Source organism: Rhodococcus sp. PSi06 (genome assembly GCF_054960675.1).
This window is the reverse complement of record NZ_JBHNYO010000016.1, coordinates 1-56,802: the sequence shown is the minus strand read 5'-3', so window position 1 is coordinate 56,802 and position 56,802 is coordinate 1. Positions and strand designations below refer to the sequence as shown.

Annotated in this window: 51 protein-coding genes (1 of these 51 only partly in view); 29 read left to right on the top strand and 22 right to left on the bottom strand. The window is 64.2% G+C overall.

What is annotated here, in order from left to right:
- On the top strand, nucleotides 1-1,136 hold the 3' portion of the coding sequence (locus ACFI9K_RS20175; RefSeq protein ID WP_462665161.1) for an ABC transporter ATP-binding protein. It extends 823 nt beyond the left edge of the window; only the last 1,136 of its 1,959 coding nucleotides appear in the window; the start codon falls outside the window, past its left edge; it ends in the stop codon at nucleotides 1,134-1,136.
- On the opposite strand, the gene ACFI9K_RS20170 is transcribed toward ACFI9K_RS20175, so the two are convergent.
- The 3 genes from ACFI9K_RS20170 to ACFI9K_RS20160 form a co-directional block, all read right to left on the bottom strand.
- A complete protein-coding gene (locus ACFI9K_RS20170; RefSeq protein ID WP_462665160.1) occupies nucleotides 1,058-2,047 on the bottom strand; it encodes an ABC transporter substrate-binding protein in 990 nt (329 codons plus the stop codon). The genes ACFI9K_RS20175 and ACFI9K_RS20170 overlap by 79 nt on opposite strands.
- Before the next feature lie 87 nt (nucleotides 2,048-2,134).
- Nucleotides 2,135-3,349 (bottom strand): lipase family protein, encoded by a 1,215-nt coding sequence (locus ACFI9K_RS20165; RefSeq protein ID WP_462665159.1) that lies wholly within the window; start codon nucleotides 3,347-3,349, stop codon nucleotides 2,135-2,137.
- Nucleotides 3,350-3,580: 231 nt separating this feature from the next.
- Nucleotides 3,581-5,902: an ATP-dependent DNA ligase gene (locus ACFI9K_RS20160; protein WP_462665158.1), complete on the bottom strand. Its 2,322-nt coding sequence runs from the start codon at nucleotides 5,900-5,902 to the stop codon at nucleotides 3,581-3,583.
- A gap of 59 nt (nucleotides 5,903-5,961) precedes the next feature.
- Here ACFI9K_RS20160 and ACFI9K_RS20155 point away from each other — a divergent pair, with 59 nt between their 5' ends.
- Nucleotides 5,962-6,390: a type II toxin-antitoxin system Rv0910 family toxin gene (locus tag ACFI9K_RS20155; protein ID WP_462665157.1), complete on the top strand. Its 429-nt coding sequence runs from the start codon at nucleotides 5,962-5,964 to the stop codon at nucleotides 6,388-6,390.
- 93 nt (nucleotides 6,391-6,483) lie between these two features.
- Here the strand turns inward: ACFI9K_RS20155 and ACFI9K_RS20150 are convergent, their stop codons facing one another.
- From ACFI9K_RS20150 to ACFI9K_RS20140, 3 genes are all read right to left on the bottom strand, one after another.
- Nucleotides 6,484-7,803, bottom strand: coding sequence for an HNH endonuclease signature motif containing protein (locus tag ACFI9K_RS20150; RefSeq protein ID WP_462665156.1), 1,320 nt, complete (start codon nucleotides 7,801-7,803; stop codon nucleotides 6,484-6,486).
- Nucleotides 7,804-8,123: 320 nt separating this feature from the next.
- Nucleotides 8,124-8,534, bottom strand: coding sequence for a hypothetical protein (locus ACFI9K_RS20145; RefSeq protein WP_462665155.1), 411 nt, complete (start codon nucleotides 8,532-8,534; stop codon nucleotides 8,124-8,126).
- Nucleotides 8,527-8,922, bottom strand: a complete 396-nt coding sequence (locus ACFI9K_RS20140) for a hypothetical protein (protein WP_462665154.1) — start codon at nucleotides 8,920-8,922, stop codon at nucleotides 8,527-8,529. Before ACFI9K_RS20140 ends, ACFI9K_RS20145 begins: the two co-directional genes overlap by 8 nt.
- Before the next feature lie 233 nt (nucleotides 8,923-9,155).
- Here ACFI9K_RS20140 and ACFI9K_RS20135 point away from each other — a divergent pair, with 233 nt between their 5' ends.
- Genes ACFI9K_RS20135 through ACFI9K_RS20100 form a run of 8 tightly spaced genes read left to right on the top strand, consistent with a single transcriptional unit; the run spans nucleotide 9,156 to nucleotide 16,524 of the window.
- Nucleotides 9,156-9,680: an MSMEG_0572/Sll0783 family nitrogen starvation response protein gene (locus tag ACFI9K_RS20135; protein WP_462665153.1), complete on the top strand. Its 525-nt coding sequence runs from the start codon at nucleotides 9,156-9,158 to the stop codon at nucleotides 9,678-9,680.
- A gap of 11 nt (nucleotides 9,681-9,691) precedes the next feature.
- Entirely contained in the window at nucleotides 9,692-10,747 is a 1,056-nt protein-coding gene (locus ACFI9K_RS20130; protein WP_462665152.1) for an MSMEG_0568 family radical SAM protein, read from the top strand.
- Between the two features lies 1 nt (nucleotide 10,748).
- Nucleotides 10,749-12,161, top strand: coding sequence for an MSMEG_0567/sll0787 family protein (locus ACFI9K_RS20125; protein WP_462665151.1), 1,413 nt, complete (start codon nucleotides 10,749-10,751; stop codon nucleotides 12,159-12,161).
- Entirely contained in the window at nucleotides 12,158-13,039 is an 882-nt protein-coding gene (locus ACFI9K_RS20120; protein WP_283550274.1) for a carbon-nitrogen hydrolase family protein, read from the top strand. The genes ACFI9K_RS20125 and ACFI9K_RS20120 overlap by 4 nt, the downstream gene beginning before the upstream one ends.
- Nucleotides 13,032-13,322, top strand: a complete 291-nt coding sequence (locus tag ACFI9K_RS20115) for an MSMEG_0570 family nitrogen starvation response protein (RefSeq protein WP_027495242.1) — start codon at nucleotides 13,032-13,034, stop codon at nucleotides 13,320-13,322. Before ACFI9K_RS20120 ends, ACFI9K_RS20115 begins: the two co-directional genes overlap by 8 nt.
- Complete coding sequence (locus tag ACFI9K_RS20110) at nucleotides 13,319-14,608, top strand: MSMEG_0569 family flavin-dependent oxidoreductase (protein WP_462665150.1); 1,290 nt, start codon at nucleotides 13,319-13,321, stop codon at nucleotides 14,606-14,608. The genes ACFI9K_RS20115 and ACFI9K_RS20110 overlap by 4 nt, the downstream gene beginning before the upstream one ends.
- A gap of 6 nt (nucleotides 14,609-14,614) precedes the next feature.
- Nucleotides 14,615-15,466 (top strand): carbon-nitrogen hydrolase family protein, encoded by an 852-nt coding sequence (locus ACFI9K_RS20105; protein WP_283550271.1) that lies wholly within the window; start codon nucleotides 14,615-14,617, stop codon nucleotides 15,464-15,466.
- Nucleotides 15,463-16,524 carry an MSMEG_0565 family glycosyltransferase gene (locus tag ACFI9K_RS20100; protein WP_462665149.1) on the top strand — a complete coding sequence of 354 codons (1,062 nt, stop codon included), beginning with the start codon at nucleotides 15,463-15,465 and terminating at the stop codon, nucleotides 16,522-16,524. Before ACFI9K_RS20105 ends, ACFI9K_RS20100 begins: the two co-directional genes overlap by 4 nt.
- Here ACFI9K_RS20100 and ACFI9K_RS20095 read toward each other — a convergent pair.
- The 3 genes from ACFI9K_RS20095 to ACFI9K_RS20085 are packed head-to-tail and all read right to left on the bottom strand — an operon-like array spanning nucleotide 16,506 to nucleotide 21,251.
- Complete coding sequence (locus ACFI9K_RS20095; RefSeq protein WP_462665148.1) at nucleotides 16,506-17,537, bottom strand: adenylate/guanylate cyclase domain-containing protein; 1,032 nt, start codon at nucleotides 17,535-17,537, stop codon at nucleotides 16,506-16,508. The genes ACFI9K_RS20100 and ACFI9K_RS20095 overlap by 19 nt on opposite strands.
- The gene (locus ACFI9K_RS20090; RefSeq protein ID WP_462665147.1) at nucleotides 17,530-18,957 is read right to left on the bottom strand and encodes an HAD-IB family hydrolase; all 1,428 of its coding nucleotides are present in this window, start codon (nucleotides 18,955-18,957) and stop codon (nucleotides 17,530-17,532) included. Before ACFI9K_RS20090 ends, ACFI9K_RS20095 begins: the two co-directional genes overlap by 8 nt.
- Nucleotides 18,954-21,251, bottom strand: coding sequence for a glycerol-3-phosphate 1-O-acyltransferase (locus ACFI9K_RS20085; RefSeq protein ID WP_462665146.1), 2,298 nt, complete (start codon nucleotides 21,249-21,251; stop codon nucleotides 18,954-18,956). Before ACFI9K_RS20085 ends, ACFI9K_RS20090 begins: the two co-directional genes overlap by 4 nt.
- Before the next feature lie 381 nt (nucleotides 21,252-21,632).
- Between ACFI9K_RS20085 and ACFI9K_RS20080 the strand changes: the two genes are divergently transcribed.
- Together ACFI9K_RS20080 and ACFI9K_RS20075 are read left to right on the top strand one after the other, a co-directional pair.
- Nucleotides 21,633-22,343: a DUF6319 family protein gene (locus ACFI9K_RS20080; RefSeq protein WP_462665145.1), complete on the top strand. Its 711-nt coding sequence runs from the start codon at nucleotides 21,633-21,635 to the stop codon at nucleotides 22,341-22,343.
- Between the two features lie 66 nt (nucleotides 22,344-22,409).
- Nucleotides 22,410-23,066, top strand: a complete 657-nt coding sequence (locus tag ACFI9K_RS20075) for a chymotrypsin family serine protease (RefSeq protein WP_462665144.1) — start codon at nucleotides 22,410-22,412, stop codon at nucleotides 23,064-23,066.
- Nucleotides 23,067-23,153: 87 nt separating this feature from the next.
- Here ACFI9K_RS20075 and ACFI9K_RS20070 read toward each other — a convergent pair whose 3' ends face one another.
- On the bottom strand, nucleotides 23,154-23,825 hold the full coding sequence (locus tag ACFI9K_RS20070) for a TetR/AcrR family transcriptional regulator (RefSeq protein WP_462665143.1): 672 nt from the start codon (nucleotides 23,823-23,825) through the stop codon (nucleotides 23,154-23,156).
- A gap of 135 nt (nucleotides 23,826-23,960) precedes the next feature.
- Between ACFI9K_RS20070 and ACFI9K_RS20065 the strand changes: the two genes are divergently transcribed.
- Nucleotides 23,961-26,120 (top strand): MFS transporter, encoded by a 2,160-nt coding sequence (locus ACFI9K_RS20065; RefSeq protein ID WP_462665142.1) that lies wholly within the window; start codon nucleotides 23,961-23,963, stop codon nucleotides 26,118-26,120.
- Between the two features lie 197 nt (nucleotides 26,121-26,317).
- Here the strand turns inward: ACFI9K_RS20065 and ilvD are convergent, their stop codons facing one another.
- From ilvD to lppU, 3 genes are all read right to left on the bottom strand, one after another.
- On the bottom strand, nucleotides 26,318-28,030 hold the full coding sequence (gene ilvD, locus ACFI9K_RS20060) for a dihydroxy-acid dehydratase (protein ID WP_462665141.1): 1,713 nt from the start codon (nucleotides 28,028-28,030) through the stop codon (nucleotides 26,318-26,320).
- 208 nt (nucleotides 28,031-28,238) lie between these two features.
- The gene (locus ACFI9K_RS20055; RefSeq protein ID WP_462665140.1) at nucleotides 28,239-29,678 is read right to left on the bottom strand and encodes an MFS transporter; all 1,440 of its coding nucleotides are present in this window, start codon (nucleotides 29,676-29,678) and stop codon (nucleotides 28,239-28,241) included.
- The gene (gene lppU, locus ACFI9K_RS20050) at nucleotides 29,675-30,280 is read right to left on the bottom strand and encodes an LppU family putative lipoprotein (RefSeq protein ID WP_462665139.1); all 606 of its coding nucleotides are present in this window, start codon (nucleotides 30,278-30,280) and stop codon (nucleotides 29,675-29,677) included. The genes ACFI9K_RS20055 and lppU overlap by 4 nt, the downstream gene beginning before the upstream one ends.
- A gap of 104 nt (nucleotides 30,281-30,384) precedes the next feature.
- On the opposite strand from lppU, the gene ACFI9K_RS20045 reads away from it, so the two are divergent.
- Both ACFI9K_RS20045 and ACFI9K_RS20040 read left to right on the top strand, forming a co-directional pair.
- Nucleotides 30,385-31,434 (top strand): ATP-dependent DNA ligase, encoded by a 1,050-nt coding sequence (locus ACFI9K_RS20045; protein WP_462665138.1) that lies wholly within the window; start codon nucleotides 30,385-30,387, stop codon nucleotides 31,432-31,434.
- Nucleotides 31,435-31,436: 2 nt separating this feature from the next.
- Complete coding sequence (locus tag ACFI9K_RS20040; RefSeq protein WP_462665137.1) at nucleotides 31,437-32,522, top strand: DNA polymerase domain-containing protein; 1,086 nt, start codon at nucleotides 31,437-31,439, stop codon at nucleotides 32,520-32,522.
- A gap of 94 nt (nucleotides 32,523-32,616) precedes the next feature.
- On the opposite strand, the gene nhaA is transcribed toward ACFI9K_RS20040, so the two are convergent.
- Nucleotides 32,617-34,473, bottom strand: a complete 1,857-nt coding sequence (gene nhaA / locus ACFI9K_RS20035) for a Na+/H+ antiporter NhaA (RefSeq protein WP_462665136.1) — start codon at nucleotides 34,471-34,473, stop codon at nucleotides 32,617-32,619.
- Nucleotides 34,474-34,679: 206 nt separating this feature from the next.
- Here nhaA and ACFI9K_RS20030 point away from each other — a divergent pair, with 206 nt between their 5' ends.
- Complete coding sequence (locus ACFI9K_RS20030) at nucleotides 34,680-35,705, top strand: zinc-binding metallopeptidase family protein (RefSeq protein ID WP_462665135.1); 1,026 nt, start codon at nucleotides 34,680-34,682, stop codon at nucleotides 35,703-35,705.
- A 116-nt stretch (nucleotides 35,706-35,821) separates the two neighbouring features.
- On the top strand, nucleotides 35,822-36,562 hold the full coding sequence (locus ACFI9K_RS20025) for a GAF and ANTAR domain-containing protein (RefSeq protein ID WP_462665134.1): 741 nt from the start codon (nucleotides 35,822-35,824) through the stop codon (nucleotides 36,560-36,562).
- A 27-nt stretch (nucleotides 36,563-36,589) separates the two neighbouring features.
- Here ACFI9K_RS20025 and ACFI9K_RS20020 read toward each other — a convergent pair whose 3' ends face one another.
- The 4 genes from ACFI9K_RS20020 to ACFI9K_RS20005 are packed head-to-tail and all read right to left on the bottom strand — an operon-like array spanning nucleotide 36,590 to nucleotide 39,706.
- Nucleotides 36,590-37,237, bottom strand: coding sequence for a class I SAM-dependent DNA methyltransferase (locus tag ACFI9K_RS20020; RefSeq protein ID WP_462665133.1), 648 nt, complete (start codon nucleotides 37,235-37,237; stop codon nucleotides 36,590-36,592).
- Entirely contained in the window at nucleotides 37,234-37,983 is a 750-nt protein-coding gene (locus ACFI9K_RS20015; protein WP_462665132.1) for a PIG-L deacetylase family protein, read from the bottom strand. The genes ACFI9K_RS20020 and ACFI9K_RS20015 overlap by 4 nt, the downstream gene beginning before the upstream one ends.
- On the bottom strand, nucleotides 37,977-38,972 hold the full coding sequence (locus ACFI9K_RS20010; protein ID WP_462665131.1) for an acyl-CoA dehydrogenase family protein: 996 nt from the start codon (nucleotides 38,970-38,972) through the stop codon (nucleotides 37,977-37,979). Before ACFI9K_RS20010 ends, ACFI9K_RS20015 begins: the two co-directional genes overlap by 7 nt.
- The gene (locus tag ACFI9K_RS20005; protein WP_462665130.1) at nucleotides 38,969-39,706 is read right to left on the bottom strand and encodes a glycosyltransferase family 2 protein; all 738 of its coding nucleotides are present in this window, start codon (nucleotides 39,704-39,706) and stop codon (nucleotides 38,969-38,971) included. The genes ACFI9K_RS20010 and ACFI9K_RS20005 overlap by 4 nt, the downstream gene beginning before the upstream one ends.
- A gap of 296 nt (nucleotides 39,707-40,002) precedes the next feature.
- Here ACFI9K_RS20005 and ACFI9K_RS20000 point away from each other — a divergent pair, with 296 nt between their 5' ends.
- From ACFI9K_RS20000 to ACFI9K_RS19980, 5 genes are all read left to right on the top strand, one after another.
- On the top strand, nucleotides 40,003-40,917 hold the full coding sequence (locus ACFI9K_RS20000) for a L,D-transpeptidase (protein ID WP_462665129.1): 915 nt from the start codon (nucleotides 40,003-40,005) through the stop codon (nucleotides 40,915-40,917).
- Between the two features lie 76 nt (nucleotides 40,918-40,993).
- Nucleotides 40,994-41,926, top strand: coding sequence for a carbohydrate ABC transporter permease (locus ACFI9K_RS19995; RefSeq protein WP_462665128.1), 933 nt, complete (start codon nucleotides 40,994-40,996; stop codon nucleotides 41,924-41,926).
- On the top strand, nucleotides 41,923-42,813 hold the full coding sequence (locus ACFI9K_RS19990) for a carbohydrate ABC transporter permease (protein ID WP_462665127.1): 891 nt from the start codon (nucleotides 41,923-41,925) through the stop codon (nucleotides 42,811-42,813). Before ACFI9K_RS19995 ends, ACFI9K_RS19990 begins: the two co-directional genes overlap by 4 nt.
- Nucleotides 42,814-42,841: 28 nt before the next feature.
- Nucleotides 42,842-44,167, top strand: a complete 1,326-nt coding sequence (locus ACFI9K_RS19985) for an ABC transporter substrate-binding protein (RefSeq protein WP_462665126.1) — start codon at nucleotides 42,842-42,844, stop codon at nucleotides 44,165-44,167.
- Nucleotides 44,167-45,252, top strand: a complete 1,086-nt coding sequence (locus ACFI9K_RS19980; RefSeq protein WP_462665125.1) for an ABC transporter ATP-binding protein — start codon at nucleotides 44,167-44,169, stop codon at nucleotides 45,250-45,252. The genes ACFI9K_RS19985 and ACFI9K_RS19980 overlap by 1 nt, the downstream gene beginning before the upstream one ends.
- Here ACFI9K_RS19980 and ACFI9K_RS19975 read toward each other — a convergent pair.
- Together ACFI9K_RS19975 and ACFI9K_RS19970 are read right to left on the bottom strand one after the other, a co-directional pair.
- Nucleotides 45,230-46,540: a cytochrome P450 gene (locus ACFI9K_RS19975; protein WP_462665124.1), complete on the bottom strand. Its 1,311-nt coding sequence runs from the start codon at nucleotides 46,538-46,540 to the stop codon at nucleotides 45,230-45,232. The two genes, ACFI9K_RS19980 and ACFI9K_RS19975, sit on opposite strands and share 23 nt — an antisense overlap.
- A gap of 31 nt (nucleotides 46,541-46,571) precedes the next feature.
- On the bottom strand, nucleotides 46,572-48,530 hold the full coding sequence (locus tag ACFI9K_RS19970) for a M13 family metallopeptidase (protein ID WP_462665123.1): 1,959 nt from the start codon (nucleotides 48,528-48,530) through the stop codon (nucleotides 46,572-46,574).
- Between the two features lie 45 nt (nucleotides 48,531-48,575).
- Between ACFI9K_RS19970 and ACFI9K_RS19965 the strand changes: the two genes are divergently transcribed.
- The 4 genes from ACFI9K_RS19965 to ACFI9K_RS19950 all read left to right on the top strand — a co-directional run bounded on the left by ACFI9K_RS19965 (nucleotide 48,576) and on the right by ACFI9K_RS19950 (nucleotide 52,855).
- Nucleotides 48,576-49,199 (top strand): TetR family transcriptional regulator, encoded by a 624-nt coding sequence (locus tag ACFI9K_RS19965; protein WP_462665122.1) that lies wholly within the window; start codon nucleotides 48,576-48,578, stop codon nucleotides 49,197-49,199.
- Nucleotides 49,196-50,074, top strand: coding sequence for an ABC transporter ATP-binding protein (locus ACFI9K_RS19960; protein WP_462665121.1), 879 nt, complete (start codon nucleotides 49,196-49,198; stop codon nucleotides 50,072-50,074). Before ACFI9K_RS19965 ends, ACFI9K_RS19960 begins: the two co-directional genes overlap by 4 nt.
- Entirely contained in the window at nucleotides 50,071-51,654 is a 1,584-nt protein-coding gene (locus ACFI9K_RS19955; protein ID WP_462665120.1) for an ABC transporter permease, read from the top strand. Before ACFI9K_RS19960 ends, ACFI9K_RS19955 begins: the two co-directional genes overlap by 4 nt.
- Nucleotides 51,655-51,754: 100 nt before the next feature.
- Nucleotides 51,755-52,855 (top strand): GGDEF domain-containing protein, encoded by a 1,101-nt coding sequence (locus ACFI9K_RS19950; RefSeq protein ID WP_462665119.1) that lies wholly within the window; start codon nucleotides 51,755-51,757, stop codon nucleotides 52,853-52,855.
- 75 nt (nucleotides 52,856-52,930) lie between these two features.
- On the opposite strand, the gene ACFI9K_RS19945 is transcribed toward ACFI9K_RS19950, so the two are convergent.
- Together ACFI9K_RS19945 and ACFI9K_RS19940 are read right to left on the bottom strand one after the other, a co-directional pair.
- Entirely contained in the window at nucleotides 52,931-53,422 is a 492-nt protein-coding gene (locus tag ACFI9K_RS19945; RefSeq protein ID WP_462665118.1) for a DUF4190 domain-containing protein, read from the bottom strand.
- 113 nt (nucleotides 53,423-53,535) lie between these two features.
- Entirely contained in the window at nucleotides 53,536-54,300 is a 765-nt protein-coding gene (locus ACFI9K_RS19940; RefSeq protein WP_462665117.1) for a pirin family protein, read from the bottom strand.
- A 159-nt stretch (nucleotides 54,301-54,459) separates the two neighbouring features.
- Here ACFI9K_RS19940 and ACFI9K_RS19935 point away from each other — a divergent pair, with 159 nt between their 5' ends.
- The 3 genes from ACFI9K_RS19935 to ACFI9K_RS19925 all read left to right on the top strand — a co-directional run bounded on the left by ACFI9K_RS19935 (nucleotide 54,460) and on the right by ACFI9K_RS19925 (nucleotide 56,674).
- Nucleotides 54,460-55,845 carry a maltokinase N-terminal cap-like domain-containing protein gene (locus tag ACFI9K_RS19935; protein ID WP_462665116.1) on the top strand — a complete coding sequence of 462 codons (1,386 nt, stop codon included), beginning with the start codon at nucleotides 54,460-54,462 and terminating at the stop codon, nucleotides 55,843-55,845.
- A 74-nt stretch (nucleotides 55,846-55,919) separates the two neighbouring features.
- Nucleotides 55,920-56,087, top strand: a complete 168-nt coding sequence (locus ACFI9K_RS19930) for a hypothetical protein (protein WP_222091679.1) — start codon at nucleotides 55,920-55,922, stop codon at nucleotides 56,085-56,087.
- A 95-nt stretch (nucleotides 56,088-56,182) separates the two neighbouring features.
- A complete protein-coding gene (locus ACFI9K_RS19925; protein WP_462665115.1) occupies nucleotides 56,183-56,674 on the top strand; it encodes a GtrA family protein in 492 nt (163 codons plus the stop codon).
- Nucleotides 56,675-56,802: the final 128 nt, after the last annotated feature.

The window sequence follows — 56,802 nt, the reverse complement described above, 5'->3', positions numbered from 1 at the left end:
TGGTCTCGGCGCTGGCTCTGGCCGTGGTGTACGGCTTGGGTGGCTTCTACGCCCTCCGGGGCACGCTCGATCCGGGTTCGGTTGTGGCTCTGTCGCTTCTGCTCGCGCGGCTCTACTCGCCGCTGACCGCGCTGGCCAGCGCGCGCGTGGAGGTCATGAGCGCTCTGGTGAGCTTCGAGCGCGTATTCGAGGTGCTCGATCTGGTCCCGCTCATCACCGACAAGCCCGATGCGAAGACGCTGCCAGCGGGGCCGGTGTCCGTCGAACTCGACGATGTTCGGTTCGCGTACCCCTCGGCGGACAAGGTCTCGCTCGCCTCGCTGGAAGAGGTCGCCACCTTGGATTCGCGCGGCGGAGAAGAGGTTCTGCACGGTGTGTCGTTCCGCGCCGAGCCGGGCCAGATGGTCGCGTTGGTCGGGACCTCCGGCGCGGGCAAGTCCACGATCGCGCAGATGATCGCCCGGCTGTACGACGTCGACGGCGGCGCAGTCCGCCTCGCCGGCGTCGACGTTCGAGATCTCACCGCCGAATCCGTCCGCGGCACAGTCGGAATGGTGACTCAGGACGGACACCTGTTCCACGAGAGCATCCGATCGAATCTGGTGTTGCCCAGGCCCGGTGCCACCGACGACGAAGTGTGGGACGCCCTGTCGAGGGCGCGGCTGGCAGATCTCGTACGTTCCCTGCCCGACGGCCTCGATACGGTGGTCGGCGAACGTGGTTACCGCCTGTCCGGCGGTGAGCGTCAGCGCCTGACGATCGCGCGTCTGCTGATCGCGCAGCCACGGGTCGTCATTCTCGACGAGGCCACGGCCTCACTCGATTCGACGTCCGAGGCCGCAGTGCAGGCGGCGTTGGCCGAGGCGTTGGATGGGAAAACCTCGGTGGTGATCGCGCACCGATTGTCGACCATCAGGGCAGCAGATGTGATCCTGGTGATCGAGGACGGGCGAATCGCGGAGCGAGGCACGCACGACGAGCTCCTCGCAGCGGGAGGCCGCTACGAGGAGCTGCATCGGACACAGTTCGCGCAGTCGGACAGGTGGGACGGGGCCACTCAGGGTGCCGGCACCACCGTGGACGGGTCGTCGTCGGTTGCCGCGGCGAGCATCGGGGTGAATCCGTCGATCGCGTAGTCCAGCGACAGCGGGCTCGAATAGCCCAGAGCAGAGGGCAGATCCGTGCTGAAGGAGCCGATGTAGACGGTGCGGTCCTGCGCGACGACTTCGAGGGCTGCGATCAGTGGGTTCGCTTGCAGCTGCTCGCGGCTCTGGCCGGCGATGACGAGCACGTCGGTATCGAGGCGGGCCAGATTTTCGGGACTGATCGTCTCGGACGCGTCGGGAATCTCGAAGCCCAGGTCGGTGAAGAACAGGGCGCGGATGTCGTCCTTGCCGAGGAGCAGGTAGCTCCCGTCGTCCATGACGAAGGCGAGAGACAGTGACTTGCCGGTGAATTGGGGGTTGTCTGCCTCTGTGGTGGCGAACTTCTGCTCGAGCGCAGCCGTCTGCTCCTGCGCTTCCTGGCTCTTGCCGAGCGCTTCGCCGACCACTGCGAACTCCTGCTGCCAGGTTGCTGCGGGCACGTTGTCGTAGCCGCCGATGTCCGCGATCGTGGGAGCCATTCCCGACAGCGTGTCGTACTGGCTCTGGTCGATGAAGGAATAGGGCCCGAGAATCAGGTCGGGTGCCTGCGCGGCGATCTGTTCGAGGTTGAGATCGGTGCTGCCGACCTCGGGAATCTCGGTTCCGCCCAGCGCTTCCTGGGCCCACGGACGTTGCCGGTAGTCGTAGCTCAGGTTGCCGCGCGTCGCAACAGGCTTGACGCCGAGTGCGAGCGCGAAGTCCTGCTCGTTGAACCCGATCGTCACCACGCGGGTGGGCTCGGCGTCGACCACCGTCTCACCGAACTTGTGCTCGATGGTGACGGGGAAGCCCGCCTCGCTTCCGGAATCACCGGAAGTAGCGGTCGTATTGTCTGACGAACAGCCAACCGCCAGTGCCAAGACTGAGGCACCGGCGGCGACGAGCTGTATTGACTTCTTCATAGGATCTCCTCGCACCGAAACTTAGCGAGGTTAGCCCAACCGACCCTTACGGGCTTCGATCAGTTGCCCGGGTCGGGTGACACGCGATCAGCAGTTGGAGGGTGCAGGTACACCCGCGAATCGCTGATCGATCCACTCGAGTGCCTGCGGCAGTCCGAGTACTGCAGCGGTGAGGTGATCGTTGCTGGGCACCTTGACCTCGGTGACCTTCACGCCTGCACTGCAGTACCGGGCGATGGTGTTGTCGATGGCGCTGACCGGGATCAAGGCATCGGTGGGGCTGTGCCACTCGAAGTACGGTGCCTTCGGTACGCCCGGGTACAGCTCCACGCTGTTCTCGTTGACGGCGGCGATCATCTCAGGGCTGTTGATCAGGTCCAGCGTGCCGGCGACCTCCATGGCACTCTTGCCTGCACCCGCGGCGATGATGTCGTTGGTGCACCCGTTCTGGATCTTGCTTTCGATTGCCTTACCCACCGCGTTGAGCTGAGAGCTGATCGGGATCCGGGTGGGGTACTCGCGTTCGATGCCGATAGCGGCCGCGAACGCCAGACCGAACATGGGGTGCGGGGCGAAACCGAGATCGCGAGCCATGCGCTCGAGGTTCATCGGAGCGCCACCGTTCGCGCTGCCGACGATGTTCAGCTCGGGTGCGTAGTCGTTCTGCAATGCCGCGGCCCATGCCGTTGCCATACCGCCACCGGAGTAACCGGCCAACGCGACCGGGCTCTGCTTGACCTGGATGGGATCGAAGCGCTGCGTTGCACGAATGCTGTCGAGCACGATCTGTCCGCCGAGCTTGGCGGCACCGTAGGCGCTTCTGGGTCCGAGGTGATCGGCGATGGCGACAGTCCAACCACGCTGCAGTACAGCGTTGAGGGCCGGAGCCTCACGGATGGCCAGATTGGGGTCGTTCGACCAGAGTGCCTGTGAAGGTGCACATTCCAGACCGAGCGCATTGATGATGTGTTGGTAAGAAAGCAAAGGCCCGTTCGGCGCTTTGTTGCGCGGAACCAAAATGGTGTTGATCGCCGCAATGGGATCACCCGCCGAATCGGTCGAGCGGAATTTGAGCTGCCACACGTCGACATCGAAGAATCCGGGCGGGGGCGGCATCGGCCGACTGGCGATGACGTCACCCGGTTGCAGCGCCTCCAGATCTGCGGGCGGTGCACCGAATCCGTCTGCGATAGGGGTCGGCATGAGCGGTTCGGCCGCGGCCTGACCTGCGCCGACGAGCGACGAGCACAACACGGCGACGGCCGTTATCGTGGCAGCGCCGGCCAATTTGAGAACCCGCATTCAGTAATCCCCTCCGTGCCTGAATCGAAGCGCCGTGCGCCCCGATGATCCGGCAAGCTCCTGTAGAGCCGGCCCGCAAATCGATATAGCTGTCAAAGCGTGACGCGTTACGCTCCCCCCGGAAACGATAGAACGAACGGTACGCACTCGGTGATTCTATGGCAACAGAAGAACGGTCTCGGTGCCGGTTTTCTGGAAAGATGCGAGAAGCCGTGCCACCCGGCTGGAGCGCTACTCGAGAATTACGTCTTTCGGTGCCTTGTCCGGGCGCAACCCGCGCCAACTCGGATGCCGTAGGTGACCTGATTCGGTCGCTTCGTAGAACCGGACCTCGCCGACGAGAGTCGGTTCCACCCACACCGCACCGTTCCGATCGGCGGTGGGCAGCACCGAGGAGAAGGGGCTCTCCGACGTCTCGAGGGGCGTGAGCAGGGCACCGAGAGTGTCGAGCGCGCGGTCGTCGAAGCCGGTGCCGACGCGACCCACGTAGCGAAGGCGGTCGCCGTCGGGAATCCCCATCAACAACGAGCCGAAGCCGCCCGAACGACGACCCTGGCCCCGACGCCACCCGCCGATCACGATTTCCTGCGTCCGCCAGTTCTTGTGTTTGATCCAGGTTCGAGCGCGCTTGCCGGGTTGGTAGACCGAATCGGTTCGCTTGGCGACGACGCCTTCCCACCCCCGTTCCAGGCTTTCGGCGACGGCATCCGCGGCGGAGCCGGTCAGTTGCGGCGGTACCAGGACGGAGTCGAGCCCGGTGGTGAGCAGTTCGAGCAGTCGTCGTCGATCGGTGTATTTCTTGCGCAGCAGTGAGGTGCCGTCGAGGTAGAGCAGGTCGAAGGCGATGAAACGAATGTCGTCACGGTTCGCGTTCTGCAGCATCTCGAAACTGCTGACGCCGTTGGCGTCGAACACGACGACCTCTCCGTCGACAACGGCGTCGTGATCGGACAGGTCGTCCGCCAGAGCTCGAAGGGCACCGAATTTCTCGGTGTAGTCGTTCCCGCTGCGGGTGCGGAGCGTCATGGACCCGTGGGTCAATTCTGCGACGATGCGGAACCCGTCCCACTTACCCTCGAACGACCATTCGTCTTCGCCGAAACCGAGAATGTCGCCCGCGGTCGCGAGCATCGGCGAAATGTTCTTGGGTGGGGGATTGTCGGGCGTTGCGCTGTCGGCTGTGGCGCTGTCGGTTGTGGGCCTGGGAGTGTCCTTCATCAGGTGCATCAGCCACTGATTCCCTTTGGTGCGAATCAGGGCGAACCTGCCGTGCGCTTTCGATCCGTGCAGGACGACGATGACCTCGTCCTCACGCCACTTCTCGAGCTCGTAGGTTCCACTGTCCCAGATCGTGACGTCGCCACCGCCGTACTCGCCCTTGGGTATTCGACCGGAGAAAGTCGCATACTCGAGTGGATGGTCCTCGGTGTGAACGGCCAACCGGTTCTGCTTGGGATCGTCCGGGATGTTCTTGGGTACGGCCCACGAGACCAGGACGCCGTCGTGTTCGAGTCGGAAGTCGTAGTGCAGGCGTCGGGCATGATGTTCTTGGATCACGAAGGTGTCGTCGTTGCCCTGCGGTTCGGCGGAGGCGGGCACCGGCTCGGGAGTTCGGTCGGCGCTCCGCATGCTGCGGTACTTGGCGAGTTTGTCAGTGCCGGTGCCGCTTTCGACTCGCGTCTCGACGGCGTCAAGGGCGGGATCGAGGTCGGCGAGGAAATCACCGCCTTCGGTCAGCCGCTCGAGTACTTCCTCGAATCGAAGCTGTTGCAGTCCGGACGATTCCAGTTCCTCCCACGTGCGCGGTGCCGCGACGGTGGGAAGTGTTCGCCCTCGGAGCGAATACGGTGCGACCGTCGTCTTCTTGCCGTTGTTCTGGCTCCAGTCCACGAACACTCTTCCGGTGCGCTTCGCCTTCGCCATCGTGGCGGTCACCCGATCCGGCGAGCGCTCTTCCAGAAGCGTCGCTACGCGTTTGGCGACGGTGGATGCGCCCGACGTCGACAGCGGCTTCTCGAGCGGTACATACAGGTGAATTCCCTTGCTGCCGCTGGTGACCGGATATGCCGTCATGCCGATATCGCCGATCAGATCTCGTATCTCGCACGCTACTTCGGCACACCGGGCGAGGTCGACGTCATCACCGGGATCGAGATCGAACACCATGCGGGTGGCGGGGCCGGGCTCGGTGCCGTCGAATCGCCACTGCGGCACATGAGCTTCGATGGCCGCCTGCTGCCCGAGCCACGCCAGATCGGCAGCGGTGGAGAACAGTGGGTAGGTGACCACGCGATCCGAATGTTGCATCGAACGGCGATCGAGCCAGTCGGGTGCGGATGCTGCGAGGTTCTTCTCGAAGAAAGACGACTGGTCGACGCCGTTGGGCCAGCGCTTTCGGGTCACCGCACGGCCGACGAGGTGCGGCAACATTGCGTGGGCGACGGCAACGTAGTACTCGATGATCTTGCCCTTGGTGGTGCCCGTTTCAGGGAACAGCACCTTGTCGAGGTTGGTGACGGAGACCTTCCGGCCTTCGATCTCGAGCGTGGCCATCGTCTCAGGTTAGTGGTCGCCGTCTGAACCTGCGAGCGAGTTGTGACAGGCTCGATCCCATGGCGACGATCAGTGTCTCGGTACAGATGCCAGAGAACCCGCAGGGAGCGTGGGACAAGGCTTCCGCGCTCGACCGTTTCGACGAGTGGATGACCATCCACGGTGGGTGGTGCAGTCCGCCGCCGAAGAAGGTCGGTAAGGGCACGAAGGTCGAGTCGTTGGTGAAGGTGAAGGGTTTCAAGAACACCATCAAATGGGAGTTCACCCAGTACGACGAGCCGAAGCTGATCGAGATGTCGGGCCGCGGTAAGGGCGGAGTACGGATTTCGTTGACCGTCCACGTGCGTGAGGCCGAGGGCGGCTCGGAGTTGACTCTCGACGCGAAATTCGGTGGTGGTGTGCTCTTCGGTCCGGTGGGTTCGGTTGTGGCGCGGGCACTCGACACCGATGTCAAGCAATCCGTTGCGAACCTGGCTGCATTGAAGTGACGGCGTCTCGGGCTTTCTGAAGTAACTGTTGGACAATCTCTTCCAGCCCCGCACCGTGTTCTCGGTGCGGGGCTGGAGTGTTTTTGCTCGGGCTTAGGCGATGTGGGGGCCGGCGCGGGCGTGGGATTGGCGGGGTTGTCGGTACGGGTCGACGGTGGCCGGGGGTACGAACCAGGGGTGGTTGTCGGCGGCGATGAAGACTTCCCAGTCGGAGTGGTGGATGAGTCGGTGGTGGAACCCGCAGAGCAGAACCAGATTGTTAATATCGGTGGGGCCGCCGTCGGTCCAGTGCCAGATGTGGTGGCCTTCGGTCCAGGCGGCGGGTTTGCCGCAGCCGGGGAAGGCGCACCCGTGATCGCGGGCTGTGAGGGCGCGTTTCTGTTTCGCGGTGACGGTGCGGGCGGTGCGGGCGAGGTTCAGTGGGTTGCCGTTCTCGTCCATGACGATCGCGGTGAGGACACAGTCGCAGGCGAGTTGGCGGGAGGTGTTGCGGGAGAGTGGTCCCATCCAGGGCAGCCACCCTACGGTGGTGCCGTCGCCGAACAGGTCGCGATATGCGCCACGATCCGCAGTCACTGAACTGGCCTCGTTGCCGGATTCTGCTGCAGCGCGTGTGGTTTCGTCGTCGGTGATGTCGTCGCTGCTCTGGCCGGCCAGGTTCTGGAGGTCCTGCAAGCGGATGTGCAGGTTGACGTGCGGTTTTTCTCCGCCTTCGGTGGGGCGGTTACTGGAGGCGAGGTAGCGGTCGAGGATGTGCCCGAAGGCGTCGGCGCGTCGCCGTGCGGGACTGCGTTCGTCGGGGGTGCCGTCGGCGGCTGGGCGGGGTTCGGTCAACGGCGAGAGTGCGGTGAGCAGCTTTTCTCCGGTGATCGCATCGAAATCCATTTTCGCCACGAGACGTCCGTTGAGGGTTTTCGAGGCGAAGAGTTCGTTGCGGTCGGTGTCTTCCGGTGGTGGCTTGTTGCCGCCGAATCTGTCGGTGAGGTTGGTGATGGCTTCGCGAATGCGGTCGGTGCGGGCTTCGGGTCCGGTGGCGGCGGCGATCATCGCTGCGCGGGCCATGTCGCGGCCTTCTTGCGGGAGGAGTTTGGGTGGGGTTTCGGCGAAGGCGAGGATGAGGGCGGCGTGATCGACGGTCATGACGCCGGTGTTCACCGCGTCGGCGATGTCGGGGAAGTTCTTCAACCCGCGGGCGAGGGCCAGGATCTTGTTCGCTTTGCTCGGGGTGAGGAGGGTGGTGGAGGTCAGCCAGCCTGCGGGTCCGGGGAAGCCGAGCTTCTCGCGGCTCACGCGGGTGTCGATTTCAGCGACGAGGGCGATGCGTCGGGCTTCCAACAACTGAATCTGGTGGGAGACCGCGGCAGCGTCGGCGAGCAGTTCTGCTTCGCTCAGTTGCCAGATCTCGGTGGTCATGGAAGTAAGTGTATCGAACGTGCGTTCGACTGGCAATGATGGTGCAATCGAAAACTATTGCCCTGCACAAGTATTCGCGAAGGTAAACCTGTCGGTACCCCGTGTTAGGTCCCTGGGCTCAGCGCTCCAGGCTCCGTCGGGATCCAACGAAAACTCGACCTGGGAGACGTACCGTCGCGGCGAAGTAAGGATCAGAATTACGTCGCGGGCTCGAGCTGACATCTGTCGGAGGCGTCGTTCAGCTCGCAGATGGCGCGCCGTAGTACCGCCTCACCGTGCGCCGCTACGAAAGAAAGCCAGTGATGGTCGACGTCAACGGATCACACCGACTGCTGTCGAGTCTTTCGCAACCACCACAATCCGGCGATGGGTAGGACAACCGGAATGAAGACGTATCCGGATCCGAAGTGCGACCACACCGTCGGCTCCGGGAAGTCCTGGGGCTGGATGTAGCTGAGGGTGCCGATTGCGATGACTCCGACGAGTTCGATGATGCAGGAGACCGTCACCACTCGTCGCGAGGCTTCTGTTGCCCGTGCCAGTCCGACCGTCGCGATGATGTAGACCACCGCTGCGAAGGCCGAGAGCAGGAACGCGACCGGGGCGTTGTCGAACCTCGTGGTGAGCTGCACGATCGAACGCGAGGTCGCGGCAACCGCGAACACGGCGTAGACGGCGATGAGGAAGCGCCCGAAGCCGGTGCGAGTGGCTTGTTGCAGTTTGTCAGGCATATCCGGCCCAAATCTGGCTCAGGCGCAACACCATGGCTGCGAGGGTGAGGACGGCGACGAGCAGTACCGCTGTGCCGCCACGGGAGCGGTCGCCCAGGGACCACCACGTTCCCAACGGAAGCAGGAACAGCAATCCGACGAGATACGAGCCGAACGTCAATCGGTGAATCTCGCGATCGGAGGTGAACATCATCACGAACCCGATGACGGCCTGCAGTGCCACCACGCCTTCGGTGGCCGCGATTGTCCAGAACAGTGCACGGTCGGCCTTGTTCTTCAGCAGAACGGGCTTGTTGGCGGCGAGCTTCACGAGCACCCAGATCCCCACTACCAGGGACAACGCGTACAACAAGCCGGTGACGGCGCCGATCATCGAGTTCCTCGTCATGCTGCGGTGGGTGGATGGATCTGCTTCCACAGTAGCCGCGTAACGCCACGTCAACACTGTGAGGCCCTCGAAACACGACGTTGTTCCGAGCGTGACCAGTCGGAAATCGACGAGGCCTGTACTTGTCACATGGCCGCAGAGGATCTGCTCTCTCGCCGGACATGACGCTTTTCTCGTGTGGCCATCGGTGTCCACCGCAACTCAGCCCGCTCTGCGAACCTCAGGAGACGCACGTGTCAGATCTCGACCAGACCATCGCCGAGAACATCAAGAAGTCCCTCGAGGAGATTCCGCATCCCTCACTTCCCAAGGGCAGCAACATCTACGGTTCCACCAAGATCTTCCCCGACTACAAGGCAGAGAACGGCGAGAGCTACTTCACGTTGGTGCACGGCATCGCACACGAGTCGTCGGTATCGTTCGTTGCGGTGCTTCAGGCCACCCGCGCTCTGCGCAAGGGATTCGAGTCGGCCATGTACTTCTACGGTCCCGGCGCGATCAATTGCCTTGCCACCCGCGGCTTCCCGACCACCGGCGACTCCGGATTCCCAGGTGAACAGAACATCAACGACTCCCTCGCGACGTTCATTGCCGAGGGCGGCACCGTGTTCTGTTGCCGCTTCGGTTTGGCCCTGCACGGAGGTCGCGAAGAAGACCTCATCGAGGGTGTCATCCCGGCTCACCCCTTGGACGTGCAGGACGCGTTGATCCACTACGCGCGCAAGGGTGCCATCATCAATTCGACCTACATGGTCTAGGAGACGGTTCTATGTCCATCTCTACACGCGTGGACCTGGCGTTGCTCGGCATTCGAGGAGCGACGCCGGTGTCCAGAACTGCCGGTGCCGGCCCGAGTGACGATGGACATGTCCGCATCGATGGTCTCGGCGCTGCCATCCCACGTAACCCGCTCAGTCCGTACGTCCTCGAAGAGGGTCGGGTTCTGTTCGACGGCAACGATATCGGACTCGACGTTCAGGCTGTCGATCGCCCGAAGTTCTACGACCTCTCCACCGCCGACGGCATCGCGTACGAGAAGATTGCCAAGCTGCACGGCACCAGTGTTCTGGCCACGACCGTCGTACAGACGTGCATCCGCTACGACGCTGATCAACGGTGCCGCTTCTGTTCCATCGAAGCGTCTCTGGAGGCGGGCGACACCATTGCTGTCAAGACCCCGGCACAACTGGCCGAGGTGGCCGAGGCGGCGGTACGGCTGGACGGGGTCACCCAGATGGTCATGACGACGGGCACTTCGGCCGCGAAGGATCGCGGTGCCCGTCACCTGGCCCGATGTGTGAAAGCCATCAAGGCCGTGGTTCCGGAGCTACCGATTCAGGTGCAGTGCGAACCGCCCGGCGACCTGCAGACCATCCAGGACCTGTACGACGCCGGAGCCGAATCCATCGGTATCCACGTCGAATCACTCGACGACGACGTACGTGGCAGATGGATGCCGGGCAAGGCCTCGGTATCGATGGACGAGTACCGCGCGGCATGGAAAGAAGCAGTCCGCGTCTTCGGACGCAATCAGGTATCGACGTACATCCTGGTCGGTCTCGGTGAGGATCCCGACGAATTGGTTTCGGGCGCAGCCGAACTGATCGAGATGGGTGTGTATCCGTTCGTGGTTCCGTTTCGGCCGCTCGCGGGCACGTTGGCGGTCGATGTCGATCGGGCGACGGCACCCACTCCCGACGTCCTCGAAAGCGTCACCCGACGCGTCGCCAAGGAACTACAAGCGGCGGCAATGCTCGGATCCGAGCAGAAGGCAGGCTGCGCGGCCTGCGGTGCGTGCAGCGTTCTGCAGAATGCGGGAGGCTGACATGTACGGGTTGGATGCGCAGGATCTTGCCGGATTATCAGGCGCTGCAATCAGTGTCGTGGAGTCCGAATACTTGGTTCAACCGTGCGAGAGCCCGGCCCAACTGAGCGCGTACCGGGCTATGCGTAGAGAGACGTTCGTCGCCGAACAGGGCTTGTTCACCGGTACCGATCACGACGACATCGATGACGATCCCCGCACGGTCGTTCTCGTCGCCACCGACCGGGACGGCACCGTGCTCGGCGGAGTACGGCTGGCACCCTGCACGGCAACGGATCTCGGATGGTGGGCCGGCAGCCGACTGGTGGTCGCCTCGTCAGCCCGCACATCCGGAGTGGGGCCGGCGCTGGTTCGTGCGGCTTGCGCGCATGCCGAGAGTCGGGGCGTGCTGCGTTTCGATGCGACGGTGCAGCAGCGTCACGAGCCACTGTTCACCCGACTCGGCTGGATCAGGCGCGGAGACGTGAAGGTCGCCGACACTCCACACGTGGCGATGTACTGGCCCATCGACCGAATCGAACGGCTGGTGTCGTCGACCAAGGCGATGCTCGCCGGTGTTCTCGCGCCCCTGAAAGCGCAGCCACTGGGGCTCGGTGTCAAAGGCTTTCGAGGCGACGACGGAGTGCCGGTACCGGGAAGCGACATGATCGCAGCCTGTGATGCGATCATTCCCTCGATGGTCGACCGCGATCCGGAATGGGCCGGCTGGTGTGCGGCACTGGTCAACCTCAACGACCTGTCGGCGATGGGTGCCGACGCAGTCGGCATGCTCGATTCCGTCGGAGCACCCACGCAGTCTCGACTGACCCGCATCATCCGCGGTCTCGCCAATGCGTCCGTGGCGTGGCAGGTTCCGGTGCTTGGAGGCCATACTCAGGCCGGGGTTCCGTCGTCGCTGTCGGTCACCGCGCTGGGTCGCACGACCGACCCGGTTCCCGCGGGCGGCGGCAGCGTCGGCGATCGGTTGACACTGACCGCAGACGTCGAAGGCGGTTGGCGTCGTGGATATCAGGGTCAGCAATGGGATTCGACGTCACGACGCAATTCCGCCGAATTGGCGGTGATGGCATCGTTCGTCGCCCGAACCGCTCCCAAGGCCGCCAAGGACATCTCGATGGCCGGCTTGGCGGGCACTACCGGGATGCTGGCCGAGGCCAGCGGAACCGGTGCCGTATTGGACATCTCCTCGATCCCGAAGCCCGACTCGGCATCGATGGGTGAATGGATCACGTGTTTTCCCGGGTTCGCGATGATCACCGTGGACCGTCCCGGTGCACCGACTGCACCGTCCGGACCTGCACTGTCCGCAGAATGCGGAGAGCTCACGAACATTCCGGGCGTCGCCTTGCGATGGCCCGATGGAATCACCACTCGCGCGGTCACCTCCACTGTGACCGGATTGGGAGAAGCATGAACGACATCACGATCTCCGTGGCCGCAGCCGAATTCGGCCGCGACATGGAACAGGGATACGCCACTATCGCCGCCCTACTCGAGGAATCGCGTAATCGGGGTAGTCAACTGCTGGTGCTACCGGAAGCGTGCCTGGGCGGGTACTTGCCCAGCCTCGGCGGCGGCGACGAGACCGAGGAATCGCGACAGCGCCGGTTGAAGGCACTGCCGCCGGCCCTGGAACTCGACGGACCGGAGGTCAAGCGCGTCATCGACATGGCAGGCGATACCGTCGTGACGTTCGGGTTCTGCGAGAAGGACGGCGACACCCGTTACAACGCCGCAGTGACCGTCGACGGCAGCGGCATCCTCGGTTCGTACCGCAAGGTGCATCAGCCACTCGGCGAAAACCTGTGCTACGACGCAGGAGAAAGCTACTCCGCCTTCGATACTCCGGTCGGTCGTATGGGCATGCAGATCTGCTACGACAAGGGATTCCCCGAGGCTGCACGGGAACTCGCGCTCGACGGTGCCGAGATCGTCGCATCCATCTCTGCATGGCCGACAGCACGGACCGCGACGGTGGAGAACATGGAAGAAGATCGGTGGAAGCAACGCTTCGACATCTACGATCGCGCTCGCGCACTGGAGAATCAGATCATCTGGGTGGCGGCAAATCAGGCCGGTACCTTCGGTTCGCTGAGGTTCGTCTGCAGTGCCAAGATCGTCGGGCCGGGTGGTGAAATCCTCGCGGGAACAGGCGTCGAACCGGGCTTGGCCACGGCTACCGTCGATGTCGAGTCGCTCATCGGTGCGGCACGCGGCGGCGGCATGTACAACCTGCGCGATCGGCGTCCCTCGGTCTATCGGACCATCACCAAGGAGACGGTCCATGCCTGAGATGTCGTTCGTGGTGCGATGGCCAGACGGACGCGAACAGTCCTGCTACTCGCCCTCTTTGGTGATGCACGACTATCTGAGCCCCGGCCAGGAATACCCGGTTGCCGAGTTCGTGCAGCGGACGTCCGAGGCATTGACCGTGGCGAGCGATCGAGTTCTCGCCAAGTTCGGTATGCGGTGCACGTCGGCCGCGCAGCAAATGGAAGAGATCCACGGTGTCAGCGCGTCGTATCAGGCCGGTGCCGTTCGCGTACTGAGTATGTCGGGAGCCGAATTGCTATGAATGCGAACACTGTCACCGAGCACCACAGCGTGATCGTCATCGGCGGCGGGCAGGCCGGCCTGTCCATCAGCTGGCATCTGACGCAGCGCGGCATCGACCACGTCGTACTGGAACGCGACACCATCGCCCACGAATGGAAGGACTCGCGCTGGGACAACTTCACCCTCGTTACCCCCAACTGGCAGTGCGCGCTCCCCGGGTACTCCTACGACGGTGACGATCCCGACGGGTTCATGCAGCGCGACGAGGTCTACGCCTTCGTGAGGCGCTACGCCGAAAGCTTCGCTGCGCCCGTCCGCGAACATGTTTCGGTCATGAACGCGCTGCAGAGTGCAGATGGCGGCTTCGACCTACTCACCTCCGCCGGCCCGATGCACGCCGATCGGATCGTCGTTGCCGTCGGCGGCTACCACATCCCGACCATCCCGCGTTTCGCCGAGAAGCTGCCCCGTGACATCGTCCAGATCCACTCCTCCGAATACCGCGGCTCCCATCAGTTTCCGGACGGTGACGTGCTCGTGGTCGGTACCGGCCAATCCGGTGCGCAGATCGCCGAGGATCTACACCTGGACGGTCGGCGCGTGCATCTCGTCGCGGGTACCGCACCTCGTGTCGCACGCTTCTATCGCGGCCGTGACTGTGTCGCCTGGCTGCACGACATGGGCGTCTACGATGTCTCCATCGAAGATCAACCCGGTGGCGTCGGCAAACGCGAGAACACGAACCACTACGTCACCGGCCGTGACGGTGGTCGCGACATCGACCTGCGCGCATTCGCCACCGAGGGGATGCAGCTGTACGGCCGACTCCTCGGGGTCGAGAACGGCGTTCTGCAATTCGCGCCCACCCTCGAGGCGTCCCTCGACGCTGCCGATCGGGTCGCCGAGAGCATCAAGGACAACATCGACGCATATATCGAACGTGAGGGCATCAGCGCGCCCACCGAGGACCGCTACGTTCCGGTGTGGCGTCCGGAGTCCGAGACGACCGAGCTCGATCTCTCCGACGCCGACATCACGGCGGTCGTCTGGTCGGTCGGCTTCCGTACCGACTACCGGTGGCTGAAGGTAGGGGCGTTCGACGGCGAGGGCCACCCGACGCACAACCGCGGCGTGACGTCCGTTCCCGGCCTGTATTTCCTGGGCCTGCCCTGGCAGCACACCTGGGGTTCGGGACGCTTCGCCTCGGTGGCCAGAGATGCCGCGTTCCTGTCGGATCAGATCGGCCTGGAAATCAGCGCCTCGAAGTCGCAATCATCGGTACAACCCCAGAGCCAGATGGCCTGATCGGTCATGGCCCCCATCAAGATCGGCGCGCTGGCAGCACATTTCGGACGAGACGTCGATCGGGCCGTACTGAAGATCACGACGATCATCTCCAGTGCAGCCCGAGAGGGTATCGATCTTCTGGTGCTGCCCGACGCGTCCCTCGGGGGCTACATCAACAGTCTGAGCAATCCGGACCCGTCCGAGTTGCCGCCCACCCTCGATCCGGACGGTCCGGAGCTGGCCGCGATCATTGCAGCGGCGGGTGAGATGACGGTGTGCATCGGGTACACCGAACTGTCTAAAGGGTTGCGGTACAACGCTGCTGCATGCCTGACGGGTGACGGCATTCTCGGTAGTCACCGGAAGGTGCATCAGCCGCTCGGAGAATCGCTGGCCTACGCGGCCGGTGATCGTTTCGAGGCTTTCGATACACCTGTCGGGCGGATGGGAATGCTGATCGATTACGACAAGACGTTCCCGGAGTCGGCGCGCACGCTCGCACTGGACGGTGCGAGAATCATTGCGGCGCTGTCGGCGTGGCCGGCCAGCGTCACCGATCGTGCGTCGTCGCTGCCGAACGATCGGCAGTCACGACTGTTCGATCTGTACGACGCTGCGCGCGCCGCCGAGAATCAGGTGGTGCTCGTCTCGTCCAACCAGACCGGGGTGATGGGGTCCCTGCGCTTCCTCGGTCAGGCGAAGATCGTCGGTCCCGGTGGAGACGTACTGGCCAAGACGTGGTCCAAAGGCGGGTTGGCCGTGCACGAGATCGACGTCGACGCCGAGGTCGATCGGGCTCGGAGAGGATTGCACCACCTGGCCGAGCGACGCGTGGATGCCTACCCGAACCTGTTGCAGGAGAAGCCGGATCGATGAAGATCGCGCTGTTGACCTACTCGTCGAAGCCGCGCGGCGGAGTGGTGCACACGTTGGCACTGGCCGAGGCACTGGCGCGCGCCGGGCAGGACGTCTCGGTGTGGTCGCTCGGTCGCGGCGGCGACAGTGAGTTCTTCCGCAGCGTCGACCCCGCTGTCACTGTGCGGATGGTGCCGTTCTCCCATCGCGAGAACGAGAGCGTCGGCGAGCGGATTCTGCGATCGATCAGCATTCTGCGGCAGGCCTTCACAGCTGACGAGTACGACATCGTCCATGCTCAGGACTGTATCTCGGCCAATGCAGTCGGCCGGTGCATCAGAACCATCCATCATCTCGACGAGTTCACCACGCCCGAGCTGGCGGCATGCCACGAACGCGCGATCACCGCACCGTACGCACGTATCTGTGTGTCCGCTGCGGTGGCCGACGACGTGCGGCGGGGTTGGGGATTGGACCCTACCGTCATTCCCAACGGGGTCGATGCCGAAAGATTCTCGGCAGCTGCCGAATCCGGCCGAACCCACTGGCGCGAGAAGCTGGGCCGCTACGTGCTCGCGGTCGGAGGAATCGAGCCGCGCAAGGGCAGTCTCGACCTACTCGACGCGTTCTCGCGGCTGGCCGACCGCAATCTGCGGCTGGTGTTCGCCGGCGGCGAGACGCTGTTCGACTACCGCGACTACCGCGCTGAATTCGACCTGCGCGCGACGGAACTCGCTATCGAGCCGGTGATACTCGGGACCGTCGACGACGACGAGCTTCCGCATCTCGTCGCGCAAGCCGCGGTCTTGCCGTTCTTCTCCACCAAGGAAGGCTTCGGTCTGGCCGCCATGGAAGCACTGGCCGCATCGACTCCCGTCGTCGCACGAGATCTTCCGGTCTTGCGAGAAGTGTTCGGGGACAGCGTCACCTATGCGTCGTCGGTGGGGTCCATGGCAACCGAGCTGGAGCGTGCCGTACGAGAACCTCGTGATCGTCTGCCGGGTCTGGCACTGGCACGCAGCCTCACCTGGGACGAGGCTGCGCGTCGACACCTCGAGTTCTATTCCTCGCTCCTGTGACCGCCCCGCTTGTTGCGTTCGAGTCGATGAGGCTTGAGTTTGTGGAAACCCTTGACCCGGAGTGAGCGGACCGATTTCAGGTAGAACTCGGAATCGTGGCGTAGTTCTTCGGTCATCACCGTGTCGACGAGAGTTGTTCCGGGATAGGCGGAACTGGTCAGGCGCGCGGCCATGTTGACCACCGATCCGTACAGATCGCCGTACCGGGCAAGAACCGGGCCCCACGCCAGCCCGACCCGCAGGTCCGGCATGTCCTCCTGCTCGTTGAACGCGTCCTGCAGATCGAGGGCGATGTGGGCAGCATCCTCGGGGCTCTGCGCGCTGAACATCACTTCGTCACCGACGTTCTTGATCACCGAACCACGTCCGCGCGCAATGATATTGGTGGCCAGAGACTCGAACTCCTCGAGGAGCGTCGTCAGCTCACCGATGTCGAGGCGACGCGTCAGGCTGGTGTAACCCACCATGTCGGCGAACCCGACCGCCATCGTGGGGCTGTCGGAGGCGTCGTCGGGTGCGGCGATGGATCGACCGGCGGCGGCTGCGAGGTGACGTCGCCAGGTGTATCCCTGTAGTGCTTCGAGCGTCGGAACCGTTTCCGCGGCGATTGCTCGGGCGTTGCGCCGGATCGCGTCGATGTCGTTCTGGTCTTCGTCGCCATCCACGATGCGCTCGAGTATGTGAGAGTTCACAACGCCGACTTGCCATTCCGCGAGCCGGGACATCGACTGACCGAGCGTCCGCGCGATCGCGACCTCCATCTCGGGCTTGATCACCTTCTGCGCGGTGAGGGCGGTGATCAGTTTCAGAGCCTCCAGGTCCGCGTCGGTGTAGACGAGAGCCTCGGTGTCGGTCTGGACGGGGAAACCCATGCCGATCCACAGGGCGATGACCCGCTCGAGTGGAATGCCCGACTTCTCGACGATGTCCGCCCGGTTGTACTTGGGCTCGCCGCCCAGGAGATTGCGTTCGATCTCCGTCTGTACTACCGAGTTGATCTGGTTCTCAGGCATATCCCAACGTTCTGTCGAAATAGGAACGGACATCGTCCACGTACTCGTCGATCTTGTCGGGCTCCCAGTCCGTAGTGGGGATGGGCTCGCCGACGGTGACCTTGACCGTACCGGAGTGGACGGTGAAATCCTTTTTCCACATCACGTCACCGGCATTGTGGATGACGATGGGCACGATGGGGACGCCTGCCTGCATGGCCAGGTGAAATCCACCCTTCTTGAATCGTCCGAGACGCGATGTCGGCATTCGCGTGCCCTCGGGTGCGATCGCGACCGAGATGCCGCTGTGCAACTTCTCTATCGCGGGACGCATGGCCTCGCGCGCTTGTGAGGGATCACCGCGATCGACGTAGGCGACGTCGAAGATTCTGCCCAACAGTGCGAATCGTGGGTCTCGTTCCAGTTCGCGCTTCGCCACGGCGGTGATGTCGCGCCGGAGGATGGACGTGACGATGATGGAGTCGGCCGTGCTCTGGTGGTTGAACATGAACACCGCGGGCCGCGCCGACCACGCGTTCTCGGTTCCGGTGACGTCGAGCTTCACGCCGGCGATGGTCAGCGCGATGTCCGGAGCGATGGTGCTGGTGATGTTCGCGCCGTTGCGACGGCTGCGGGTCAGAATGCCCAGCCCGAGTCCGATCGACGCGCTCGCCAGTACCGAACCCAGAGCAGCCGTACTCCGGACGGCCGAGGTGAGGTCTGTACCGCGCTTGGGCTGGTCCAACGTCAGAGCCGGCCACTTCTTCTTTGCTGCATAGCGTGCGAGGTCGGGGTCCGGGTTCAGTGCGACGGGGCGTCCCACGGCCTCGAGCAACGGCACGTCCTCGCCGCCGTTGGAGTAGGCGAAGCAGCCTGCCAACGCGATTCCCTCGCGCTCGGCGTAGTCGATCGCGGCCTGCGCCTTGCGCGGACCCCACAACGAGTCGCCGACCAGCTCACCGGTGAGGATGCCGTCGGTGACCACCGGAGTGGTGCACAGCAACTCCTCGAACATCATGTCCTGCTGCACCGGTAGCGCCTGGTACGGCGTGGCAGAAGTCGCCATCACCAGTCGATGTCCGGCATGCCGATGTGCCTCGACGAGGGCACGGGCCTGTGGGTAGATCATCGGCGCGATCTCGTTGCGAAACAGCGTGTAGGCCTGTTCCATCAGGTCTTCTTCCCGACGTCCCTCCAGACCGCGGACGGCCTTGCCCATCAGGTTGTCGACCGGGGAGTTGCGCATCCGCATCTCGACGACGGCGCTGGAAATCTCCCACAGCTCCTTGACCGTCACGTCGAGGGTCTTGAGGCGCTCCAGAAAGACAGCGCGAGCAGAGAACCCGTTGATCAGGGTGCCGTCGAGATCGAAGAATGCCACGGTGTCTCGGCCCGGTGGTGCGGCGGCGATCGCGATCAATCGATCGTCGAACTCGGTCATGAATTGTTCTCCTCGGGGGCCGAGATCGGTTCGACCTCACTGAGCATCTGATGGGCCATGTCTCGGATCGTGCGCACCTTGCGGGCCCACTCGTCGATTTCCAGTGCGAAGTCTCGGCGTCGGCGCGCGACTCTGTCGGAGCTGGAATCGACGAGATCGCGGTTCTCGGCCAATTGCAGTGCCGTATCGAACAATTCGCCGGAGATGGCCTCGCTGTGATCGAGCTGTTGCCGCAGTCGCCTGGCCTGCGCGGCCCCGAGGCATTCCGCAATGAACGTGGCCTTGTCGAACTCGCCGCTCTGGGGTAGCAGCATCAGCTGATCGGCCACCACCTGATACGCCTCGAAGATGGGCTGCAGAACTCGATGTGCCAGATGCAGATCCTGTGACCGAAGTTGATGCGCAGCATAATCGGGATCGCTGATCTTGGTTCGCCAGTCCGGATCGATCAGGTCGACCTCGGACTCCAACCGCTGCCCGAAGTCTTTCTTGTCGCCGAAGAAGAACTCGAACTTGAGAAGGTCGCGCAAGCGAAGCGCCGATTGCCACAACGACTCTTGCGTCAGGGGCGTCGAATCACCGCTGGTCGGGAGGACTACCAGTTCTCCGATGGCACGCATGACGAAGAAGTGAATTGCGTTGTTCCGGAAGAACGCCGCGACGAGATGCTTGTCCTGTGCCAGATAGAACAGGGGCTCGGGGCCGTCGTCGAAACGCTTGACGACGTTCGCGTTGACCTGAGCGACGACGGCCGAACGCACCACGTCGACGTCGGCGATGTCTACGCCTCCAGCGGTGGGCAGGTTACGCCGTTTGATGTAGCGGGCGAGCGGGGCGATGATGGCCCACATCTCGTTGACGTTGAGTGCGCGATCCTCGATGCCCAGCAATGCCATCGTGACCAGAGCCGCCGGGGTCACCGGTGTCGCATCGTTGATCGCGTGGGAAACGCCGAGCGCGATCTTCTGCACCGCCACGCGCTTGTCGGTGTTCTCGGCGACGATCGATGCCACCGACATCGGTTCGCCGAAGTTCAGATACACGTTGCCGCGCAATGTCCCTTGCGCGCGGATGTACCCGATGGCCATTCGAATACCCTCGGCCTGCTTCTTCGCTCCGTGCGACTCTTCGGCCATCGCGCCGACCTCGTGCAGACGGTCGTAGGTGATGGATGTCGGGATCAGGTAGACGTCCTCTGCGTCGCTCGACTCGAGCGCGTCCACCAGGTAGGTGAGCAGGCCGAACCGCGGCGGACGAAGCTTGCCGGTGCGGCTGCGTCCGCCTTCGATGTACCACTCGAGGTTGAACCGCTTGCTCAGCAGAAAGCTCATGTACTGACGGAGCGTCCACTTGTAGATCGCGTCGGAGAATTTGCGTTGGATGAGTACGACGCCACTGCGTTTGGCGATCGGACCCAACGGCCAGAAGCCGACGTTGATGCCGCCCATGACGTGATTGAGCGGCAGTCCCTCGGCGAGCAGCGCGGGGCGCAACACGAGGGGGTCGAGGTAGGAGCGGTGGTTGGGTAGGAACACCAGCGGATAGTTCTTGTTGAGTTCGCGGACCTTCTGCAGTTGATCGCGATCGACGTCGACCTTGTACGCGCGGGAGAAGTACGCCCCGAGGGTTCCCCACATCTCTACTGCCCGACGGGTCTCGGTTGCGACCATCTCACCGAGAATGTCGTTGACGCGCTTGTCCACCGTGTCGCGATCCTGACCGACCTCGTCTGCGAGCGCGGTGATGCCGTCGCGGAACTTCTTCTGCTCCGTCATGTCCTCCACGACGAATCGCGGAATCTTGTACTCGGAGCCGATGACGCCGCGCTCGGCCTTGTCCAAAGCCAGACTCGCCTGACGCAGGATGAACGACGACAGCGAGGTACCGCCGCCCCGCTCGAATCGATCCTGAAGGTCACGCAGGGTGGCGGGCTCACCGACCAGCACCGCGGAATGATCGGGATCGTCGTTCGCCACCCACCGCTGCCATACCTGGGTGGGCTTCGATCGGCCGCGCGGAGCGAAGATGCGATGCAGAATGCCGTTCTTGCGATCGGACAACGTCACGCGCAACGGAATGAGAAGTGGATCGTCGGCGAATCCGCGAACACTCTCCGCCAGTGAGGTTCTCGCTTCACCGGAGAGCACGACCGAGGGGGGCCGGGGTTCCCCGTCGGGGGTGGTCGCATCGATCCACTGATTCAGTGCCTGAACCTCGAGGGTGGATTTGGCGTCGAGCAAATACACGTGCGGACCGTCGCTGAGCGACTGTTCGTCCGCGTCGAGGTGGTGCATCGATACTCCTGTTCCGTGCCCGTACAAGAAGGGGCGGTCGCCAGGTTACGCGGGAGATAGCGGCCGCGAGGGCGGTTCGGGTGAGGTGGCGAAGGGACGAAAACACATGTGCGTGTCGGGAGTCGACGTCACGTCGAGTGGACTCGAGGGGCGCGTGGAAGAGGCGTCGTATAAAATAAGGGCTATCGGCCTTCTCGGCCAACCAATCTGACTGTTAATCCAAGTAACAGTTACTTACGGTTACAGATACTTGGGCGAGCTGCCATCGGTGACGACGACCCGAAATCTGCGAACTCGACGTGTCCCACGCCCGGTCGATGACATCGGCCGAAGAACTGTGCGACAGTATTCGCAAACACTTTCGAGAAAGGCCGGTAGTCGATGCCACCCCGTGGGCGCGCCGTGAACGATTCGTTGACCCTAGAGAATCTGACGACGCTGGCCGCGGCGCTCGCCGAGGGGCGTCGGGCCACCGTCTATCTTCGCGAACCGAACCCGAGCCTCGGACTGCCCGACGGTACGTCGGCCAAGGTGGTCTCGATCGACGGCAACACGGTCACCATCAGCCCGAAGGGCGTCAACGACGAATTGCCCTACGAGGCAGAGGAACTACGCATCACCCGTAACGCGGCAACCCCGCCCGCACCGGCCAAGCGCGTGCCCGCGAAGAAGGTGGCGCCGCCGGTGATCAACGGGTCGGCTCGAACAGAAGCAGTCGCGGCGCCGCCGGCACCTGCAAAGGCAGTAGTGCAACAGCCGACGGCAGTGGCGGAACAACCTCGGGCGCAGCCGCAGACCCCTCGTCGAGCCAAGAAGGCTCCGGGCGGGGTCAGCGTGACGATTCATGCCGGGGCCGACAACGATTGGTCGGTCACCGTCACCCAGGGTGCGAAGCGGCCGACCAAGGCACAGTCCGTTAGCCCGGAGTCGGTGAGCCGGGCGGTGCGCGAGTTGGGCGATCCCATCGCGCGCGACGCGGTCGAGGCCGTTATATCCCACGCGCGCGAGGAAGCCGCTCGGCGCGTCGCAGAACTGAGCCGTCAACTCGAGGAAGCGCGCACCACGCTCGCAGCCCTCGAGCAGGACGTATGAACCACTCGCTCGTGTTCGTACACCTGTTGTTGCTAGGGTTCTGCCGACACCGCTGAGAGGGAGTACATGTTCAAGAAATTCATGCTCGTCGTCGTGGGGGCTGCTGCAGTCGTAGCCAGCGTCGGCGTGGGGACCGCATCTGCGGCCGCTCCAGCTGCTCTCGGCGGCGGCTCGGGAATCATCGTCGGTGGTCAGGCGGAGTGCACGCTGACCACGATTGGTAACGACCGTAACGGAAATCTCGTCGGTTTCACCGCCGGCCACTGTGGCCAAGCGGGCGCCTCCATCGTCCCCGAGTACGACACCTCTCTCGGTGAAGTCGGCCGCATTGCGTTCTCGAACCCGGAGTACGACTACGCCCTGATCCAGTTCGACCGTGACAAGGTTGCACCGATCAACCGCGTCGGCAACGTGACCATCTCTCAGGTCGGCCCGCCCACGGCGTTCCCGAACATCGTGTGCAAGGAAGGCCGTACCACCGGCAACACTTGCGGCCTCGCGTACGGCGACATCCTGCAGTCGCAGGAGACCTGGGCCCAGCTGTGCGTCGTCGAAGGCGACTCGGGCAGCCCGGTCGTCGTCGGCAACACCCTCGTCGGCATGGTCAACGCCTACCTGGGCGTGGCGTGCTTCGGCCCCGAGGTCGGCACCAACTTCGACACGATTCTTCGCAACGTCGATCAAGGCAACGGACTCGGCGCAGGATTCGTACCGGCTCCCTGACGATCCGGCAGTTCGCATCGAATGCCCCGCCCCGAGCAACGACATGCTCGGGCCGGGGCATTCGTCGTTTCGAAGGTCCGGCGATGGTCAGCGGACGCCCATGGACGAGTCGAACTCCCGCACATCGGCCAGGATGCGTTCCGCGTCCTCCGGGGCGATACCCAGCAACACCAGGCTCGACGTCGTGGCGGCCCCCGCCGGATCGGTCAGCAGTCCGGCGTTGGTGGCGTCGAGAATCGACAGCGCGATGGCCTCGATATTGAGAATCAGAACCTCGGCGGCGAGGTACGAGGAGAACACTCCCTCACGTTGTCCTCGCCGGATCACTGCGGCGGCCGACTCGCGCATCGGAGTCAGTAGATCGTGAATGCTGTTGTGTCCCAGATCGGATCGGGCGACCGCGAGGAGCAGCCGGTACTGATCACCGACGCGTGTCAGGGCGAGCGTCTGCCGCACGAACACCGTCACCGCTGATTCGTCGGCGGCAGGAACGCGGCCGAGAGCCGCCGAGATGCGCTCCGCCGCTTCCAGGGCGATACCGTCGATCAGGGCTTCGCGAGAGGCGAAGTGGGCATAGACGGTTCGCCGAACCACCCCTGCGGCGGCCGCGACATCGTTGATGGTCGCATCCGGATTGTCTGCCAACACCCGTTGTGCGACTTCGAGTATTTTCGCGCGATTCGACCGGGCGTCACGTCGCTGCGCGGGCGGCGCGGCGGCATCCCGTGCAGTCGATCCGGACTCCGTCGTCTTGCGCACAGATCAACAAGTAGCACGATCGCGCGCGCAGAGTGTGGCTGCCGCCACAAAAGATTGCCGATCCTAGACGATTCTTCTTAAGCTGCACAGCACTGTGCAAGGTGTGTCGGCACTTTGCCAACGGGGGGGAACACAATGACGTTGCTTGCGATGACGCCTGTCCAAGATATGCACAAACCGTATCCACGACGCTGGTCGGCTCTGGTGGTCTTGTGCCTGAGCCTGCTGATCGTGGTCATGGCCAACACCTCTCTGTTGGTCGCAGCGCCCTCGATGACTCTCGACCTGGGTTTGACGAGTAGCGATCTGCAATGGGTGATCGACGGGTACACCGTCCCGTACGCGTCGCTGATGCTTCTGTGCGGCGTGATCGGCGATCGCTACAGTCGCCGCGGTGCGCTGATTCTCGGATTGATCATCTTCGTGGCAGGTTCGATCGCCGGGGCACTCACCGATGCCACCCTGGGCGTCATTCTGGCGCGCATCGTCATGGGAGTTGCTGCGGCGATCGTCATGCCCGCCACCCTGTCGCTGTTGGTCTCCACCTTTCCGAAGCGAGAGCGGGCCACCGCAGTCACCGTGTGGGCGGCAACCTCGGGGCTTGCCATCGCAGCCGGACCGTTGCTGGCGGGTTGGCTTCTCGAGAGCTTCACCTGGCATTCGACATTCCTGATCAACGTTCCCATCGCCTTGGCAGCCATAGTCGGAGCGGTGATCCTGGTTCCGCCGTCGCGAGCCGTCGAACCCGGCGCGATCGACTGGGTCGGTGGATTGCTGTCGGTACTGGCCGTATCGACCGTCGTCTACGCCATCATCGAGGGAATGCACTTCGGCTGGACCGTCGGTCCGCTGTACTTCGGGCTCGTCGGCCTGCTGTCGATCATGGGCTTCGTGGGATGGGAACTACGCCATCCCAATCCGTTGCTCGACGTCCGGATGTTCTCGTCCCGCATCCTCGGCGGTGCGACCCTTGCGGTGCTGGTGTTCTTCCTCGTCACGTTCGGTGCGATCTACTTCGTCGCTCAGTACCTCCAATTCGCCCTCGGCTACGGCCCGGTGTCCACCGGCGTGCACCTACTGCCCTTGGCCGGAGCAGTATTCGTCGGTTCCGGAATCACGATGTGGCTCACGCCCAAGCTCGGACCACGCATCACCGTGACCGCAGGCATGATCGTGGGAACGCTGTCGGTCGTGTCGCTGATCGGAATCGATTCGTCGGCAACGTATTACGACTTTCTTCCCGTGCTGACGCTGCTCGGTCTCGCGATCGGACTGTCCGTCTCGCCCTGCACCGACGCCATCATGGGCGAGTTCCCGGACAGCAAGCTCGGTGTGGGCGGTGGACTCAACGACACAGCACTCGAACTCGGCGGATCACTGGGAATCGCCCTGCTCGGGTCGGTACTCGCCGCGTCCTACCGGCAGGGAATCGAAGGCTTCCTGCTCACGTTCCCGGGCAAGCAACCGAACGGCCAGTACACCGGGCAGGCAGCGGAAGGGCTTGCTGCATCACAGGATTCGCTTGCCGGTGCAGTGATAGTGTCCGACATCATTCGTGCCAACAACGCGTTTCTCAGTGGATTTGCGGACAACCTGCAGGCCAATGCCGTCGCTGCGTTCGGCCAGGCAGTAGCGCACACGAGTCTCGTCGCCGCCGTGGTGTTCGGCGTCGGCACGGTGATAGTGGCGCTGCTGATCCCGTCGAAGATCGCAGAACTGGCACCGTCGTCGGCGAGGATCCCGTTCGAGCCGATCGTGCCGTTCGTCGTTCCGCCGGCCCGGGATGGAGCGGCGGACCGCGAGGTGGCCGAACTCGAGCAGCTACTGGAGCGGCCGTCGGCCGAGAAGAACGACAAGCCCCGTGCGGTTCAGGCGTTGCCGGCCGCCGAGGAAGCCCCCTCGAAGGGTGCGCCGAAGCGCCTGCCGGCGCGTACCGTGGCCGAGCCGGCTCTGGTGAACGCGGAACTCGGACGCCCGAGCATCTACCAGCTTGCCTCGAGGGTGTACGAACTCGATGTATCGGTCGCCCGACAGGCCAAGACGGATGCCAAGTCCGGCGAGCGGGTGACCATCCATCAGCTCGCGTTGTCGAACCTGGCGCGTACCCGACGGGTAGAGGCCGAGGAAGCGCTCGACGCCGCACTCGAACTCAGCGATCTCCCGGTTGCGCCCACGCCCACGCAGGCCAAGCCCACAGCTCCTCTGCAGACCTTCTACCAGCGAGCCAGCAGGCAACACGCGAACTGCACCGAATTCAAGGAGCGCTCGAGTTCCATCTGGGCAATGCCGTTGTAGCTGGTTGCCCAGACCCCGCCCGCACCCCGACCCGCCCGCCACCGCACTTGGGATCAATGCGACTTTGTTGCACTCTGACCGACTGAAAGTCACATTGATCCCATCCCCGGGACCGAACAGGGGGCTGGGTCGGGGCTGGCAGGGCTTACAGGGCGGGCAGGGCTTGCGGGGGCAGGGGTGGCAGGCAGGGGCTAGTGCTAGATCAGCACCGCACCGTTCGAGGCCGATCCCACCAATTTCGAGTACTTGGCCAGTACTCCGCGGGTGTAGCGCGGCGGCAGCGGAGCCCAGCCCTGTGCGCGGGAGTCCAGTTCGGCTGCGTCGACCAAAAGGTCGAGGGTGCCCTTGCCGACGTCGAGTCGGATTTGGTCACCGTCGCGAACGAAAGCGATGGGACCGCCGTCGACGGCCTCGGGGGCCACATGTCCGACGCACAGGCCCGTGGTTCCGCCCGAGAATCGACCGTCGGTGAGCAGCAAGACGTCTTTGCCGAGTCCGGCACCCTTGATGGCTCCGGTGATGGCGAGCATCTCACGCATGCCGGGGCCGCCCTTGGGCCCTTCGTAGCGGATGACGACGACATCGCCTGCTGCGATGGTGCCGTCCTCGAGAGCATCCATCGCTGCGCGTTCACGCTCGAAAACTCGTGCCGTTCCGACGAAGACGTCGGAATCGAAGCCGGCGGACTTGACGACGGCACCGCCCGGAGCGAGTGAGCCCTCGAGGATGGTGATGCCGCCTGTCGGGTGGATCGGCTTGTCGAGAGCGCGCAGCACTTTGCCGTCGGGATCGGGCGGTGCGATGTGAGCGAGGTTCTCGGCCACGGTCTTTCCGGTGACTGTCATGCAGTCGCCGTGCATCAGGCCCGCGTCGAGCAGAGCCTTCATCACCACGGGGACTCCGCCGATGGCGTCGACATCGGTCATGACGTGCTTGCCGAATGGTTTGACGTCGGCGAGGTGGGGAACTTTCGCGCCGACGCGGGTGAAGTCGGCCAGCGTCAGTTCGACCTGGGCTTCGTGGGCGATGGCCAGCAGGTGCAGCACGGCGTTGGTGGATCCACCGAAGGCCATGACGACGGCAATGGCGTTCTCGAATGCTTCCTTGGTGAGGATGTCGCTGGTGCGAATGCCGCGTCGGAGAAGATCGACGACGGCCTCGCCGCTGGCGTGCGCGAAGCCGTCCCGACGACGGTCCGGTGCCGGCGGAGAAGCACTGCCGGGCAACGACATTCCCATGGCCTCGGCGGCGCTGGCCATGGTGTTGGCGGTGTACATGCCGCCGCAGGCACCTTCGCCCGGGCAGATGGCGCGCTCGATGGTGTCGACGTCGGCCCGCGACATCAGTCCACGCGAGCAGGCACCGACTGCTTCGAAGGCGTCGATGATCGTCACCTGGTGCTCGCTGCCGTCGGACAGGGTGGCGAAGCCGGGAAGCGTGGAACCGGCGTAGAGGAACACGCTCGCGAGGTCCAGACGTGCTGCGGCCATGAGCATTCCGGGCAGGGACTTGTCGCAACCGGCGAGCAGCACCGAACCGTCGAGCCGCTCGGCGCTGATGACGGTTTCGACGCTGTCGGCGATGACCTCACGGGAGACCAGCGAGAAGTGCATGCCCTCGTGGCCCATCGAGATGCCGTCGGACACCGAGATGGTGCCGAATTCGAGGGGATAGCCGCCGGCGGCGTGAACGCCCTTCTTGACTGCCTTCGCGAGGCGCTCGAGGGAGAGGTTGCACGGGGTGATCTCGTTCCACGACGACGCGACGCCGATCTGCGATTTACCCCAGTCGTCGTCGCCCATCCCGACGGCGCGGAGCATGCCGCGGGCGGCAGTCTTCTCCAGTCCGTCGGTGACGTCGCGACTACGTGGCTTGACGTCGACTTCGGGTGGATTCTGCGGGGTCGTCATGACACTCCTGAACGGTCGGCGGTCGTGGACTCTCGTGGGGTTCCACAAGCTCCCCTGCTGGGCGGCACCGTCAACACTAAACCTGTGGCCGCGGCCCACGATCGGCGTGCACCCAACTCGGCTGCCGCGACGCCCTCCGTCGATCGACGAACTGCCGTGTCGAGCACTGTCGGCATCGGCGTTCCGGTGGACGACGCAACCCCGTGCTTCACACGATGCGCCGGCGTGCTGTGGGCGGCGACGTCATGTCGCAGTGCGGCGGGCAGTCTGTCCTGGGTGCGTTTCCGCCTCGGATCAGGACCGCCGCGATGATGGCTCCGATCACCAACAGTCCGGCGCAGATCAGCATCGCCGTGTGAAATCCTGTCGAGAACACCTGCGGTGCAGAATAATCGGCCCCCGCGATGCCGGCGAGCGCGGGCAGCGCAGCCACGGCGAGCAGCTGACTGGTGCGCGCGACGGCGTTGTTGACCCCCGACGCAATGCCGGCCCGATCGGTCGACACCGCGCCCAGGACGGCCGCGGTCAGCGGGGCGACGAGCGTGCACAGGCCGAGGCCGAACACGAGGACCGCGGGCAGAATGTCTGTGACGTAGCTGGATCCGGGGCCGATGCGCAGCATCAGCAACAACCCGAGGGCGGACAGCAGTGGCCCGACCGTCATGGGAATGCGCGGTCCGATTCGTCCGGCCAGTCGGCCCGCGCGGGCGGACAGCGCGAGCATCAGGGCGGTGATCGGCAGCGTCGCCACTCCGGCCGCGATGGGTGAGTAGCCCACGGCGAACTGCAATTGCAGCACGAGCAGGAAGAACACTCCGCCCAGGGCCGCATAGACGGTGAAGGTGACGAGATTTGCCGCCAGAAACACTCGGGAGGCGAACAACGACGGCGGCACCAACGGATCGTGTGAGCGCCGTTCGATCACCACGAACACCCCGACAGCCACCACCCCGAGCGCCAGAGCCACGATGTGCGACTCGATCAATCCGTACGTGAGCAGACCCAGTGCCGCCGCGACCGTCACCGCGCCCGGTGCGTCCAGCCGACCCGATGCGTGCGGATCTCGACTCTCCGGAACGTGTTTCGCGGCCACGGCCACGACGACGACAGCGAGTGGGATGTTGATCAGGAACACTGCGCGCCACCCGACTGCGTCGACCAACCAACCGCCGAGCAACGGGCCGACGGCCGACGCGACGCCGCCCAAACCCGACCACAGTCCGATTGCCGCTCCCCGATCCTCGCCCTGGATGGACGCCGAGATCAGCGCAAGAGAGCCCGGCGTCAGCAGCGCGGCACCGACGCCCTGAATCAGCCGCGCCGCGATCAGCACCTCGATGCTGGGAGCGAGACCGCACAGCACCGACGCCGACGCGAACCACACGACGCCCCAGATGAATACCCGTCTGCGGCCCAGCCGGTCACCGAGCGAGCCGCCGAGCAGAATGAGCGAGGCGAGCGCCAGGGTGTAGCCGCTCAGCGTCCACTGCAGACCGGTGACGCCGGCATCGAGGTCTCGACCGATCGCCGGCAACGCGATATTGACCACGGTGGCGTCGAGCATCGCCAGAGCCGAACCGAGCACCGTTGCCGCGACGATCCACCGACCCCTGGCGCTGGAGAGCGAGACGGCCGGGGTGTCGGTCACAACCGCTCGACACAGACGACGAAGTTCCGGGTTTCCTTCTCGTAGCCGTAGAGCGCCGGGTCGGGGCAGTCGTCGACCGAGGAGGTGCCCTGCAGGATCGTCACGACGCGTCGGGTGTCGGCTCCGGGTGTGGCGCAGTCGACGCGTTGGGCGAACTCACCGACGATGTCCATGCAGCCGCCGACGATCCAGTCGATATCGAGGCACAGGGCACCTTGCTCGATGTCGAAGTAGGTCTCGTAGTAGTACTGATCGGCATCCGCGGGGCATTCGGCCGAGGTCGGAGTCTTGGCGAAGACGACGTAGTTGGACTCCGGCGATCCGCAGGTTGCGTTCGCGATGGTGGCCTCCTCGACGGATCCGCCGAGGTTGACGCACTGGCCGATCTCCACGTCGATGTCGACGCTGCCACCGTTGTCGATATCGGGTGTCGGGGTAGCGGTGGTGGTGCGAGGCGCACTCGTCGTGGTGGGCGCGATGCTGGCACCCGAGATGGCGACGGCGGTTCCGGACACCTCCGATGAGCACCCGGCGAGTATCAGGGCCGTGCATGCCGCCAGCGCGAGGACGACTGCGCGGACCGAACGGTTGGATGACGCCATGGTGAGTCCTGCCCTCGTCGATTCGACCGTGCTGAGTGCAGCGATCGTCTGTGTGTAGAAAATATCGGACTCCGTTGTCGGCCGCATGAGGCAGGATGATCTGCGTGGATCTTCCTGTTGCCGTGCCGGTCGCACCGATGCTCGCCAAAGCCGCCAAAGTGGTGCCCGCCCAGCCCGAGGACGGGCCGCCGGCATGGTCGTACGAGCCCAAATGGGACGGTTTCCGCGCCATCGTCTTCCGCGACGGCGACGAGGTGGTGCTCGGTTCACGCGGCGGCAAGGACCTTGCTCGGTACTTCCCGGAGGTGGTCGAGGCAGTCAAGGCAGAGCTGCCGGAGAAGATCGTGATCGACGGCGAGATTGTCGTGCCCCGGGAGAAGAACGGTTCCACTCGGCTGGATTGGGAGTCGCTCTCGGAGCGCATTCACCCCGCGGCGAGTCGGGTGACGATGCTGGCGGAGAAGACACCCGCGCAGTTCATCGGGTTCGATCTGTTGGCGGTCGGCGACGAGGATCTGACGAGCGAGCCGTTCTCGACGCGCAGAGCAAGATTGCTCGACGCGGTCGGCACCGGAGGGCCTAGCTGTTTCGTCACCTCCGCCACCGACGATGCTGCGGTGGCCGAGGATTGGTTCGAGCGGTTCGAGGGTGCGGGGCTCGACGGTGTGGTGGCCAAGAAGCTCGACGGGCTCTACCTTCCGAACAAGCGCGAGATGATCAAGATCAAGCATGCGCGCACCGCCGATTGCGTCCTGATCGGGTATCGAATTCACAAGTCCGGCAACGGTATCGGATCGCTACTGCTCGGTCTCTACGACGGTGACGACCTGCGCATGATCGGCGGCGCATCGGCGTTCACCGACAAACGCAGACTGGAGCTGCTCGAGGAACTCGAACCGCTGCGACTCGGCGAGGACGTCACCCACGAAGGTGAAGCGACTCGCTGGAATTCGTCCAACGACCGCAACTGGATGCCGGTGCGCATCGAGCGAGTGATCGAGGTGGCGTACGACCAGATGGAAGGTGCGCGGCTACGGCACGTGGCCCGGTTCCTGCGTTGGCGACCGGATCGCGATCCGCGTTCCTGCGCATACGATCAGCTCGAAGTCCCGGTGCGCTACGACGTCGCCGATGTGATTGCGGGGGGACGATAGCCATGGCGGCGAAGACACCACCGGCGTTCGTCCAGGTCGGCGAACGCGAAGTGCGCGTATCGAGCCCCGACCGGGTGATCTACGAAGCGACCGAACGCACCCCGGAGATCACCAAACTGCAGGTGTGCGAGTACTTCGCTGCTGTGGGCAAGCCGCTGATGCGGGCGATCGGCAACCGCCCGACCGCGATGGAACGCTGGCCTGACGGCTACCGCGAGGGCATGCGTTTGGCGCTCGGCCCACAGGACAAGGAGGGCGACGGCTTCTATCAGAAGCGGTTGCCCAAGGGTGCGCCCGAATGGATCGAGACGGTGAAGATCGCGTTCCCCAGCAAGCGCACCGCGGAGGAGCTATGTCCCTCCGAACCGGCTGCGCTGGTGTGGGCGGCTCAGATGGGCACGCTGACGTTTCACCCGTGGCCGGTTCGACGGCCGGAGGTGGACCATCCCGACGAGTTGCGTCTGGACCTGGATCCGCAGCCGGGCACCACGTTCGCCGACGCCCTTCGCGTGGCCGACGTGACGCGGGAGTTGTTGGAGGAGTTGGGCTTACGCGGCTACCCGAAAACCAGCGGCAATCGCGGTATTCACATCTACGTGCGTATCGAGCCCGAGTACACGTTCGAGCAGGTGCGCCACGCGGCCATCGGCCTGGGCCGAGAACTCGAACGTCGCGACGGTGGGGTGACCACCAAGTGGTGGAAAGAGGAACGCGGAGAACGCATTTTCATCGACTACAACCAGAACAACCGGGATCGAACGATCGCCAGTGCGTGGAGCTTGCGGGCCAGGCCGGGCGCGCCGGTCAGCACTCCGATGACGTGGTCGCAGCTGGCCGACGTCACCGATCCGCGGGAGTTCAACCTCGTCACAGTTCCCGATCTCGCGCAGGACGGGGATCCCTGGGCCGACATGGACGAGCGTGCCTATTCGCTCGAGCCTCTGCTCCACCTGTGGGAAACGTTGCCCGGCGGTGAGCTGAACTTCCCACCCGACTATCCCAAGATGCCGGGCGAGCCGCCGCGAGTGCAGCCGTCGAAAAAGGTCGCCGAGCATTGGGACGCGGAGGGCAACCGCACGGAAAGCTGACGGGATTGCCGCATCCGGGCAAGGGTGCACACTACGGAGCCGTATCGACGGGATGCCGTCACCGCGGGTGCGTTCTGTGCAACCCTGCCCACGCTCACATGGATTCGAGTTCCCGGATCAGCGTCGCCGCATCGTACGGCCCCACGTGGCGGGTCAGGTTCTTGTCTCCACGTCCCAGGTAGAAGGTAGGAGTTCCGTCGACGTCCGAGGACGAGGCGTCGAGTTCGTCGTCCTCGACGCGCACGACATGATCGCCGGTGCGGATGTCGTCCTCGAATTTGTCCATGTCGAGACCGAGTTCGCGTGCGTAGCCGTCGATGTCGTCGGGTTCGAGAGCGTCACTGTTGCGGAACAACAAGTCGGCCATCTCCCAGAATTTGCCCTGAGCGGACGCCGCCTCACTGGCGTAGGCGGCGTAGCGGGCATGCGGGTGGTAATCGTCGAGGGGCAGGTGCCGGTAGACGTACCGAAGGTCGTCGCCGAAGTGTTTGCGTACCTCGGCAACGCTGCCGGTCGCCTTGCTGCAGAACGGGCACTCGAAGTCGGCGTACTCCACTATGGTCAGCGGTGCGTCGACAGGGCCGCGAATGTGATCGCGTTTGACGCTGACCGGACGCAGAATGCGCAGCGACGCTTCGGCTTTCGGTGGGTGGATCTTCGCATCGATGCGGAACAAAACCCAGCCGAGTAAGGCCGCGATGACCGAGGCGGCCAGCACACCGACCCGGGCCTCGTCGGCCAGTAGCGGATCGTCGAGCGCGAGATCAATGATGAACAGCGAGATCGTGAATCCGATTCCGGACATCGCCGCACCGCCCGCGACGTGGGAGAGCGTCAAGCCCGGAGCCAGAGCCGAGGGTCGGAGTTTGGCGAAAATGGCTGAGGCCCCGGTGATTCCGACGAGCTTGCCGAGCACGAGGCCGGCGACGATGCCCCAGGTGAGCGTCGAGGTCGATGCTGCTTTCAGGGTCTGCGAGCTCATTACCACTCCGGCGTTGGCGAGGGCGAAGATCGGCACGATGATGAAGGCCGTGTACGGCTGATAGAGCCGCATGAGTCGTTCGTTGACCGAGACTGCCCGATCCAGACCGAGACGAGCAGCCCGGGCATATTCCGGGTTGGGCGACTGGCGGAAGGCGCGCGTGAGGTCCGATGCGCGTTCCACTTCCGTGCGGCGCGGCGGGTAGACCGGAAGGATCAGCGCGATCATCACTCCGGCGAGGGTGGGATGCACACCCGACTCGTACATCGCGACCCAGGTGAACAGTGAGACGACGAAGTATCCGACGCCGCGCCACACTTTGAGTCGACGAAGAAGGAAGATCAGCCCGAGGCCGACGAACGCCAGGATCAGCGGCACTACCTCGAGGTCGTCGGTGTAGAAGAACGCGATGATCGCCAACGCGCCCACGTCGTCCGCGACAGCGAGGGTGAGCAGGAAGATGCGGAGCCGCGCAGCCTTCTTCGGTCCGAGGACGGCGAGAGCTCCGAGCAGGAACGCGGTATCGGTGGAAATGACAACGCCCCACGCCTGTGCAGCGGGTCCGGACGGATTGAACGCGAGGAACAGCAACGCCGGTACTGCCAGTCCGGCAAGTGCGGCCACGATCGGGATGGCGGCGCGTGATCGGTCGGTGAGCTCACCCATCGCGAACTCGCGTTTGACCTCGAGGCCGACGACGAAGAAGAACAGTGCCATGAGCCCGTCGTTGACCCAGTGGGCCAGATCGAGAGCGATGCCGTGCTCGCCCACGGTGATCGACAACTCGGTGTGCCAGAACGACTGATAGGTGTCCCCGAGTGGGGAGTTCGCCCAGATCAGGGCGATCAGGGTGGCGGCCAGTAGGAAGCCTGCCGCCAAGGTCTCGCTGTTTCTCTCGCCGCGAGCGCGCGAGATCCGTTCGACGAATCGTGCCATCGGCCGGTCCGTCGGCGTGATCTGATCGGCCATCTGCAGTCCGAGTCCTTCCGAGGAGTGTTGTGAAGCAGTCTGTACCAACACGGCGGTCGACGCTTTATTTCCCGGCGGGTGAGTACTGTGGTCGGGTTTGCGACGGCAGTCGGCCGCGAGACGTGCACGACATATTCGGAGATCGGCATTAGTCCGCGGATAAACGGGAATACGAGCCCGACTCACCCCTGCCACGAAGGAACATCATGCGTGATTTCATCTGCCGCAAATGCGGACAGAAGCTGTCGTTCGAGAACTCACTGTGTCTGAGCTGCTCGAGTGCACTGGGCTTCCATCTGCCGAGCAGAGCTCTGCTGGTGCTCCCGGACAAGGCCGACGACGGCGTCGCCGAGGCCGATGTGGACGGCACCACGTGGAAGATGTGCGCCAACCTCAATACCGCACGGTGCAACTGGCTGGTCGATACCGCGGACACCGACGAGCTGTGTGTGTCCTGCCGGCTGACCCGAACCCGGCCGGCCGACGACGATGTCGACGCGATGGCCGCCTACGCCGATGCCGAGACCAACAAGCGTCGCGTCATTCTGGAACTCACCGAGCTCGGTCTGCCGATCGTGGGACGGGACGAGGACACGTCGACGGGTCTGGTGTTCGATCTGCTCTCCAGTGCCGAGCAGCAGGTGATGACCGGCCATGACAACGGACTGATCACTCTCGATCTGGCAGAGGGCGACGACGTCCACCGTGAGCAGTTGCGGGTGGCGATGTCCGAGCCGTACCGCACTCTCGTCGGGCATTTCCGGCACGAGATCGGTCACTACTACCAGATGGTCTTGGTCGGAGACGGTGAGCATCGGGCAGCGTTCGAGGAGCTGTTCGGCGACCCGGATTCCAGTTACCAGGACGCTCTCGATCGCCACTACAGCGAGGGTGCGCCCGACGGCTGGGAAGACAATTACGTCTCGTCCTACGCCACCATGCACCCCGCCGAGGACTGGGCGGAGACGTTCGCGCACTACCTGCACATTCGCGACACCCTGGACACGGCGGCAGCCTTCGGAATGGCACCGGCCGGCTCCACTCTCGAAAGCCCTTTGCCCGGCGAGGTCGGCTTCGATCAGATCATCGACTGGTGGCTGCCGCTGTCGTGGGCGCTGAACCAGATCAACCGTTCGATGGGTCATCAGGACCTCTACCCGTTCGTGCTCCCGACGACCGTGGTGAAGAAGATCGGGTTTGTGCACTCCTTGATTGCTCCCAGCGCACTCTGAACCTCCGCTAACGGTTCTCGATCTTTGCCACCGGGGGCGTATCCTGTGGTGTCGGCATTCGGCCGATGTTGGGATGCGCCCCTGTTGAGCAGCAGGAAGTGCAGTGGCAGGACGAGGTGACCGCAATCAGCGAGCAGACACTGAACGCATCGGGACCGATCCCGCGGGTTACCGATTTCGACGTGAGTCGACGGCTGGCCGAGGTAGCCGAGAAGCTGCGGCGTCAGCATTCGGATCCCGATCGAGTGCTGGCCGTCATCACCGAGTCGGCGGTATCCAATGTTCCCTCGGCAGAATTCGCGTCCATCACCACTGTGCTGCAGGGCAAGTTCGTCCACAGCGCTGCGGTGTCGGGTGAGCCCGCCGGACATTGCGACAGGATTCAGGAGCGGTTGGGCGAGGGCCCGTGCCTCGAATCGGCCATCGAACGCAAGACCATCAGAATCGACGACATGGACAGCGACACCCGCTGGCCGTTGTTCGCCGATGCCGCGTCCGCGCTCGGGGTCAAGAGCATGATCTGCTTTCAGCTCTACGTCGAGGGCATCAACTTCGGCGCTCTGAACCTGCATTCCACCCGCAAGAACGCGTTCTCGGACGAGGCAGAATCCATCGGCTCACTGTTCGCAGCCCACGCCGCCATTGCGTTCTCCACCGCACGTGAAGAGCAGCAGATTCGAGCCGCGTTGACCAGTCGTGACCTGATCGGTCAGGCCAAGGGCATGTTGATGGAGCGGTACAACCTGAACTCGCAGGCGGCGTTCGCGTTGTTGGCCAAGCTCTCGCAGGACACCAACGTCAAACTTGCCGACCTCGCCGAAAAGCTGGTGATCGACGCGGCGCAGTCCACCGACTGAGCCGCTTTCCGTGGAGATCGAGCCCAGTCAACGCACGTCGAGCCCGTCCGTGCTCGCAACCGACACTGCCGGACCGTCCGATACGACGAAGACCTCGATGCGCACGTCCTCGTCCAGATAGCGGCTCAGTAACGCCAAACCCGGTGTTGCGGCAATGATCTCGTGCACTCGATCACCGGTGAGCGGATAGTCGTCCACCTCGTGACGCCAATGAGCCGCCACGAGGGTGCCGCCGGTCTCGAGATGTTCGACGGCACGGTTCATGGCCGATGCCAGATCGTGGTCATCGAGGTAGTACCCGACTTCGCTGACGACGATCAGATCGAACGGCACTGTGGCCTCGGGCAGGGCCGACCAGTCGTCCGTCAGGGGCCACAGCGCGAATTCCACTGCGGCAGTGCCGGGTACGCGAGCTCGAGCAGAGTCGAGGGCGCTCTGCACTACGTCCGTCGACACCACCCGCTCGCACCGGGCTGCCAGTTGTTCGGTGAGTACGCCGATCGAGCAGCCGGGCTCCAAAGCTCGCCGGTATTGCGGCTTGGGCAGCGACGCCATGGTCAACGCGTACTTGCGCCGCTCGTACCATTTGCTGTCGAGCATGAACGGATCGGCCGCGGTCGCGTACACGGCGCGGAAGTACTCGGCACCCAAGCTCGTTGGAGACTCCTGGCTCACGCGAACACCACCTCGAACGGTCGTCGGTAGCGAGCGAGAATGTGCGGCGGCAACACGGCCCGGTCGGCGGGATGATCGGACAGGGGCCGGATCTGAGAGTCGAACTGTTCGATCGATGCGTGCTTGGCCTCGCGGGTGTGCGGCGGTAGATCGACCCGGCGACAGCGTGACCACGGTACGGCCGGATGCTTCGGAGACGCCCAGTGCCACATCCAGATCGGGTATTCGATCACCGGTATCCCCACTGCGTTCGCGGCAGTGAGACAGGCTCTGGCGGTTGCTTCGTGATCGGGATGACCGTCCCCGCGCCACGGCGTCAGGCACCGGGTACCCGGGGTGGCGTCGAGCAGCGGTATCAATGCGTCGGTCAGTGCGCTTTCGTGGTGTTCGACGGAACCGTCGGTGAACTGCAGGCGTGTCGGAGAGTGGTCGATGCCCAGTTCCATCAACGCCCGCTCGGATTCGACGGGTCGTCGGGCACGCAGGTCCTGCGACGTCACCGTCGGGGAACCGGGATGCGAACCGTCGCCGTCGGTCACCGCGACCACCCGGACGTCGACGCCTGCCGCGGCTGCCAACGACAGCAACCCACCGACGCCGAGTACCTCGTCGTCCGGGTGTGGGGCGACGACGACCATGGTGACGACGTCGTTCCACTCGAGACCGGGAACGGACCAATCGGCCGTCATCCAATCCGATTCGGTGGTGCCGACGTCGAGTTCGGCGTCGAAGGTGTTCTCTACCACGGGTTGTCCTCCTCGGCGATGTCCAGGCCGAGGGCTTCGAGATCGCGCTCGGCGTGGCTCTGTCGGAGGTAGACGGAGAGATCGGCGACACGTCGGGCATGGGATGCATCGCTGCACAGGGGACCCGCACCGAGAGCGCGACCGACGCGGTCGATGCACTGGGTGGCCGCATCCTCGACGACCGCGCGGACGATTCGAGCCCGCGCCCGGGCTCGGCCCGAGCGGTCGTACGGATCTGCATCCACCTCGGCCGCCGCGGTGGTCAAGGCACTCGATGCCGCGCCTAGTGCTGCTGCGATGGCTCCGAGATGGGCTGCGCGATGCGGGTCGGGGCGCTCGCGTACAGCAGCGTGCAACGTGTCGGCGACGGCACACGCGCTGCCGAACCACGCCGCCGACACTCCGATTGCCCCGTGCCAGAAGCCCGGTCGAGTCAGGTAGTCGGTGGGGCCGCCGACCGCGATAGCGGGGACGGTATCGAAGGCAACCGAGCCGGAGTCGCTCTCGCTCATGCCGACGGCATGCCACGTGTTCGGCAGCGGGGTGACGCCCGGATGCGTCAGGTCGACGGCGAACAGCCGGGGACTCCCGTCCACCCGGGCGGTGACCAGAGCGTGCGTGCACAGCGATGCGCCGGAGCACCACGCCTTGGTTCCGGTGAGGACCCAGCCCGAATCCTGCTGAACCGCTTCGAGAATGGGGGCCGGCGGTTCCGCGGCCCACACTCCCCAGATCTGCCCGCGCTCGGGGGTCGGGCCGTCGAGTTCGTGCAGGATCGCGATCGCGTCCGTGTGCGCCTCCGACCATCTACCGAGCACGGTGTTGTGTCGGCTCAGGGCGGCGAGCGACTGCCATCGTAGGTCTGTGTACCCCGACCCGGGCAGGGCCAGGTCGAGACGCCCGTCGGCCTCGAATGCCAGGAAGGCGGCGCGCAACCCCGCGTGCGCTCTCACGGGGTCGAGCGATTCGAGAATATCGGTGTCGATCATGCGGAAGGCTCCAGAGAACGAAGGAATTCGGCCATACCGTCGGGCGCTCGGCCTCGGAGCCGGCCCGACGTGGTGACCGGGATGTCGCACACTCGACGGCACACGATGCCGTCGAGTTCGAGGCGGCGGACCAGGTCGTGATCCTCGCCGGTGGCCAGCGGCGCGAATCCGCCGACGGAGAGGTAGTCCGTCGCTCGGACGCCGAGATTGGCGCCGTGTACGTGTGGATGGCCGAGTTCGTGTCGATAATGGGCGTCGTAGGTCGACCGCAGGCGTGCGTCTTCTCGGACGCGGCCCTCGAACTCGACGGACACCGTTCCCACCACTGCCCGGGCACCGTCGTGGACGTGACGAAGGTGGCCGAGCAGCCAGTCCTCACCCACCCGGGTGTCGGCATCGGTGGTAACGAACCAGGTGGCGGCGTCCGGTTGACGATGCCGGGGGCGGTTCGCGAAGCCGGCCGCTCGGGCCGCTCCGACGTTTCGGTGCGCCACGGTCACGGTCGATACCGACGGGTGACGTGCCACCACGGCTGCCGATCCGTCGGTGCACGAGTCCAGCACCACGATCGTCGACACCTGCACCTGGGCCACCTCGGCGACCCGACGTTCGGCCCGTGACAGCGCTGTCAGGCAGGCGTCGAGCAGATTCTGTTCGTTGTGTGCGGGTACGACGACGACGATGTGACCGACGGAGATACGGCTGGGGATGTGGGGAGAGACTTCGGCGATCACTGTCCACCCTTTTCGGACACCGGACATGGAACAGTCCGCAGAACGGTAAGCCGCCGGTGTCTGGACGGTGAGTTGTTTCTCTATTACCCGTTCCCCGCCCGTCGACACCTGCCTTCCGGCCAGCGGAGACGGTGCCCGGGTCCGGTTGGCGGACGGTACTCGTACTCGGAGATTCTTTCGACCGTTTCGGAATTATCCGATTAGCAAATGTCGGGACGGTATGTGTTAATGGGCTTTGCCCACACCTAGCTCTGTCGGTGGGCATCACGACGCAGCTCGAAGGATGGTCGGATTACATGGCATCACCGGTTCGCACACGCAGACTCGCCCGTTTCGGCGCGATCCTTGCAGGTACAGCCATTGCTGCGTCCGCCGCATTCGGATCGGCTCAGGCCGCACCGCTGTGGCCGGGTGGCCCGGACGTCTCCATTCCCGGCCTGCCGGGGTCCTCGGATCCGGCCGCGCCTGCGCCCGCTCCGCAGCGCCTCGCTCCGCAGATCGCGCCGGCGAACTTCGCCGATCCCAGCATCAGCCCGTCCGGCGGGGAGGTGGTGGGAGTCGCGCAGCCCATCGCCATCCGCTTCGACGAGGCCATCGGAGATCGCGACGCCGCACTGCGCGCCATCCGCGTCACGACGAACCCGTCCGTGGACGGCCACTTCTACTGGATCAACGACACGCAGGTGCGCTGGCTGCCCAACGAGTTCTACCCGGCACATACTCAGGTGACCGTCGAAGCGGGCGGAGCGAAAGCGGAGTTCTCCACCGGCGATTCGATCATCACCACGGCCGACGACAACACCAAGCAGATCACCGTCACCCGCAACGGCGAGGTAGTGCGCACGATGCCCACCTCCATGGGCAAGGTCGGTCACGAAACCCCGAACGGCACCTACATCGTCGGCGAGCGTTTCCGCGACATGTACATGGACTCGTCCACCTACGGCGTCCCGGTGGATTCCGAGGAGGGCTACCGCACCTACGTCGAGTACGCCACGCGCATCTCCTACAGCGGCATCTTCGTGCACGCGGCACCGTGGTCGGAGCAGCAGCAGGGCTACTCCAATTCCTCGCACGGCTGCCTCAACGTCAGCACCGAAGACGGCAAGTGGTTCTTCGAGAACGCCCAGAAGGGCGACCCCGTCGTCGTCGTCAACACCGACGGCGGCACCCTCAGCGGCTCCGACGGTCTAGGAGACTGGAACCGCTAGAAACTCTTCGTTGCCTAACACCTGAGTTCGGGCAATTGTCACCGTTCGTTCTCCTTGTCTGAGTAATATTTTCGCGATGAGCACAACGACCGAGCGGGTGCTACCCGCGGCACGGAAGAAGGGTTTCTTCCATCGGCCGTGGACCGACTACGCACTGTTCGCAATACTGGTCGGGCCGAACCTGGCGCTGTTGGCGGTGTTCACCTACCGACCGCTGGTGGAGAACTTCCAGTTCTCGTTCTTCGACTGGAACCTGTCGTCACCCACGTCCACCTTCGTCGGCTTCGAGAACTATCGCGAGTGGGCTTCGCGCGACGACACCTGGCAGATCGTCGGCAACACGGTCGTGTTCACCGTGGCTGCGGTCGTCGGGTCGTTAGTGCTCGGCCTGATACTCGCTCTGCTGCTCGATCGGAAGCTCAAGGGCCGCAACTTCGTTCGATCGGCCGTATTCGCGCCGTTCGTCATCTCCGGCGCAGCGATCGGCATCGCGTTCCAGTTCGTGTTCGATCCCAACTTCGGACTGATTCAGGACCTGCTCAGACGCTTCGGCCTCGGCTCGGTCCCGGATTTCTACCAGGACCCCAAGTGGGCGATGGTCATGATCACCGTGACGTACCTGTGGAAGAACCTGGGATACACCTTCGTCATCTACCTCGCTGCTCTGCAGGGCGTGCGCAAGGAACTGATGGAAGCGGCCGAGATCGATCAGGCGAGCCGGTGGACCACGTTCCGCAAAGTGCTGCTACCGCAACTGCGTCCGACGACGTTCTTTCTCTCGATCACGGTGCTGCTCAATTCCCTGCAGGTCTTCGACATCATCAACGTCATGACGCGCGGCGGCCCGCTGGGCACCGGCACGACGACGATGGTGTACCAGGTCTACGAGGAGACGTTCCGCAACTTCCGGGCCGGGTACGGTGCGACGGTGGCAACGATCCTGTTCCTCGTCTTGCTGGTCGTGACCCTGATTCAGGTTCGCATCATGGATAAGGGTGACCAGCGATGACCGTGGTGAACAGGCCGAACACCGCTGCGCCGAAGCATGTCGAGAACTCCGACGCCAGGCAGCGGACGCGACGCACCGCGAATTTGTTCGGTTACATCGCCATGGTGCTGGTGCTGCTCATGATCGGGTTGCCGCTGTTCTGGATTCTGATCACCTCGTTCAAGGAACGGCCGGACATCTACGTGCAGCCGGTGACGTGGTGGCCCAGCACTTTTCATCCGCAGAATTACGACGAGGCAACGACGCAGGTGCCGTTCTTCACGTACCTGCGTAATTCGCTGATCATCACCACCGCGGTGTCGTCCATCAAGTTCGTTCTCGGTGTGCTCAGTGCCTACGGTTTGGTGTTCTTCCGATTCCCCGGAAAGAACATCGTCTTCCTGGTCATCATCGCCGCGCTCATGGTGCCGAATCAGATCACGGTGATCTCGAACTACTCGTTGATCTCGGATCTGGGGTGGCGTAACTCGTTCCAGGGCATCATCATTCCCCTGGCAGGTGTCGCCTTCGGAACCTTCCTGATGCGCAATCACTTCTTGTCGCTGCCGGCGGAGATCATCGAAGCTGCGCGGATGGACGGTGCCGGGCCGGCTCGATTGATGTTCCGCGTCGTACTGCCGCTGTCGGGACCGACGATGGTTGCGTTCGGCATCATCACCATCGTCAACGAATGGAACGAATATCTCTGGCCGTTCCTGATGTCCGACGACTCCTCCGTCGCACCACTTCCGGTCGGCTTGACGCTGTTGCAGAACAGTGAGGGCTACACCAACTGGGGTGCGGTGATGGCAGCGACCATCCTGACCATTCTTCCGATTCTGCTCGTCTTTCTCGTCCTACAACGTCACATGATCAAGGGCCTCACCTCTGGTGCGGTCAAGGGCTGATCACACCCATCAACAGGAGTCGAACACCATGGCACACATCATCAATCGACGCGGTTTTCTCACGCTCACCGGTACAGCGGCTGCGGCCGCCGCCTTGGCCGCGTGCAGTGGACCGGGTTCGAGTTCCTCGGGTGGGCAGGCAGTCGAAGGTGAGGCCAACACCATCAACTTCTGGTCGAGTCACCCCGGACAATCTCAGGAATACGAGAAGGAACTGATCGCCCGGTTCCAGGCCGAGAACCCGGATCTGACGGTCAATCTCATCGATGGTGGCAAGAACTACGAGGAGGTGTCGCAGAAGTTCAATGCGGCACTGTCCGGCAACGATGTGCCCGACGTCGTGTTGCTCTCGGACGTCTGGTGGTTCAACTACGCCCTCTCGGGTGCGATCGAGCCACTGGACAAGCACTTCGACGCAGCTGGAGTCGACCAGTCCGACTACGTGGATTCACTACTGGCCGACTACAACTGGAACGGAAGTCACTGGGCGTTGCCGTACTCGCGCTCGACGCCGCTGTTCTATTACAACAAGGCCGTCTGGCAGCAGGCCGGTCTGCCCGATCGCGGTCCGGCGACCTGGCAGGAATTCGACGAGTGGGGCCCGCGCATTCAGGCCGTCGTCGGCAACGGCAAGCTCGCCCACGGCTGGGGCAATGCCGTGGACTACCTCGGCTGGACGTTCGAGGGCCCCATCTGGACCTTCGGCGGATCGTATTCGGATCAGTTCGAGTTGAAGTTCGACGACGAGAAGACCATCGCAGCAGGTCAGTTCCTCAAGGACATGATCCACACCAAGAAGTACGCCGCCGTGTCCAACGACATCGCCAACGATTTCGCCGCCGGCATCCTGGCGTCCACGATCGCCTCGACCGGCGACCTCTCGACCATTACCAAGGGTGCCGCCTTCGAATTCGGCACCGCGTTCCTGCCGGCCACCGACGGCGCGCCGGGCTGCCCGACGGGTGGTGCGGGCCTGGCCATCCCGGCCAAGATTTCGGACGAACGAAAGGTGAACGCGCTCAAGTTCATCGACTTCGTCACCAACGGAGCCAACACCGCCTACTTCTCGCAGAACACCGGGTACATGCCGGTCCGTAAGTCCGCGCAGCAGGACCCGTCGGAGATCGCCTTCCTCGAGGCCAACCCCAACGCCAAGACGGCCGTCGATCAATTGGCGAACACCCGATCGCAGGATTACGCCCGCGTGTTCGTCCCCGGAGGCGACAAGATCATCGGCAGCGGACTCGAGCAGATTGCACTGCAGAATGCCGATGTGGCAACGACATTCGCGTCCATCTCGGACCAGCTGCAGCAGATCATCGACCGCCAGATCACCCCGAAGCTGCCGAAGTAATGGCCTCCGTTCACTACGCCGGTGTCTCGCATCGGTACCCGGGAGCCGATTCTCTTGCTGTGGACAGCCTCGAACTCGACATCGCGGACGGTGAGTTCATCGTCCTGGTCGGGCCTTCGGGTTGTGGCAAGTCGACGAGCCTGCGGATGCTTGCCGGGCTCGAATCCGTCGAAAGCGGTCACATCGACATCGGCGGAGTGGACGTCACCTCGTTGGCACCGCGGGCCAGGGACGTCGCGATGGTGTTCCAGAACTACGCGCTGTACCCCAACATGACCGTCGGGGACAACATGGGCTTCGCCCTGCGCAACGCCGGAATGAACAAGGCGGACACTGCAGCTCGGGTGCTCGAGGCGGCGAAGATGCTCGAGCTCGAACCGTTGCTGGATCGCAAGCCCGGCAAGCTTTCGGGCGGACAGCGGCAGCGGGTGGCCATGGGGCGCGCGATCGTGCGGCAACCCAAGGTGTTCTGCATGGACGAGCCGCTGTCCAACCTCGACGCCAAGCTCCGCGTGTCGACCAGAGCCCAGATCGCCGGTCTACAAAGACGGTTGGGTACCACCACGGTCTACGTCACCCACGATCAGGTCGAGGCCATGACGATGGGCGACCGGGTTGCGGTGCTGCTCGACGGCAAATTGCAGCAGATCGCCGCGCCGCGGGAGCTCTACGACAATCCGGTCAACACGTTCGTCGCCGGATTCATCGGTTCGCCCGGAATGAACCTCGTCGACGCACCGGTAGAGGACGGGAATGCCGTCCTCGGCGATCTGCGCATCGCTGTTCCGTCCTCGGCACGCGAGCGCGTGGTCCTCGGAATTCGCCCGGAATCATGGGATCTGGTGGGCGACGGCGACGGCACGGGCCTGCAGCTGACCGTCGAGCTGATCGAGGAGCTGGGTGCGGAGTCGTTCGTCTACGCCTCCGCAACCAGTCTCGACGGTGGATGGACGACGCCGTCCGGGCGCATCTCGGTTCGCGTCGACCGCAAGCTGTCCATCGCACTGGCCGAGACCGTTCGGCTGGTGCCCAAGCTGGACGAGCTGTTCTTCTTCGACTCCGCTACCGGCCTGCGGTTGACGTAGCAGGCTCTCCCAGATCGATGGGGAGAGTTGCCCATCCGTGCAGAACACGGGTGTTGCGCCGGGTTCCCTCACCTGCCGAACGCAGGTGGGGGAACCTGTCGAACAGCGCTTTGAGGCCCACTTCCGATTCGGCCTTGGCCAGTGCTGCGCCGAGGCAGTAGTGGCGTCCACCCGAGAACGACAGATGTTTGCCGGCGTTGGCGCGGGTGACGTCGAATCTGTTGGGATCCTCGAACACCTGCGGGTCGCGGTTGGCACCGGCAAGAACGAGGACCACCAGAGACCCCTCCCTGACCGGCACGCCCTCCACCACGACGTCGTGTTTGGCGGCGCGGGCGGTCAGCTGAACCGGGGATTCCATGCGCAGCATCTCGTCGATCGCGGTGGGCCAATGCGACGGGTCCTGCTGCAGCACCGCGAGCTGATCGGGATGATCGAGCAGCAACCGGATTCCGCTGCCCAGCAGGTTGACGGTCGTCTCGAATCCTGCCGCCAACACCAATCCTGCTGTGGCCCTGAGCTCCTCGTCGTTCAGGCCGATGCCTTCGTCCTTTGCGGCGATCAGCTGGCTCATCAGGTCGTCACCGGGATTGCGGCGTAGCTCGGCGATGTGCTGGGACAGCCACGAATCGAACCCGATCAAGCCACGCTCGACCTGCTTGAACTGACTCCAGGACAGGCCGATGTCCAGGCTCGGTGCGGCCATCTCGCCGAACTCGAGCACCCGCTCGTTGTCCTCGACCGGAACGCCGAGGATCCGCCCGATCACTGCCACCGGCAGGCGCGCGCAGTAGCGATCGACGATGTCGACGACAGGAGAACCGTCGGACAGCTCGTCCAGCAGAGCGTCTGCCGTTTCCTGCACCTGATCGCGCATCTGCGCGACGGCGCGAGCGGTGAACACCGAGGACACCAATTTGCGGTACCGCGTGTGATCGGGCGGTTCGACCGAGAGGAGGGACGGCGGCAGAATCGGGTGCAGCGCACCGGACCTGGTGTGTCGTTCGACCCATTTCAGCGGTGCGGGCAAGGTGCCGCCCAGTTGCGTGACTCGGAAGTCGTCGGAGCGAAGCAGGTCGAATGCCACCCGATGATGCACGGTGATGTTGGAAATACGCGTCTTCACCAACGGAGCCTTGGCTCGAAGCTTCTCGTATACCGGCGTCGGATTGGCACGCGTGGCGGGATCGGCGACCAACATGGCTTGTGGATCACCCGCCGCCGCGGCGCGTTTCGCCCCGAACCGAATGACCCCGTGCGCCGCGAACCACCGTACGAATTCCCTCATCCGAACACCCTCCCCTTGTCCTACCCCGCTGCTACCAGATCTTGACGCGCTTATCCGGCTCCAAGTACAACCCATCTCCGGGCTGCACGTGGAATGCTTCGTGAAAACTGTCCAGATTGCGCACGACGCCGTTGCAGCGAAACTCCGGCGGCGAGTGCGGATCGACCGCGAGTCGACGGATCGCCTCGGCGTCCCGCGCCTTCGTGCGCCACACCTGCGACCACCCGAAGAACACGCGCTGCAGGCCGGACAGGCCGTCGAGCACCGGTGCTTGTTCGCCTTCGAGCGAAATCTCGTAGGCCGCGACCGCAATCGACAGACCGCCCAGATCGCCGATGTTCTCGCCGATGGTGAATTCGCCGTTCACCTTGTGCCCGGGCAGCGCCGCGGGCTCGAATTCGTTGTACTGATCGATCAGCGCCGTGGTGCGCTTGCCGAACTCGGTGCGGTCGCTGTCGGTCCACCAGTCGACCATGTTGCCGTCGCCGTCGTACTTGGCACCCTGGTCGTCGAATCCGTGGCCGATCTCGTGGCCGATCACCGCTCCGATACCGCCGTAGTTGGCCGCGTCGTCGGCCTCGGGGTCGAAGAACGGAGGCTGCAGAATGGCTGCGGGAAAGACGATTTCGTTCATGCCGGGGTTGTAGTAGGCGTTGACGGTCTGCGGAGTCATGAACCACTCGTCACGATCGACCGGGCCGCCGAGCTTGTCGAGGTCACGCTGGTGGTCTGCGGCGTAGCCGCGTCGGTAGTTACCGAGCAGGTCGTCGGCGCTGATCTCGACCGCACTGTAATCGCGCCACCGATCGGGGTAGCCGATCTTGGGGGTGAACTTGCCCAGCTTGTCCAACGCCTTCTGCCGTGTCTCCGGGCTCATCCATTCGAGCTCGGAGATGTTTCGGCGGTACGCCTCGGTGAGGTTCTCGACCAGTACCTGCATCCGGGCCTTGGAGTCGGCCGGGAAGTGACGCTCGACGTACAGCTTCCCGACGGCCTCGCCGAGGACGTCCTGCACCAGGGAGACTCCACGCTTCCAGCGCTCCCGGTTCTCCTGCGCGCCGGTCAACGTCGTTCCGTAGAACGCGAAATTCTCGTCGACGATGGCGCTCGTCAGGAACGGTGCCCGCGAGTGCACGACGCGCCAGGCGAGCCACGCCTTCCACGCTTCGATGTCCTCGGAGGCCCACAGTGCCACGAAATTGCTCAGGAACGGCGGCTGCCGCACGACGATCTCGGCGAACTGATCGGTGCTGGCTCCGAGTCCGGAAATCCATGCCGCCCAATTGAATCCGGGTTCGTTCTGCACCAGGGTGTCGAATTGGACGAGGTTGTAGCTCTTCTCGGCGTCACGCCTGGCGACGACGTCCCAGTGGCCCGCGGCGATCTTCTTCTCGAGGTCGAACACCGTCTGGGCGTCGTACTCGATACCGCTGAGCGCGAACATCTTCGAGATGTGCTCGATGTAGCTCGTGCGAATGTCTGCGTAGTCGTCCTGGCGGTAGTACGACTCGTCGGGCAGCCCGATTCCCGACTGGGTGAAGTGCATCAGGTAGCGATCGGACTGCTTGGCATCGGTGTCCACGTACTGGCCGATGCCGCCGCCCACGCCGGTGCGCTGCAGCGAGCCGAGAACGCCGGCGAGAGTGACGAGGTCCGTCGCGTCGGAGACTGCGGTGAGCTCCTCGGCGATCGGAGTGACCCCGAGTTGCTCGGCGCGATCGGCGTCCATGAAGCTCGAGAACAGGTCGCCGATCTTCTGTGCGTCACTGCCGGCGGGGGGATCGGCCGCTGCGGATTCCTCGATGATGGTCTGTACATCCACCTCGGCCCGGTCGTACAGCGTTCGGAAAGCCCCGTCGACGGCGCGGTCGGCCGGGATGTCGTACTCCTCGAGCCATTTGCCGTTGACATGCACGAAGAGGTCGTCCTGCGCACGTGTGTTCTCGTCCTGGTAGCTGAGATCGATGCCCGAGTTCACTACTGAAGTCATGTGTCCATCTTTACACTCTTGCGCTTGATTGAACGGGTGTTTAATATGCTGTACATGCGTTCAGCTTCGGAGGATCTCACGACCAGGGCACGAATTCGCGATACTGCGATCGACGTCTTCGGTGCGCAGGGCTTCGCCGCGGGAGTGCGGTCCATCGCTACCGCCGCGGGTGTCTCACCGGGACTCGTCAACCACCACTTCGGGTCCAAGGAAGGCCTGCGCACGGCATGCGACGAGCACGTTCTGCGAGTGATCCGGGAATCGAAGACGGCGTCCGCCGGCCCCACCGGGATGATGGAACAGCTCGCTCGCATCGAGGAGTACGCGCCGCTCGTCGCCTACATCGTGCGCAGCTTCTCGGCGGGCGGCGCACTCGCGCGAGAGTTGTTCGAGCACATGGTCGACGATGCGGTTCGGTATCTCGACGAGGGCGTCCGCGACGGCCGGTTCACCCCCAGCCGAGACCCCGAGGCGCGAGCTCGATTCCTGACCCGGCAGAACGTGGGCGGCCTACTGCTGTACGCGGCGATGGCCGGTCCCGACGTCGATTTCCGCGAGGCCCTCACCGCGCTCGGTGACGAGGTCATGCTCCCGGCGCTCGAGCTCTACACCGACGGATTGTTCACCGATTCTCAGGCTTTGGACGTGTACCTGGAGGCAAAGAAATGACCGACGCAATCGAAGTCGACGGATTGGTGAAGACGTTCGGTTCGGTCCGGGCCCTCGACGGACTCGACCTGCACGTCGAAACGGGCGAGGTACACGGCTTCCTGGGACCGAACGGAGCAGGGAAGTCCACGACGATTCGCGTGTTGCTCGGGCTCGTCCGTGCGACGTCGGGCACCGCGAGACTGCTCGGTGGTGACCCATGGGCCGATACCGTGGCGTTGCACCGACGGCTGGCCTACGTCCCGGGCGACGTGACGCTGTGGCCGTCGTTGACCGGCGGTGAGGTGATCGATCTTCTCGGCAGAATGCGCGGCGGCATCGATGCCGCGCGCCGCGCCGAGTTGCTCGAACGATTCGCGCTCGACCCCGGCAAGCGCAGCCGAACGTACTCGAAAGGCAATCGGCAGAAGGTTGCTCTGATCTCGGCGCTGGCATCGAACGTGGAGTTGCTGATTCTCGACGAACCCACATCCGGGCTCGACCCTCTGATGGAACAGCACTTCGCGGAGTGCGTGAAGGACGCTGCCCGCCGCGGAGTCACGGTCCTGCTGTCGTCGCACATCCTGTCCGAGGTCGACGCGCTGTGCAGTTCGGTGACCATCGTCAAGGACGGTCGGACAGTGGACACCGGCACGCTGGCATCGATGCGGCATCTCACCCGAACGACGGTGACCGCCACTGTCGATCGGGTGCCGGAAAACCTCGCGACCCTCACCGGAGTCACTGCGGTCGACGTGGACGTTTCCACCGTCACCTGCACAGTCGAAAACGAGGCTCTCGCTGCGGTGATGCGCGTTTTAGCCGATGCGGGTGTGCAGAGTCTGGTCAGCTCCGCTCCGACACTCGAGGAGCTGTTCATGAGGTACTACGCATGAGCCGCCTGAGCGGTACGGGCGCATTGCTGCGGTTGTATCTGCGACGCGATCGACTGGTGGCCCCGATCTGGATCGTTCTGCTCGGCGCTCTTCCTCTGCTGTACGCGGTGAGCTTCGAGGGGCTGTATTCGACGGCGGCAGACCGGCAAGCGTTCTATCTCGGCACCCAGGCAGTGCCGGCCCAAGCAGCGCTCGTCGGACCGATCTTCGGCAGCGACCTGGGTGCCCTGGTGTCGTGGCGAGCCGGCTTGATGCTCACTCTCGTTCCGTTGGCGGCGATCCTCACCGTCGTACGGCACACCCGCGCCGAGGAGGACGCGGGGCGCACCGAGCTGATCGGGTCGACTGCACTGGGTAGATACGCGGGGTTGACCGCAGCCGTGCTGCTCGCGGGCGGCGGCGTGGCGGCGACGGGAACGTTGTCGTTCGTCTCTCTGTGGGCGTTCGGTCTGCCGGTGGCCGGGAGCTTCGCGTTCGGTGCCTCGGTCTTCGTCGTCGGTGCGGTGTTCGTCGGCTGCGCGGCGCTGGCGGCGCAGGTGGCGTCCGGGGCTCGGGTGGCTCGCGGCTACGCCCTCGGCGTCTTGGCCGCAGCGTTCGTTCTCAGAGCGATCGGCGACATCGGCTCGGGAACCATGTCGTGGTTGTCGCCGATCGGGTGGTCGGCGCAGGTGCGGCCGTTCGCCGACGAGCGGTGGTGGCCGCTGCTGTTGTCGCTGACCGCTGCAGCCGCGTTCTGCGTCTCGGCGTTCGTGGCCGCGAATCGACGCGATCTCGGCAGTGGTCTGCGTGCCGAGCGTCGTGGCCGCGTGACGGCCGTCGCGTCACTGTCCGGACCCGTCGCCCTCGCGTGGGCTCTGTCCCGAGGGACCGTCGTCGTATGGACCGTCGGACTGGCTTTGTTCGGCATCGCGATCGGCTCGTCCACGGACGGTATCGGAGACCAGCTCGGCAGCAGCGCCGCCATCGGCGACGCACTGAACAAGTTCGGCGGCACCACACTCGAACAATCGTTCATCGCTGCCGTGTTGAGCATCGTCGGCATCATGGTGGCGGCCTATTCGGTGTCGGCCCTGCTGCGTCTGCACAGCGATGAAGAGGCGGGCCTGGCCGAGATCGTGCTGGCCACCGGCGTCTCGCGCATCCAATGGATATCGGGGCACCTGCTTTTCGCCGTCCTCGGCCCGGCGTGGCTGCTGCTCGTTGCCGGCCTCGCCGTCGGGCTCACCTACGGTTCGGCTACCGGCGACATCACGGGCGAACTGCCCGCCGTCCTGGGCGGCGCCCTGAGTCAGCTGCCGGCCGTGTGGGTGGTGACGGCTATCGGCGTTGCGCTCTTCGGCGGGATCCCACGATTCGCGACCGCACTGTGGGCCGTCCTCGGCGGCTTCGTGGCACTGGGCCAGATAGGGGCCGTGGTGGGTATGCCACAGCCGTTGCTCGATCTCTCGCCGTTCACGCACACTCCGCTATTGCCGGGGGGTGCCTTGTTCCTTGCGCCGATCGGGTGGCTCGTCGTAGTAGCTGCTGCCGTCGGGATCGGTGGAATCAACGCGTTCCTCCGAAGAGACATCCGAGGCTGACGTCTGTCGAATAGCATCACAGTTGGCCGATATGTCCGGCCCGGTCCGGCAGAGCAGCGTCCGGTCCGGTGATGCTCCGCGGAACGCGCATGGAGGTTAGGTGCAATCGACTTTCCTGCGCACGTGGTGGAACCAGCCGCACAGCTACGTGTCGGTGGTGAACTACCTCGGCCTGCACAATGCGCTCGTACCGTACCGCCTTGCTGCCTGCATGAGCACGGTCTCGTATGGACTCGGCGCGGCCGCGTTGCTACTGCTGAGCGACACCCCGCCGACGTCGACGGTAGGCAGGTCGATTCTTGTTGTTGCGTTCGTGTCGACGCTCGTCGTCGGTGTGGCCTGGTTGAAGGCACCGTGGCCGTCGAAGCGCATGTCCCTGTCGTTCGCCGCATATGCGGACGTGGGAACCACGCTTGTTCTACTGGCCTTCGGATCGCCTCAGTCCGTCTTCTTGGCCCTCGCGATGCTCGCGACGAACAGTGTCTACGTTCAGCTCTTCCACAGTCCGAAAGTCATGGCGCTGCATCTACTGTGGGCAGGAACGGCCGTGGCGCTGTTCTTCGTGCTGATCATGTTGTCGCCGAACGCTGACAAGGGTCTCGCAGTCGCGCAACTCGTGGTGCTGGTACCCATCACGTTCATGGGCCCGACCTTCTTTCAATTTCTGCTGCTCAAACTGCAGGTTCAAGCACAGGCGGCCAATTTCGACCCGCTCACTCAGGTGCGCAACCGACGAGGGCTCGACGAGGCGTTACCGGTCTACTTCCTCGGCGCGGGCGATGTGGCAGTGATGGTGGTCGACGTGGACCGATTCAAGTCGATCAACGACCGATTCGGCCACCATCAGGGGGACTCTGCACTGCAGCTCATCGCACGTCGTTTGGCGAAGGACGGGGTGCTGGTCGCGAGGGTGGGCGGCGAGGAGTTCGCGGTGGTGACCAAGTTGACCGAGAACGAAGCCCGCGCGTTGGCCGAGGAATATCGGGGTGCCTCGCACCATGCGGGCGACCTTGCACCTCTGACGGTGAGCATCGGTGTAGCGCACTGCGAGTACCCGGGTGCCGAGGGGACCGGTGTCGGTGCCGACGTTGTCGCGCTCACCACGCGACTGCTACGACGAGCAGACGCGGCGATGTACGAAGCGAAGAAGCAGGGCGGCAACCAGGTGGTGGTGGCGGACCTGTCGGCCACAGGCACCTGACTGCTCGAGGTGACCGGACTGGCTGGAGTGACCGGACTGGCTGAGGCACCGAGACGCGAGTGCCTCAGCCAGGGCTCAGTTCGGTGTCGAGTCGTCGTACTGGTTCTCGACGTTCTGCTGGAATTCGTCGGCACATTGCTGCCTCGCTGCACTATCGCTGCCTGCGTTGCTGATGCAGTCCGTGAAGTCCTGTCCACCGACTGCATTGAACAGGCCGACGCCGACGACGACGAGAACGATGGACAGTGCCGCGGCCACGAAACCGAGAACGATCGCGATGAGGGACACGGTGCCGTTGGTGGCGACGCGCTTCTTGTACCGGGAGCGACCGATGAAGCCGAGAACGATGGCGATCAGGCCGAGAACGACGCCGCCGACGATGGTCCACGAGAACAACACACCCAGAATCGCCAGGACCAGAGCCACCGTGCCGATGGTGTTCTTCGGTGCTACCGGCTGTTCCTGATACCCACCCTGCTGGTACCCGCCCTGCTGGGGGTACTCGCCGGGCGAGGGATAGTTTCCGGGCGGGGGATAGTCACCGGGCGGCGGATTCTGATTCGACACGTTTCAAACCCTCCGAAAATAGGCGTTCGGGAACGCTGCGAGTGTAAGCAGGTGTCCGCCCTGCGCACACGACCTGAGTGTTCCCGTGATCAACTTGTCATCGAACGTACATGTCAGCCGCCGAGCCGCGAGTGCATCTCCCAGATCAGCACCTCGGCTGGTTCGATCGCTGTAATACGTTGTCCGCCAATAGAACTCATGCGAACTGCATCGCCCTCGTACAGTTCACCGACGCCCTCCATCGAGACGGTGCCGCGCGCGACGAAAACGTGGACGAAGGGCGCGTCGGGCACAGTCGCCACATTGCCGGGCACCAGCCTGGCCGCGTGCAGCGCCGCCGACTTCTGTGAGATCCCGATCGCGGCCTGGCCACGGTGCTTGTTCATCCCCGACGCAACGGTGACCAGCCCGCCGCGCAACAACTCGTCGCCGATGTCGAGTTGCTCGTATCCGGGTGTGGTGCCCGGACTGTCCGGCAACACCCACATCTGCACGAAGCGAACGGGTTCGGTGTGTCGATTGCCGTCGATGCTCCAGGAGTCGTTCTTCTCGGAGTGCATGATGCCTTTGCCCGCGCTCATCCGTTGCGCGAGTCCGGGATAGATGATTCCGGAATGTCCGATGGAGTCCTGATGCACGAGCGAACCCTGCATCACCCAGGTGACGATTTCGACGTCGCGGTGAGGGTGCGTTTCGAAACCCTGACCGGCAGTGACGATGTCGTCGTTGTTGACCAGTAACAGTCCGTGATGGGTGTTGTCGGGATCGTAATGCGAGCCGAACGAGAACGAATGTTTCGAGTCCAGCCAGGACACACGGGTTTTCAGTCGATCACCTGCGCGGTGCACATCGATGTGGGCGGTCAATGGCGCGGACATGTCACCACTGTACGAGCATGTCGGTGTACCGGCGTACGACCTGGCGATAACGTTCGGGTGACTTTGCCGTCGGTGTGTGAGGGTCGCCGGGAGTGGGTAGGTTTTGCTTCGTACGGTCACAGCTCCGCAAACTCTTCAAGAAGGCGGCGAGAGATTCCCATGGTCGGTTCCAGCTCAAGTGCGGCACGCACGGTCGAACCTCAGCTCACGGAGGCGCTGGCGACGTGGCTACCGGCGCAGCGGTGGTTCGGTGCGAAGGGATCGACCGTGGATTCGGTTCGGATCCTCGACCGCCAAGTTCTTCATGACGAACCGCATTTCGCGGCAGAGCATGTGCTGGTGGAAGTGCAGTTGACGCAGGACGGCGCGGTGGTGACGCAGACCTACCAGGTTCCGCTGGGCTTTCGCACCGAGCTGACCGACGAGCTTCGGCCGTGGGTGCTTCCGGTGGCGGGTGAGGTCGCCGTGTTCGACGGGTTGCGAGACCCCGAGATCATCGGCCTGTACGGCAACGCCTTTGCTTCCGGAAACTCCACGGGCAGCATCGAATTCAAGATCGTCGACGGTTCGACCGTGCCGAGCGGTCTGGCCGGTCGGGTTCTGGGGGCCGAGCAGTCCAACACTTCGGTGATTCTCGGTGATCTGCTGTTGCTCAAGCTGTTTCGGCAGGTTCCACCGGGCGTGAGTCCCGATGTGGAACTACACCGCGCCCTGGCGGAGGCCGGCAGTGTCAACGTCGCCCCGCTGCGGGGCTGGTTGGAAGCCGTCGTCGGCGGTGAGCCGACCACGCTGGGCATGATCCAGGACTTCGCTGCGAACTCCACCGAGGGGTGGACCGCCGCCTTGGCAAGTGTTCGCGAGGTGTTCGATTCGCCCGATACGCCGATCGAGGAACTGCCCGGTGATTTCGCTGGGGATGCGCATCGCATCGGGGCCGCCGTCGCACACGTGCATCATGACCTGGCCTCGGTGCTGGGCACCGTCGAGCGTTCGGTGGAATCGACCGCCGTCGAGGAAATCCTGGCTCGTATCGCGGGAGTGGCGCGGGTGGTGCCGGAGATCGCCCAGTACATTCCGGCGGCAACGGCACTCATCTCGCGGGCCGAGGCGTCGAACAGCACCACCGTGCAGCGCATCCACGGCGATCTGCATCTGGGGCAGGTGCTGGGGACTCCCGAGCGTTGGCTGCTCATCGACTTCGAGGGCGAGCCGGCCAAGACCCTGGCCGAGCGGAGGCAGATGGACAGCGCCTTGCGCGACGTCGCGGGAATGCTTCGCTCGTTCGACTATGCCGCCAACCACCTTCTGGTCGACCGGCCCGAGGACCCGTCGACGCGAGCGCGTGCCGACCAGTGGGCGGCGCGAAGCATTGCGGCGTTCTTCGACGGCTACGCCTCGGTGGCCGGGCACGATCCGCGGGACGAGGCCGATCTGCTGCGCGCATACGAACTCGACAAGGCCGTCTACGAGGTTCTGTACGAGGCCCGCAACCGGCCGACCTGGTTGTCGCTGCCGATGCGTGCTGTGGAGCGCTTGGTGAGCTGACCGGTGAGCTGGGGGTGCACGTCGACCGGGCTGTCTACGACAAGTACCGTATTGGCTGACACGGGAGGCAGGACATGAACGGTATCTTGGCAATTTTCGGTATCGCGGTGGTCGTCATCACCATCGTCGTCGTGGTGGTGCTCGTTGCGGTGTTGTTCGTCGCATCGATCAAGCCCGACATGCTCAACATCGACCTGGACCGCAAGAAGCGCGCTCGGGAAGAAAGTTCCTCCAAAGCCTGAGACGTCCGTCACGTCCGAGACCGATCTGGACGGACTCGGAGTTGTATCGAAGCGAAGCGCCGATCGACGCTTCCGGTTCTACAACTGGAGATCTCGTGAGCACCTCGCTGAAGGCCTCGGCCGCACCATCGGGCTGTGCGCCCCGCATCAGGTCGCGGATGATCGGTGAGTCCGCTTTCGCTCAGTTCACTCGGTTCGTGGTCGTCGGAGCATCGAGCAACGGTGTGTACGCCCTGGTGTTCGTGTGCCTCGCCTCCCTGGGGTCGTTCACCGCAAATCTCGCGGGTGTCGGTGCAAGTACCGTCCTGGCCAACGAACTGCATCGTCGCCACACGTTTCACGCGACCGGCAGGGTCGGTTGGTTCCAGACTCAGTGGGAAGCCGGCGGACTCGCCCTGATCGGTCTGGGTCTGAGCACCGCCTCACTGGCCGCAGTGCACATAATCTTTCCGGGCGCGCCGGCTTATGCCCAGGTCGCAGCCGTGATCACAGTCAGTGGCGTCTTCGGGGCCGCACGCTTCCTCGCCCTTCGTGGATGGGTTTTCCGCGCTCCGAACTTCTCCGGCCTGGAACCTGCTCAGCAGTGACCTGTGACGTCGCACCACATGGTGTCGGGGTCGGTTGCTACGTCTAACAGAATCTCGGCGAGGCTCCACACCCGTCGCTTCGTTGGCTTTAGGCTCGTGAGCTGACGTCGATGCGAGGAGACATGCCC

Bases quoted from the DNA above. Each gene is read 5' to 3' on its own strand.
- ACFI9K_RS20170 (WP_462665160.1), bottom strand. From the start codon at position 2,047: ATGAAGAAGTCAATACAGCTCGTCGCCGCCGGTGCCTCAGTCTTGGCA.
- ACFI9K_RS20165 (WP_462665159.1), bottom strand. From the start codon at position 3,349: ATGCGGGTTCTCAAATTGGCCGGCGCTGCCACGATAACGGCCGTCGCC.
- ACFI9K_RS20160 (WP_462665158.1), bottom strand. From the start codon at position 5,902: ATGGCCACGCTCGAGATCGAAGGCCGGAAGGTCTCCGTCACCAACCTC.
- ACFI9K_RS20155 (WP_462665157.1), top strand. From the start codon at position 5,962: ATGGCGACGATCAGTGTCTCGGTACAGATGCCAGAGAACCCGCAGGGA.
- ACFI9K_RS20150 (WP_462665156.1), bottom strand. From the start codon at position 7,803: ATGACCACCGAGATCTGGCAACTGAGCGAAGCAGAACTGCTCGCCGAC.
- ACFI9K_RS20145 (WP_462665155.1), bottom strand. From the start codon at position 8,534: ATGCCTGACAAACTGCAACAAGCCACTCGCACCGGCTTCGGGCGCTTC.
- ACFI9K_RS20140 (WP_462665154.1), bottom strand. From the start codon at position 8,922: ATGACGAGGAACTCGATGATCGGCGCCGTCACCGGCTTGTTGTACGCG.
- ACFI9K_RS20130 (WP_462665152.1), top strand. From the start codon at position 9,692: ATGTCCATCTCTACACGCGTGGACCTGGCGTTGCTCGGCATTCGAGGA.
- ACFI9K_RS20125 (WP_462665151.1), top strand. From the start codon at position 10,749: ATGTACGGGTTGGATGCGCAGGATCTTGCCGGATTATCAGGCGCTGCA.
- ACFI9K_RS20120 (WP_283550274.1), top strand. From the start codon at position 12,158: ATGAACGACATCACGATCTCCGTGGCCGCAGCCGAATTCGGCCGCGAC.
- ACFI9K_RS20115 (WP_027495242.1), top strand. From the start codon at position 13,032: ATGCCTGAGATGTCGTTCGTGGTGCGATGGCCAGACGGACGCGAACAG.
- ACFI9K_RS20110 (WP_462665150.1), top strand. From the start codon at position 13,319: ATGAATGCGAACACTGTCACCGAGCACCACAGCGTGATCGTCATCGGC.
- ACFI9K_RS20105 (WP_283550271.1), top strand. From the start codon at position 14,615: ATGGCCCCCATCAAGATCGGCGCGCTGGCAGCACATTTCGGACGAGAC.
- ACFI9K_RS20100 (WP_462665149.1), top strand. From the start codon at position 15,463: ATGAAGATCGCGCTGTTGACCTACTCGTCGAAGCCGCGCGGCGGAGTG.
- ACFI9K_RS20095 (WP_462665148.1), bottom strand. From the start codon at position 17,537: ATGCCTGAGAACCAGATCAACTCGGTAGTACAGACGGAGATCGAACGC.
- ACFI9K_RS20090 (WP_462665147.1), bottom strand. From the start codon at position 18,957: ATGACCGAGTTCGACGATCGATTGATCGCGATCGCCGCCGCACCACCG.
- ACFI9K_RS20085 (WP_462665146.1), bottom strand. From the start codon at position 21,251: ATGCACCACCTCGACGCGGACGAACAGTCGCTCAGCGACGGTCCGCAC.
- ACFI9K_RS20080 (WP_462665145.1), top strand. From the start codon at position 21,633: ATGCCACCCCGTGGGCGCGCCGTGAACGATTCGTTGACCCTAGAGAAT.
- ACFI9K_RS20075 (WP_462665144.1), top strand. From the start codon at position 22,410: ATGTTCAAGAAATTCATGCTCGTCGTCGTGGGGGCTGCTGCAGTCGTA.
- ACFI9K_RS20065 (WP_462665142.1), top strand. From the start codon at position 23,961: ATGACGTTGCTTGCGATGACGCCTGTCCAAGATATGCACAAACCGTAT.
- ilvD (WP_462665141.1), bottom strand. From the start codon at position 28,030: ATGACGACCCCGCAGAATCCACCCGAAGTCGACGTCAAGCCACGTAGT.
- lppU (WP_462665139.1), bottom strand. From the start codon at position 30,280: ATGGCGTCATCCAACCGTTCGGTCCGCGCAGTCGTCCTCGCGCTGGCG.
- ACFI9K_RS20040 (WP_462665137.1), top strand. From the start codon at position 31,437: ATGGCGGCGAAGACACCACCGGCGTTCGTCCAGGTCGGCGAACGCGAA.
- nhaA (WP_462665136.1), bottom strand. From the start codon at position 34,473: ATGGCCGATCAGATCACGCCGACGGACCGGCCGATGGCACGATTCGTC.
- ACFI9K_RS20030 (WP_462665135.1), top strand. From the start codon at position 34,680: ATGCGTGATTTCATCTGCCGCAAATGCGGACAGAAGCTGTCGTTCGAG.
- ACFI9K_RS20010 (WP_462665131.1), bottom strand. From the start codon at position 38,972: ATGATCGACACCGATATTCTCGAATCGCTCGACCCCGTGAGAGCGCAC.
- ACFI9K_RS20000 (WP_462665129.1), top strand. From the start codon at position 40,003: ATGGCATCACCGGTTCGCACACGCAGACTCGCCCGTTTCGGCGCGATC.
- ACFI9K_RS19995 (WP_462665128.1), top strand. From the start codon at position 40,994: ATGAGCACAACGACCGAGCGGGTGCTACCCGCGGCACGGAAGAAGGGT.
- ACFI9K_RS19990 (WP_462665127.1), top strand. From the start codon at position 41,923: ATGACCGTGGTGAACAGGCCGAACACCGCTGCGCCGAAGCATGTCGAG.
- ACFI9K_RS19985 (WP_462665126.1), top strand. From the start codon at position 42,842: ATGGCACACATCATCAATCGACGCGGTTTTCTCACGCTCACCGGTACA.
- ACFI9K_RS19980 (WP_462665125.1), top strand. From the start codon at position 44,167: ATGGCCTCCGTTCACTACGCCGGTGTCTCGCATCGGTACCCGGGAGCC.
- ACFI9K_RS19975 (WP_462665124.1), bottom strand. From the start codon at position 46,540: ATGAGGGAATTCGTACGGTGGTTCGCGGCGCACGGGGTCATTCGGTTC.
- ACFI9K_RS19970 (WP_462665123.1), bottom strand. From the start codon at position 48,530: ATGACTTCAGTAGTGAACTCGGGCATCGATCTCAGCTACCAGGACGAG.
- ACFI9K_RS19965 (WP_462665122.1), top strand. From the start codon at position 48,576: ATGCTGTACATGCGTTCAGCTTCGGAGGATCTCACGACCAGGGCACGA.
- ACFI9K_RS19960 (WP_462665121.1), top strand. From the start codon at position 49,196: ATGACCGACGCAATCGAAGTCGACGGATTGGTGAAGACGTTCGGTTCG.
- ACFI9K_RS19955 (WP_462665120.1), top strand. From the start codon at position 50,071: ATGAGCCGCCTGAGCGGTACGGGCGCATTGCTGCGGTTGTATCTGCGA.
- ACFI9K_RS19940 (WP_462665117.1), bottom strand. From the start codon at position 54,300: ATGTCCGCGCCATTGACCGCCCACATCGATGTGCACCGCGCAGGTGAT.
- ACFI9K_RS19935 (WP_462665116.1), top strand. From the start codon at position 54,460: ATGGTCGGTTCCAGCTCAAGTGCGGCACGCACGGTCGAACCTCAGCTC.
- ACFI9K_RS19930 (WP_222091679.1), top strand. From the start codon at position 55,920: ATGAACGGTATCTTGGCAATTTTCGGTATCGCGGTGGTCGTCATCACC.